The organism is Nocardia sp. NPDC057227 (assembly GCF_042669725.1).
In the GTDB taxonomy this organism is placed as follows: Bacteria; Actinomycetota; Actinomycetes; order Mycobacteriales; family Mycobacteriaceae; genus Nocardia; species Nocardia asteroides_A.
This window is the reverse complement of sequence record NZ_JBHUXA010000020.1, coordinates 1-56,922: the sequence shown is the minus strand read 5'-3', so window position 1 is coordinate 56,922 and position 56,922 is coordinate 1. Positions and strand designations below refer to the sequence as shown.

Genomic DNA, 56,922 nt, shown 5'->3' with positions numbered 1-56,922 from the left:
GTCGGCCGGGACGGGGCTGCCGTCCAGGCCGGATACACGGTCTTGTCGTCGCCGCGGAACCCGGTGTCGATCTCGGTGCCGGTCGGCAGCGTCCAGCGCACCACCAGCACACCGCCCTCGGTCATCACCTTGCCCGCGTGGCCGCGCTCGGTGCGCACCACGCTGATCGACTCCTGCGGCATCCAGATCGCGGGCGCGCCCGAGCGCTCCAGCAGGATGCCGTGCTCGAAGCGGGTGAGCTCGGCGGTGGCGCGGAAGCCGAGGTCGCCGACGGCGATCCGGTCCTGCCAGCTGGGTGCGATGGTGCTGCCCAGGTAGAGCCCGGTGGTCGGCTCCAGCAGCTGGGCGCCGAGCTCGGCCGGGACCGGGGGCAGCTCGCCGATCCGCTCGGCCTGCCGCTTCGCGCGGTTCTGCCAGCCGCGGTACATGAGGTACAGGCCGAGCAGGAAGAAGAGCAGGCACCCGGCGACCCAGAGTATGCGTTCCATCAGAAGCCTCCCGCTCGCACCGCGACCGCGCCGTCGCGGGCGGTGATCCGGCCGCGCAGCACGGTGGCCGTGACCCGCGCCCGGAACGTCATCTCCTCGAACGGGGTGTTCTGCGCGATGCTGGCGAGTTCCCTGCCGCGCACGGTCCACTCGGCGTCCGGGTCGACCAGGGTCAGGTTGGCCGGCTCGCCGACGGCGATCGGGCGGCCCTGGTCGTCCAGCCCGACGATCCGGGCCGGGTTCTCGCTCAGCACCCGCGCCACCCCGCGCCAGTCGAGCAGCCCGGGGGCCACCATGGTCTGCGCGACGATGGCGAGCGCGGTCTCCAGGCCGAGCATGCCGGGACGGGCGGCGGCGAACTCGCAGCACTTGTCCTGCTCGGCGTGCGGCGCGTGGTCGGTGGCGACGCAGTCGATGACGCCGTCGGCGAGCGCCTGCCGCAGCGCGGCGGCGTCCGACGCCTCGCGCAGCGGCGGGTTCACCTTGTTCACCGCGTCGTAGGTCGCCAGCCGGGAATCGTCGAGCAGCAGGTGGTGCGGGGTGACCTCGGCGGTGATCGCGATGCCCTGCGCCTTGGCCCATTTCAGCAGCTCGACGGTGCCCGCGGTGGAGGCGTGGCAGATGTGCACGCGGGCGCCCGCGTCCCTGGCGAGCAGGGCGTCGCGCGCGACGATCGACTCCTCGGCGGCGCGCGGCCAGCCGGCCAGGCCGAGCCGGGCCGCGTTCGGCCCCTCGTGCGCGACCGCGCCGACGGTGAGCCGCGGCTCCTCCGCGTGCTGCGCGATGAGCACGCCGAGCGAGTGCGCGTACTCCAGCGCGCGGCGCATGATCAGCGGGTCGGCGACGCAGTTGCCGTCGTCGGAGAAGACCCGCACCCCGGCCTCGCCCGAGGCCATGGTGCCCATCTCGGCGAGCCGCTCGCCCTTCAGCCCGACCGTGACCGCGCCGACCGGGTGCACGTCGACCAGCCCGACCTCGCGGCCGCGCCGGAAGACGTGGTCGGTGACGACCACCGAGTCGGCCACCGGATCGGTGTTGGCCATGGCGAAGACCGCCGTGTAGCCGCCGAGCGCCGCCGCGGCGGAGCCGGTCTCGATGGTCTCGGTGTCCTCGCGGCCGGGTTCGCGCAGGTGCGTGTGCAGGTCGACGAAGCCGGGGAGCAGCACCTGGCCGTGCGCGGCCACGATCTCCGCGTCGCCCGCGTCCAGATCGGCCCCGATCTCCCTGATCTCGCCGTCCACGATCAGCACGTCGACCGGCTCACCCTCGCCGTACGGCCGCGCGCCTTTGATCAGCAGCCCGCTCACACGCCCACCGCCTCGTGGGTTCCGACCAGCAGCCGGAACAGCACCGCCATCCGCATGTGCACTCCGTTCGTCACCTGTTGCAGGATCGCGGCCCGGTTCGAGTCGGCCACCGGCGAGGCGATCTCCATGCCGCGCAGCATGGGCCCCGGGTGCAGCACCACCGCGGCCTCGTCGAGCAGCGCCATCCGGCGCTCGGAGAGGCCGTACCTGACCGCGTACTCGCGCGCCGACGGGAAGAAGCCGCCGTTCATCCGCTCCGCCTGCACCCGCAGCATGAGCACCGCGTCCGCGCCGGGCAGCTCCGCGTCCAGCGCGTGCGAGACGCGCGCGGGCCAGGACTCCACCCCGACCGGGAGCAGTGTGCGCGGCGCGACCAGCACCACCTCGGCGCCGAGCGTGTGCAGCAGCAGCACGTTCGAGCGGGCCACCCGGCTGTGCAGGATGTCGCCGACGATCAGCACCCGCCTGCCCTCGATGTCGCCGAGCCGCTGGCGCAGGGTGAGCGCGTCCAGCAGCGCCTGGGTCGGGTGCTCGTGGGTGCCGTCACCGGCGTTCACCACCGCGGGCCCGCCCTGCCTGCCCTCGGCTACCGCCCAGGCGTCCAGCCAGCGCGCGATCTGGTGCGCGGCGCCGGAGGCCGGATGCCGGACCACCAGCGCGTCCGCGCCCGCCGCGTGCAGCGTCAGCGCGGTGTCGCGCAGCGACTCGCCCTTGGCGACCGACGAGCTGCTCGCGCTGACATTGATCACATCGGCGCTCATCCACTTGCCCGCGACCTCGAAGGAGACCCTGGTGCGGGTGGAGTTCTCGTAGAACACGGTCATCACGGTGCGGCCGCGCAGCGTCGGCAGCTTGCGCACCTCGCGGCCGAGCAGCGCCTGCTCGAACCGCTCGGCCTCGTCGAGCAGCTCGGTGGCGGCCGCCAGGTCCAGGTCGGCGACCGTCAGCAGGTGTCGCATCAGGCCTCCTCCTCGTGCCGCAGGTGCACGCCGTCGCGGGCGTCGTGTTCGGTGAGCAGCACGGAGATGTCCTCGGAGCGGTTGGTCGGCACGTTCTTGCCCACGTAGTCGGCGCGGATCGGCAGCTCCCGGTGGCCGCGGTCGATCAGCACCGCGAGCTGAACGGCGCGCGGGCGGCCGAGGTCGCGCAGCCCGTCCAGCGCGGAGCGCACGGTGCGGCCGGAGAACAGCACGTCGTCGACGAGCACGACCAGCGCGTCGTCGATGCCGCCGTCCGGCACCGAGGTGCGCTCCAGCGGCCGGTGCGGCCGGGAGCGCAGATCGTCCCGGTAGAGCGTGATGTCGAGGGAGCCGAGCGCGGGGCGGACGCCGCTGAACTCCTCGATCCGATCGGTGAGCCGGGCCGCCAGCGTGGTGCCGCGGGTCGGGATGCCGATCAGGACGACGCGCGGAGCATCCGGCTCGCCGGAATCCAGCGCGGTCTTCTCGATGATCTGATGCGCCATGCGGGCGACGGTGCGCCCCACATCGGCGGCCGAGAGCAGCTCGCGGGCCCCTGCGAGCCGATCGGCGGAGTGCCGCTCGAAGGTGTCGTCGGGCACGGCCATGCCGACCTCCTTCCCCGCCTCACCGGACGGTCCGTTAAAGGATGTCTTACCGGGAAAGCAGCCTAGCAGCGCCGCGAAGGTGCCCTTCACCAGCGGTATCGCGATGTGAGGTCGGCCACGCCGCGGACCGTTCTAGCACAGATGTTCGAATAGCTGTAGAGTCGCCCGCATGCACGCCTGGCAGGGTTCGCTCTTCGACCAGTCGCCCGCGGCCGGGCTCGGCGAGCTGTCCGCGCTGCACCGCACCGAGCTGGGGCAGGGCGCCTGGGTCGACCTGCTGCCCGGCTGGCTCACCGGCGCCGCCGCGCTCTTCGACCGGCTCGCCGCCGAGGTGCCGTGGCGGGCCGAGCGCCGCCCGATGTACGACCGGGTGGTCGACGTGCCGCGGCTGCTCTGCTTCTACGGCGAGCGGGCCCTGCTGCCCGACCCGATTCTCGCGACCGCGCGGGCGGCGCTCACCGCGCACTACGGCCCCGAGCTCGGCGAGCCGTTCCGCACCGCCGGGCTCTGCTGGTACCGCGACGGCGGGGACAGCGTGGCCTGGCACGGCGACACCATCGGGCGCGGCGCCACGCACGACACCATGGTCGCCATCGTCTCGCTCGGCGCGCCGCGGGCCCTGCTGCTGCGCCCGCGCGGCGGCGGCGCGAGCAGGCGCTACCACCTCGGCCACGGCGACCTGCTGGTGATGGGCGGCTCCTGCCAGCGCACCTGGGAGCACGCGGTGCCGAAGACCAGGCGGCCGGCCGGGCCGCGGATCAGCGTGCAGTTCCGGCCGCGCGGGGTGCGCTGACCGGCGCTCGCTCGGCCGCGCCCGGCCCGCCGGGATAGATTGCTCACATGGGCACACCGGAGGCGGGGGTACTCGCCGTGATGCCGCTGCACACCATCAGCGAGGTCTACGGCGAGGACGGTCTCCGCGGACGGCTGCTCGGCGAGGTGGCCGAGCTGCCGGGGCGGGAGCGGGTCCTCGCCGCGCTCGACCTCGCCGCCGAGCTGCACCGCGACGACCGCTACGGGCGCGAGCCCTACCTGAGCCACCTGCTGCGGGTGGCGATCCGGATCGTCAGCCACTACGAGGTGCGCGACGCCGACCCGGTGATCGCCGGGCTGCTGCACGACTCGGTCGAGGACCACGCCCCCGAACTGGCCGCGCTGCACGGGGATTCGGGCGACGATCCGCGCACCGCCGCGCTCGCGCTGCTCACCGAGCGGTTCGGCGCGCGGGTCGCGGAGATCGTCGCCGCGGTCAGCAATTCGGAGCGTGACCCTGCGGACAGGGCCGATGTCGCCGAGCGGCACCGCCGCTACCGCGAGCACATCACCGCCAGCCTGGACCGTTCCCCCTGGGGCCGGGTGGTGAAGCTCTCCGACTTCACCGACAACGGGGTCGGCATCCTCTACGCCACCGGCCCGGTCATGCCCCGGCTCGCCCGCAAGTACGCGCCGCTCACCGACGTCTACCGGGAGCTGGTCCGGCGCGCAGACACCCCACTCGCCGAGCACGTCAAGGAGCACATCCTCGGCCAGCTCGACCTCGCCGACGAGCGGTTCGCCGCCATCCTCGCCGACGAACCGAGCTGACCCCCGGCCCCGCGCGAGCGGCGCGCGGCCGCTCCCGGCACGACGCTCGGCTCAGCGGCGCAGCACGAAGAAGTACGGCTCAGCCAGGTCGCGCATGTCCATGATGCCGAGCAGGGTGTGCTCGTCGACCCGCCGAAAGTGGTCGATGATCGGCAGGTGGTCGTAGATCATGGCGACGCTCACCGCGCCGCGGTACTCGATGTCGCGCAGCCGCGCGGTGTACTTGCGGGTGCGCAGCGCGATCCCGAGCACCGGGAGGGCCTTGTTGATCAGCCGGACCCCGGAGAGCGGCACCTTGTCGGTGAGGGTCAGCGGAACGCGGCGCGGGTCGACCGGGAAGACGGCGCCGGTGGAGTCGGAGAAGAGCAGCGGGTGCACCTGCTCGGGGCCGTCGAACTGCTTGCCGTACCAGCCGGAGGCGACCAGCACGCCGGCGAACGGATGCCCGGTGTCGAGCTCCTCGCCCTGCCAGCGACCCAGCGTGACCTCGTCGGCGCGGGCGGCGGGCAGGCCGTCGAACAGCGCCCATGCCTGCTCGGGGGTGGCGCCGGACTGCTGCAGCAGCGCCAGCTCGGCCGCTGCGGTGGCAGCGCTGTCGATCGCGACCATGTCGGTGTTCTCTCCTCGTGTCGGGGCCCGTGCAACGATCAGAGTATCTGTCTCTCAGGGTATCGGTCAGAACGGCTCGTCCGGCGCCAGCCTGCGGATCTCCGGGAGCTGCGCGTCCAGCTCCCCGGTCTCGAACCGGGTGGTGCCGACGACGTGCCAGAACTGCCCCGCCGTGTCGCCGGAGACCTTGTATCTGCCGTCCGGCGCCAGCGCGGCCCAGCCCTCGGGCAGGCCGAGCAGCGCCGCCCTGATCCGCGGCTCCGCGATGTCGGCGAGATCCCAGAGCAGCACGGTGCCGTCGTCGCCGCCACCGGCGAGCAGCTTCCCGGCGGGGTCGAAGGTGATCGACCAGACGCGGCGGCGGTGTCCCTCCAGCGTGTGCAGGTGCCTGCCGGTGGCGATGTCCCAGAGCCGCACCACCAGGTCGTCCCCCGCGGTGGCGAGCAGCCCGGTGACCGGGTCGGCGGCGGCGGTCCAGAGCCGGTCGCTGTGCCTGGTCAGCTCGTGCCTGAGCGCGCCGGTGCGGAGGTCCCAGATCCGCGCGGTGGTGTCCCAGGAGGCGCTGATCACCGAATCGCCGTGGAAGGCGACGGCGTACACCCGGTCGGTGTGGCCGCTCAGGGTGCGCACCAGCGCGCCGGAGTGCACGTCCCACACGCGGACGAGGGAGTCGTCGCAGCCGGTGGCCATGAGCGTCCCGGTGGCGTCGAAGGCGATCGAGCGCACCCGGCCGCGGTGCTCCCGGCACACCAGGTACTGGGCGCCGGTGGTGCGCCGCCAGAGCACGACGGTGTCGTCGTCGTTGGCGGTCGCCAGCAGCGCGCCGGTCGGGTCGAAGGCGCTGGCCCAGATCGGCGCGGCATCGACGCCGAGGTGCCGCTCGTAGAGTCCGGTGCCCAGGTCGAGCATGCTGAGCCTGCCGTCGTTGCCGACGGTGGCCAGGGTCTGCGGCCTGCCAGGCACGAAGGCCGCCGACTCGTAGGTGACCAGCCGATCCTCGCTGCCGACGAGCCGGCGCCCCGCGCTTCCGGTCACCGGGTCCCAGAGCCGGACGCTGCCGTCGTTGCCGCAGGCGGCGAGCAGGCTGCTGTCGGCGTTGAAGGCGACGGTGCGGATGCTGCGGCCGTGCCCGGTGAGGGTGTGCCTGCAGAGGCCCGTGCCCGGGTCCCACAGCCTGGTGGTGAACTGGTCGTCGGTGACGGCCAGCTGGCCGCCGCCGGGCCGGAAGGCGAACGGCCAGACCGACCCGGTGTGCGCGGTGAGCCGGTGCCTGGTGACCGCGGTGCCCGCATCGCGCACGCAGACAACGCCCGCGCTGTCGGCGGAGGCGAGCAGGTCACCGGCCTGGTCGAAGGCGACCCAGTAGAGCGCGGCGGCATGGTCGGCGGCGGTGTGCGCGAGCGCGCCGGTCGCGGTGTCCCACAGCCGGATCACACCGTCGGTGTCGCCGGAGGCGAGCAGCGGCCGGGCCGGATGGAAGGCCAGGGTGTAGACGGCCCCGGTGTGCCCGGGCAGGTCGTGCAGTCCGGTCGCGGGATTCCACAGCGCCAGCGCGCCGCGGGCGCCGCCGACGGCGAGCACGGTGCCGGAGGGGTCGAAGGCGAGCCGGTACACCGCCCCGGTCGCCGCAGTGAATCGGTGCAGCTCGGCGCCGGTCCCGACGTCCCGGACCCGGACCGTGCCGTCCCGGTATCCGGCGGCCAGCCGGGTGCCGTGCACGGCGAGGGTGTAGATCAGCTCGCCCGCCCCTGCGGGCTCGGTCTCGTGCCGCAGTTCCCCCTCCGGCAGCGACCAGACCCGCAGTACGCCGTCCGCGTCACCGGTGGCGAGCACCCCGTCGCCCGCCACCACCGGCCAGGCCCATTCACGATGGCCGCGCAGGATGTTCCTGCTCTCCCCCGTGCCCGGGTCCCAGAGCCCGACATTGCCGTCCCCGGAGCCGCTGATCAGCAGCGATCCTGCGAAGAGCACGGCGAAGGTGCGGGCCCGGTGCCCCTGCAGGGTGCGCAGCGGGCGGCCGGTGTCGGCGTCGTAGAGGTGCACGCCGCCGTCGTCGCTGCCGATGGCGATGGTGCCGCCGTCCGGGCTGTAGGCGATCGGCTGCGGCAGCCTGCCGTGCCTGGCGTGGAAGCCGTGCCGGACGCCGAGCGCGGCAGGCGCGAACTCGGTGATCGCCCGGCCGCCGGGCAGTACCGCCGCGCCGAGCCGATCCAGCCCGTCCGGGGCGCCGGTCACCGCGAGCAGCGCGGTGCGCAGCCAGCGCGCGCCCGCGGTGCGCGCGCCGCTCAGGTCGGTGCGGGTGAGCCGGGCCCGGCTCAGGTCGGCCGCGGTGAGATCGGCGCCGGTCAGGTCGGCCTCGTCCAGCCGCGCCCCGACCAGCCTGGCATCGCGCAGCACCGCACCGCGCAGGTCGGTGCCGACCAGCCGGGCACCGGTCAGGTCGGCGCCGGTGAGGTCGACCTCGCGCAGGTCGCGGTAGGAGAGATCCTCCCCGGCGAGCACGGCGCCGCGCAGGTCGGCCGAGCGCGAGGTGCGCAGCCGGGTGGTCACCCGGATGGCGTTGGTGCGCAGCACCTCGTCGGCGTCCGGCTCGGCGAGCACCAGCTCGGCCCACTCGCGCAGCGAGCGCACGTCGGTGAGGTCGCAGAGGAAGTCCACCGAGAGCGGGGAGAGCAGCGCCTGCGCCAGCTGCGGCGGGGTGCGGTCGCCGTCGCGGAACCGGTCCGCGATGTGATCCGCCACCAGCCACTCCGCCACCGATGCGTGGATGAAGCCGAAGAGGTCCTCCTCGGTGCGCACCAGCAGGCTGCCGGAGCCGATGGCGTGCGCCGACTGCGGGATGGAGAGCCGCTGCGGCCCGACCAGCTCCACCAGCTCCCGCGCGATGTCGGTGAGCTCGGCGCGGCGCAGGTACGGCTCGCCGGTCTCCCAGACCCGCAGCGCGAACGCGGTGATCGCCTGCCACATCTCGGTTACCCGCAGCCCCGGCTGGGCCCCGGGGCCGCCGCTCGCCCGCTCCGCCTCGTGGGAGAGCCAGAATTCGAGGATTTCCCGGTACAGCCCGGCCGCGCCGACCGCCTGCCGCGCCCCGGCCGCCGCACGGAGCCGGCGGTCGTCCAGATCGGCGATGAAGCTGAGCATGCGCGGGTTGCGGGCCAGTCCGAGCAGCTCCTCGATCCCGGTGAGCAGCCGCATCCGCGCCTCGGCGCGCGCGGTGTCGCCGCCGTACCGGTTGGCCAGGAATGCCTGGATCTGCGGCGGGCCGAACTCCTCGATGCCGAAGATGCGCCGCTCCCGCAGCGCCCCGACCCGCTCGCCGAGCGCGGTCAGCACCTGCGCCCGCGAGGCGAAGTGCTGGGTGCGCGCGGCGACCACGATCTTGGCCTTGCCCTCGGCGGCGCGCAGCAGCGTCTCCAGGTGGTCGGCGGCGAACTCGTAGCTGATCCGGTTCACCAGCTCGTCGAAGCCGTCGAAGAGCAGCACCACCCGGCCCTCGGCGAGCATGTAGCGCAGCGCCTTCAGGTCGATCCGGTCCTCGCCGTGGTTGGCCAGGTGCGCGGCGACGAGGGCGTCCACCGAGTGCGTCTTGTCCAGGTGCCGCAGCTCGACCAGGATCGGCACCAGCGCGGGCATGGTCTCGGTGATCCGGCGCGCCAGCTCGCGCAGCGCGAAGGTCTTGCCGCGCCCGAAATCGCCGAGGACGAGCACGAACCGGCCCTGGTCGGCGGCGACCACCCGGAGCAGCTCGGCGACGAGGTCGTCCTCGATCCGCTGGTCGCCGTGGTCGAGCACGCGGAACCGCTGCGGCACGTACAGCTCCGGCGGGTAGCGCTGGTCGGTGCGCAGCCGGGCGGCCTGGCCCGCCAGGTAGTCGTCCAGGTCGAGCAGCCCCTGGAACTCACTGAAGCTGCGCACCCGCAGCCCGTACCCGGCGGCCTCCTCGCGCAGCGAGCGCGGCGGCGGCGCGCCGCGGTACACCAGTTCGGAGCCGAATCCCGGCTCGTGCGCGAGCACCGCGTCGACCACCTCGCGGGTCACCTCGCCGACGTGCACGGCGACCCGCGACTGCACGGTCACCCCGTCCACGTCCCTGGTGACCAGCAGGTGCGGCGGCACCGCGGCCACCCGGCGCACGGTGGCGCCCTGGTGCCTGGCCTCGACCACCTCGGCCACCCTGGCTAGCAGCCGGTCGTGCGGGTCGAGCGCCGGGTCGTCGGCGGCCGGGTCCGGCGCCGCCGGGAGCGCGGCGGTGTCGGCGGCCGCGGTGAGTGCCGCGGCGGCCCCGCTGAACTCGACCGGGACCAGCGCCGCCGGTTCGGTGGCGCCCGCGGGGTAGCGGGCGACACCGTCCGCGGTGATGTGCAGAATCTCCGCGGCGCCAGGCGCGGCGGCGGGCAGCACCGGGAGCACGCCGTCCAACCGGTCGGCGAGCACCCCGCCCGGGCCGGGGCCGTGCAGCAGCAGGTTGAGCCGGTTGCCGAGCAGCCTGCTCAGCACCGGCACGTCGTGCAGCAGCGCGGGGTCGCGCGGATCGCCGCCCGGGCCGGGCAGCGGGTCGTGCCGCACCAGCCCGATCCGCAGCCAGCCGTCGTTCTCGAAGGCGCGCAGCCGCTCCGCGAACCAGGCGGCCTGCACCTCGCCGAGCAGGCCGTGGTCGTCCTCGGGCAGGTGGGTGGCGGCCATGGTGGAGTCCAGCCCGGCCACCACCACCCGCAGCGCCGGGATCGGGAACAGCGTCCACGGCTGCCCCACGTCGAAGACCAGGTGCTCCAGCCCCTGGTACAGCTCACCGAAGAGCCGGGTGAACTGCTCCAGCTTCGGGAAGTACGGCGGCTGCGGGGTGCGGTCGCGGGCCTCGCAGTTCAGGAAGTAGGCGTGGCAGGCGGCCCTGGAGACGTCGTGGTTGCCCGGCACCACCGCGATCCGGTCCGGCTCCAGGCCGAGCAGCACCCGCAGCCCGGTGAGGAAGGCGAGCGCCTCGTCCGCCTCCTTGGGCTTTCCTGCCTCGGTGAGGTCGCCGGAGACAACGATCAGCTCCGGCGCCGGCACCCCCGCGTCCACCGCGTGCGTGACGTTCGCCCAGATCCGGGACTGCAGGTCCCGCGCGGTGCCCGGTTCGCTGCCGAGCAGGCCGCGGCCGAAGCGCGGGCCCGCGATGTGCAGCACGCTCACGCCCGGCTGCCGCGGCACCGTGCCCGGCGCGCCGGGGAAGCCCGGCTCGGCCACCGGGACGTGCCGGTTGGCGCGCTCGGCGGCGGCCGCGGCGGCCCGCTCGAGCTCGGGGAAGTGCCGGTCGTCGTAGCGCCCGACGGGAAACCCGGGCGCGGCGGCGGGCTTGTTCCGCCCGGCCAGCACCTGCCGCACCCGGTCGAAGAGCACCGCGCGGGCCCGCTCGGCATCGGCGACGCCGAGCAGGTCGATCCAGGTGAGCGTGGCGAGCAGCCCCTCCGGCGCGCACTCCCCGATCCGGACCGGGATGAGCTTGCCCGGGTCGGTGCGCATGGCGGCCTGCCACTCCATCGTCCCGTACCGGGAGGCCAGGTAGTTCTCCGAGAGCAGCGCCAGCATCACCGACGAATCCCGCACCCCGCGGTCCATGAAGTCGATGAAATTGGTGCCCGGCACGAAATCCCAGGCCTGGATGAGCGTGCTGTATCCGGCCGTCTCCAGCTGCCAGGCCAGCCAGGTCGCCCAGCGCTCGTCCGCTGGTGAATAGCTGACGAAGAAGTCCCGTGCCCGCCCCTGATCCGTCACACCCGACAGTATGGCCCACCCGATGGACATGTCCCGCAGGCGATTACTGCCATGATGGGGTCGTGCCCGAGCCGGTCGACACCCCCTCGCCACGCCGCACCTCCACGCTGGATCGCCTGCGGATCGGGCTGTTGGTGGCCGGCGTGCTCTGCGTCGCCACGGGGCTGCTGCCGCGCGCCGAGGCGGTGGCGAACATGCGCCGGATCGGCCCGCTGCTGCTCTTCCTCGGCAGCGTCATCGTGCTGGCCGAGCTGACCAGGCGGGCCAAGGTCTTCGACGTCATCGCGCACCGGCTCGCCATCGCGGGCCGCGGCCGCTACCCCGCGCTCTTCGCGCTCTGCGTGGTGTTCGCGGCGGGCACCACCATCCTGCTGAACCTGGACACCACCGCGGTGCTGCTCACTCCGGTCATGCTGGCGCTAGCGGGCCCGGCCCGGATCCCGCCGCTGCCGCTGGCCATGACCACGCTCTGGCTGGCCAATACCGCCAGCCTGCTGCTCCCGGTGTCGAACCTCACCAACCTGCTCGCCGCCGAACGGATCGACCTGAGCGCCACCGAGTTCGCCGGCGTCATGGCGCTGCCGCAGCTGGCCTCGATCGCGGCGACGGCGCTCTGCCTGTGGTGGTTCTACTGGCGGCGGCCGCACCGCGACGCCGACACCTACCTGCCGCCGGAGCCGATCCGGCTGGACGGGCCGCGGGACCGCAATCTGCTCGTCGCGACCTCCGCCGCGTGCGTGCTCTTCGTCGCGGCGATCCCGCTGCTCGGCGAGCAGATCGGGATCGCGGCGGTGCTGGCGGCGGCGCTGGCGGTGACCGCCTTCGCGGTCTGGGACCGCGCCGCACTGCGCTGGTCGCTGCTGCCGTGGCGGCTGCTGGTCTTCGTGGTGGGGTTGTTTCTCGTGGTGCCGACGCTGAGCCGGTTCGGCCTCGGCGAGCTGATGGGCGCGCTGATCGGCGTCGATCCCGGCGCGGCAGGCGCCTTCCGAGCCGCGGCGGCCGGTGCCGGGCTGTCCAATATCGCCAACAACCTGCCCGCCTACACCGCGGGCGAGGCGGTGGTCCCGGTGGCGAACCGGACCCAGCTGCTCGCGCTGCTGATCGGCACCAATGTGGCCCCGATCGTGACGCCGTGGGGCTCGCTGGCCACGCTGCTGTGCCTGGAGTTCTGCCGGGCGCACGGAGTTTCGGTGCCCATGCGCCGGTTCGTGCTCACCGGGCTGGTGCTGGCGGTGCTCGCCACCGGTGGCGCGGTCACCGCCCTCGTACTGACCGCCTGACGGTCCCGGGTGCGGTCACCGTTCTTGTGCCAACCGCCCGCCGGTCCCGCCCGAGCACGTCGCCGCTCTCGTGCCGACGGCCCGGCCCGGGGCACGGTCGCCGGGCTGCTCAGCCGGGCAACCCGCTCACCCGGACCCCGGCCGCCGACTCCACCAGCCCGGCCAGTGCGGGCAGCACCTCGGGGCGGGCCGCGACGAAATCGATCGCGCCCCCGGCCGGGGTGATGTGCTCGGCGAGCGGTGCGCCGTCGAAGCCGACGATCCGCACCCCGGCCTCGCGCGCGATGAGCGTGCCCGCGGGCAGATCGATCTGGCCCGCGCCGTAGCCGACGAAGCCGTCGATGTCGCCGCGGCTCAGCATGATCCAGCAGAGCAGCGGCGACCAGAGCTGGATCAACCTGCGGGAACCGGCCTCCAGCGTGAGCCGCAGGGCCCGCGCGGCGGGATCGGTGCGCCGGATCGGGTAACCCTGCAGCCAGGCCAGCACCGGGCCGGAGCCCGCCGCCGGAGCGGAGCCGCAGCGCAGCCTGCCGTCCGGGCCGTGCGCCCCGTGCCCCCGGATCGCCGACCAGGTGTGGCCCGCCACCGGTTCGTGCACGACGCCGAGCACCGGGGACCCGCGGTGGCAGAGCGCGATGCCGACGGTGCAGACCGGCAGCCCGATCGCGATGTTGTTGGTGCCGTCCAGCGGGTCGACCACCCAGGTCCAGTCGTCGTCGAAGCCCTCCAGCAGCCCGGATTCCTCGGCGAGCACGCGGTGACCGGGGAAGGCGCCGCGGATGCGATCCAGGATGATCCGCTCGGCGCGCAGGTCCAGCTCGGTCACCAGATCGCCGCCCGCGTCCTTGACGCTGATGCCGAGCGCGCCGTGCAGCCCGCCCCTGATCACCGCGCCCGCCTCCTCGGCGGCCGCGATCGCCACCCGGGCGGCGGCCTGCGCCACCGTGCTCACCGTCGGCGCGGCGAAGCCGCCCGCCCGGATCAGGCCGGGTGCGGTCGCCGCCTCACGTGTTCGCATGGGTCTGCCTCCGCTCGCCCGGCCGGGTCCGCTCGACCGTCGCACCAGTGTCATTCATCGGGCCTCCGGTCGCTGGTGGCGTCGTCGCGCAGCCGGGCCAGAACGAGTCCGGCCACCCGACGGGTCTCCTCGGGGGTGCACACGGTCCGGTGCACCCGGTGGTCGTGGACGTGCGGCGGGGCGAGCGACAGGTCGGGCCTGCCGTGCCGATCCCGGCCGAGCGCGACCGTGGCGGCCTCGCCGCCCACCTCCGATACATGGAATACACCGTGCGGCAGGTCGTACACGTCGCCGCGCCGGAAGAACTCCCGCGACCTGCGGCGATACGAAACCATGCGGTCCGTGCCGCGCACCTGGTCGCCGTCGCGTCCGCTGTGGATTTCGTAGAGCCGGTGGGTCGGCGCAACACCACCGGCGTCGATCTCCACCACTTCGTTACCGACCTCGCCGTAGAGCACCGTGCTCACCAGGTCCCAGCTGTGCGCGTGGATCGCCGACGTGGTCGAGGAGGAGCGCACCCCCTCGGTCCACACGTGCAGGCAGACCCCGTGCCCGGCCTCCCGGAACACCGGGAAGCAGACGAAGCCGAGCGGGTGCCGCACCGCGTGCGCGGGCCGGTCCCCGGTGAGCATCGCGGCCAGGTAGCAGGCGGCCCACGTCCGCACGGCATGCGGGCGGCCGCCATCCAGCAGCCGCTGCAGCAGGCGGTAGTCGGAATCGGAATGCGGGGCGATGCTCTTCATGCGGGGCTCACGGGGTCAGCGGGCGTCGATCAGTAGGGATTCCTCGGTTGCAGCGCGCGGCGCACGATGTCGGCGACATCGCGGTCGGTGAAGGTGGCCGGCAGTGGCAACGCGAGCGCGTCGAAGAGCCTGCGCACCTGGTCCACCGAGGGCTCGTCGGCCAGCGGCACGGTGTCCGCCCGGCTCAGCTCCACCTCCCGCGCCTGCTTGAAGCTGGCCACCAGCTCCCGGCTGAGGTCGCGGTAGTAGGGCTTGTCCCGCTCGAACATGAGCGCGGGCGAGTTGGTGCTCTCCTGGGTGACGATCACGCAACTGGAGGAGAGATCCCAGCGGAACGTCGACATCACCTTGGACAGCCCGACTCCGATGGTGAGGAAGGTGAAGCGCTGCCGGTACCAGCAGGCCGCGAGCACGGTGGCGAAGGCCTCGCGCCGGGTGCGGTCGGTGGTCCACGCCTCGCCGGTACGGTCGCCCTCCGGGGTCAGCGAAGTACGGAACTGGGCGTAGATCTTGCAGAGCTGCTCGTCCAGGGGGTCGAGGATCTCCAGCTGCATGCGCAGTGGCCGCTGCTCCCGCCTGGCGTTCTCCACGCAGGAGCGCAGCGTGACGGCGCGGATGTAGGTTCCGGTGCCGCCCTTGAAGATCCACTGCTCGGTGCCGCCGCGGGCCAGCGTGTGCGCGTGCCCGATGGCCGAGCCGTACAGCAGCTGCACCGACGACGCGTCCCTGAGCGCCTGCGCGGACAGGTGCCGGTCGCGCAGCAGCGTGCCCGCGAGCAGGCCGAGTACCAGCAGCACGATGGCGTTGACGCTGTCCACGTCGATCAGATCCAGCACGGCCAGAATGCCGACGATGAACGCCAGGACCAGCGCCACGAGCCCGTCGATGTTGTTGCGCAGCCACGCCAGCGCGCGCGTCATCGGAACTCCCCTCCACGTGTGCGTCCAGCATACGGGTGCGGTGCGTACGACAGACCCGAACCGGGACCGATTGCCTCACAGGGGTGTTGGGGGATGAACGAAGAACAGCGACTGCCCGCTCGGCGGCAGAGCCGCCGCGGCGCCGGAGTCCGGCGCCGCGCGCGGTCAGTTCGCGGTGTCCCCGCCGCGCGGCGCGCGGGTGGCGGCCGCGGCGGCGCGCACCTGCTCCGCCACCAGTACCACCTTGCCGAGCACGCCGTTCACGAAGCCGGGCGAGTCGTCGGTGGAGAGCTCCTTGGCCAGCTCGACGGCCTCGTCCACCGCGACCACCGGCGGCACGTCCGGGGCGTGGAACAGCTCCCACACCGCGATCCGCAGGATGGCCCGGTCCACGGCGGGCAGCCGGGAGAGCGCCCAGTCCTGCAGGTAGGACTCGATCGTGTTGTCCACCCGATCGAGGTCGTCGGCGACGCCGTCGACCAGGGTCCGGGTGTAGGGGTGGACCGGGGCGACCGTCTGGTCCCGGCCTGCCAGGTCGACCCGCTCGTCGGCGAGCACGGCCGGGTCGACATCTCTGGCCTCGGCCTCGAAGAGCAGGTCCACTGCCCGGCGGCGGGCTTTGTGCCTGGCGCCGAGCTTCTTGTACGCGGGCTTCTTGTCCGCGGGCTGATCCGCCACGTCTCGGGTCGCCGGGGTCGTCAGGCGTTGACCCGGCCGAGGTAGCTGCCGTCGCGCGAGTCGATACGCAGCTTGTCGCCGGTGTTGATGAACAGGGGCACCTGCACCTCGGCATCGGTCTCCAGGGTGGCGGGCTTGGTGCCGCCGGTGGAGCGATCGCCCTGCAGGCCGATGTCGGTGTGCTTCACCACGAGCTCGACGGTGACCGGAAGCTCGACGAAGAGCGCCTCACCCTCGTGCGTGGCGACCTGCACCTGCATGTTCTCCAGCAGGAAGCGGGCGCCGGGGCCGACGGTGGACTCCCCGATCGAGAGCTGATCGAAGGTCTCGCCGTCCATGAAGATGTAGTCCGAGCCGTCGTGGTAGAGGTAGGTCATGTCCCGCCGGTCGACCGTGGCGGTCTCCACCTTGACGCCCGCGTTGAAGGTCTTGTCGACCACCTTGCCGGACAGCACGTTCTTCAGCTTGGTGCGCACGAAGGCGGGGCCCTTGCCCGGCTTGACGTGCTGGAATTCGGTGATCTGCTGAAGTTGACCGTCGATCTTCAGCACCAGGCCGTTCTTGAAGTCGCTGGTGTCCGCCACTGTGCTCGGGTCTCCTCGTTGTCTGCGTATGGGGGTTCGCGGCGACCGGGTCAGCCGACCTCGGTCAGGTCCTTGCCGGTGCGGGTGAGCAGTTCCGGGCCCTCTTCGCGCACCACGAGCGTGTCCTCGATCCGGACTCCGCCGCGGCCGGGAAAGTACACACCTGGTTCGACGGTCACCGCCACGCCGGACAAGAGTGTACCGGTTGCCGTTTTCGCGATACCCGGCGCTTCGTGGATGCGCAGCCCGACCCCGTGCCCGAGGCCGTGCACGAAGAACTCGCCGTGCCCGGCCGCCTCGATCACCGCGCGTGCTGCGGCGTCCACGTCACCGGTCCTGGCGCCGGGGCGCAGCGCCTCCCGGCCCGCCCGCTGCGACTCGCGGACGAGCTCGTAGACCTCGCGCTGCCACGCCGCGGCGGGGCCGAGGACGAAGGTCCTGGTCATGTCGGAGTGGTAGCCGTCGACGATCGCGCCGAAATCGATCTTCACGAAGTCACCGGCGGCGAGCACCGCCCCGGTGGGCCGGTGGTGCGGCACCGCGGAGTTGGCGCCCGCGGCGACGATGGTCTCGAAGGCGATCCCGGCGGCGCCGTGCTCGAACATGGCCCACTCCAGATCCCTGGCCACCTCGCGCTCGGTGCGGCCCGGCCGCAGCCCGCCGCGCTCGAGCAGGGTGGCGAGCCCGGCGTCGCCCGCGGCGCAGGCGGCGGCGAGCCGATCCACCTCGTAGCCGTCCTTGACCATCCGCAGCTGCTCGACCAGCCCCGGCACCGCCACCAGCTCCAGCCCGGTGCGCTGCTCCGCCAGCGCGCGGTGCTGGTCGACGGTCATCACGTGGCTCTCGTAGCCGATCCGGCCCAGCTGCCACTCCCCCGCCAGCTCCACGATCCGCGGCGCGCAGGCGCGGGCGATCTCGGCGCGCAGATCGGGCACCTGCTCGGCCACCTGGCTGCGGTACCTGCCGTCGGTGCAGAGCACCGTGCGCTCCTCGGAGCCCCGCATATCCCACGAGTGCACGAGAAGCACGGCATTGGAGCCGGTGAAGCCGCTGAGATAGCGGATGTTCACGAGATCGGTGACGAGCAGGGCGTCGACGCCGTTCTCCACCAGCAGGCTGCGCAGCGCGGCGCGGCGGCCGGCGTGATCGGGAACGAGCGGGGCACCGGTGGGCGACCCGGGGGGCTGTGGCGCTGGATCATCGGGCATGGCGTCGAAACTACTCCGCCGGGCCGCTCCGGCTACCGGGGAAAGGCCGAGTTGTGCACAGCTCCGGAGTTGTCCACAGGGACGGGATCGGCGGTTCCCGGCCGCGTTCCGCCCCGGCACGCTGAACGCATGTCCGCTTCCCTCGCCCTCCCGCTCTTCGCCGCCTGGTGTGCTCTCGCCTCGCTCGTCGATCTGCGCACCCACCGGCTGCCCGACCGGCTCACCGCGGCCGGTGCGCTCGCCGTGCTCGGCTATGCCGCGGGCACCGGGCAATTCCTTCCCGCGCTGCTCGGCGCGGTACTGCTCGCCGGGGTCTATCTGGCGGCACACCTGGTCGCACCCGCCGGAATCGGCGCGGGCGACGTGAAACTCGCGGTCGCGCTCGGCGCGGCGGCGGCCTGCGCCGGCGCGCGGGCCTGGGTGTGGGCGGCACTGCTCGCCCCGCTCGGCACCGCCGTCGCCGGGCTGGTGCTGCTCGCCCTGCGGCATCGGCGCGGGCTGCCGGTGCGCGGGCAACCCGTGCCGCACGGCCCGGCCATGTGCGCCGCGACCCTGTTCGCCGTCGCCACGCCGATGGCGGTCGGCCAGGGCGGCCCGTCGTGACCGGCACGCCGGGCCGTGTGCCCGGGCACCCCGCCCGACATGGGAGGATGAACCCGTGTTGCGCTGGATAACTGCCGGAGAATCCCACGGTCCCGCTCTCGTCGCCCTCCTCGACGGGATGGTCGCCGGCGTCGAGGTGACGTCGGAGGAGATCTCCGCACAGCTCGCCCGCCGCAGGCTCGGGTACGGGCGCGGCGCCCGGATGAAGTTCGAGGCCGACAAGGTCACCGTGGTCGGCGGCGTGCGGCACGGCCGCACCATGGGCGGCCCGATCGCCATCGAGATCGCCAATACCGAGTGGCCCAAGTGGACGACGGTGATGTCCGCCGACCCGGTCGACGCGGCCGAGCTGGCCGAGCTGGCCCGGAACGCGCCGCTCACCAGGCCGCGTCCCGGCCACGCCGATTTCTCCGGCATGCTCAAGTACGGCTTCGACGACGCCCGCAATGTGCTGGAGCGGGCGAGTGCAAGGGAGACCGCGGCCAGGGTGGCCGCGGGCACCGTCGCCCGCAACTTCCTGCGTCAGGCCTTCGGGGTCGAGGTGATCTCGCACGTGATCTCGATCGGCACCGCCCGCAGCACCGCCGAGCACCTGCCCGGCCCCGGTGATCTGGACGCCGTGGACGCCAGCCCGGTGCGCGCCTTCGACGCCGACGCCGAGGCCGCGATGATCGCGGAGATCGAGGCGGCCAAGAAGGACGGCGACACCCTCGGCGGCGTCGTCGAGGTGATCGTGACCGGGCTGCCGATCGGGCTCGGCTCCTTCACCAGCGGCGAGAACCGGCTGGACGCCAGGCTCGCGGCCGCGCTCATGGGCATCCAGGCGATCAAGGGCGTCGAGGTCGGCGACGGTTTCGAGACCGCGCGGCGGCGCGGAAGCGAGGCGCACGACGAGATGCGGCCCGGTCCGGACGGCATTCTGCGTTCGACCAACCGGGCCGGTGGGCTCGAGGGCGGGATGACCAACGGCGAGCCGCTGCGCGTGCGCGCCGCCATGAAGCCGATCTCCACGGTGCCGCGCGCGCTCGCCACCGTCGACATGTCGACCGGTGACGAGGCCGTCGCCATCCACCAGCGCTCCGACGTGTGCGCGGTGCCCGCCGCGGGCGTTGTCGCCGAGAGCATGGTGGCGCTGGTCGTCGCGCAGGCGGCGCTGGAGAAGTTCGGCGGCGATTCGCTCGCCGAGACCACCGACAACGTCAGGCGCTACCTGGAGCGGCTGGAGGCCCGTCCGCACGTGCCTGCGGGCAGCCGCTCACGATGACCGCGCCGACCGGCCCCCACGCCCCGCGCGTGGTGCTGGTCGGACCGCCCGGCGCAGGCAAGTCGACCATCGGCAGGAAGCTGGCCAGGGAACTCGGCGTCCCGCTGTACGACACCGACGCCGGGATCGAGGAGGAGACCGGGCGGACCATCCCGGAGATCTTCGCCGCCGACGGCGAGCCGGAGTTCCGCCGGATCGAGGAGCGGGTGGTGCGCCGCGCCGTGCTCGACGAACTCGGCGTGGTCTCGCTCGGCGGGGGTGCCGTGCTCTCCGCGAGCACGAGGGCGCTGCTGCGCGAGCGCACGGTGGTGTACCTGGAGATCAGCGTCGCCGAGGGGCTGCGCCGGACCGGGGCGAGCACCGGGCGGCCGCTGCTCAACGGCGCCGATCCCGGGGCCAAGTACCGGGAGCTCATGCGCATCCGGCGGCCGCTCTACCGCGAGGTCTCCAGCATCCGGGTGCGCACCGACGGGCGCAGCCCCGGCCGCGTGGTGCGGGCCATCCTGGCCGAGCTCGGCGTCGAGATCGACACACCCGAGGTCGCCGCGCCCGCCGCCGCTCCCATCCCGGCGCACGGCGGCAGCCGTTCGCGGGCGCGCCGCCGGGCGCGGGCCCGCGCCGCCGGGCGGAAGGGGCAGGAGCCCGCCGTGCGCGGTGAGGCCGACCGCGCCGCGAAAACGGCGGGCAGCACCAGGACCCCTCCGGAACGCGCGGCGACCGAGCGCATCTCGGGCGACCGGGTCGCCGCGGAGGGCACCGCGGCCCGCGCGCCCCGGCGGCGGCGCCGCAGACGTCGGGTCACCGCCACCGGGCGCCGGCCGGAGGCCACCTCCGACGGCGGCACCACGACCGGAGCCGACGCGCCGGGCGACTCCGGCACGGCCGGACGAGCCGGAGCCGCCGGAAATCCCGACGCCGCTCATGCCCGCGGCACCGGAAACCGGGACTCGGCTCGGGCCGGGGATGCCGGAGAGTCGTCTTCCGGGGGATCCGCCGACCCGGCCGCCACCGGCACATCGTCCGCCGAGGGCGGCGGGCGGGCGCGGCGCGCCAGGGCCCGGCGCGGCCGCGGCCGCAACCGCCTTCAGACCACACGCACAGATTCGGAGCACACGTGACAGAGCCGATCCGTCTCCAGGTCCGCACCGCCGACCCGTACGAGGTGATCGTCGGCCGCGGGCTGCTCGGCGAACTCGTCGAGTCCGTCACCGCGGGCGGCGGCGTCCGCTCGGTGGCGATCTTCCACCAGCCGCCGCTGGCCGAGACCGCGGAGGCGGTACGCGCCGCGATCGCCGAGAGCGGGGTGGACGCGCACCGGATCGAGATCCCGGACGCCGAGGCGGGCAAGGACCTCGCGGTGGCCGGGTTCTGCTGGGAGGTGCTCGGCCGGATCGGGCTGACCCGCAACGACGTCGTGGTCAGCCTGGGTGGCGGCGCCGCCACCGACCTGGCCGGTTTCGTCGCCGCCACCTGGATGCGCGGGGTGCGCATCGTGCACGTGCCGACGACGCTGCTGGCCATGGTGGACGCCGCGGTCGGCGGGAAGACCGGCATCAACACCGAGGCGGGCAAGAACCTGGTCGGCAGCTTCCACGAGCCCGCCGCCGTCCTGGTCGACCTGGTGACGCTGGAGACGGTGCCGCGCAACGAGATCGTGGCCGGTATGGCCGAGATCGTGAAGACCGGGTTCATCGCCGACCCGGTGATCCTCGACCTCATCGAGGCCGACCCGCAGGCCGCGCTCGACCCCACCGGCGACGTGCTGCCCGAGCTGATCCGCCGCTCCATCCAGGTGAAGGCGGACGTGGTCGGCACCGACCTCAGGGAGGCCGGGCTGCGGGAGATCCTGAACTACGGCCACACCCTCGGCCACGCCATCGAGCGCCGCGAGCGCTACCGCTGGCGGCACGGTGCCGCCGTCTCGGTCGGGCTGGTCTTCGCCGCCGAACTGGGCAGGCTGGCCGGGCGCCTCGACGATGCCACCGCCGACCGGCACCGCAGCATCCTGGCCGCGCTCGGGCTGCCAACCGGATACGACGCGGACGCGCTGCCGCAACTGCTCGAGCACATGCAGACCGACAAGAAGACCCGCTCCGGGGTACTGCGCTTCGTGGTACTGGACGGGCCGGCCAAACCGGGCCGCCTCGAGGGGCCGGACCCGGCGCTGCTCGCCGCCGCCTACTCGGTGGTCGCCAAGCAGCCCACGCCGAACAACGGCGCCGTCCTGCTCTGACGCCGAAGGGGCGGCCCCTCCCGGGACCGCCCCTCTGGACGAACGCCACCTGCCCCTGCCGAGTGCTCTCGGCCGGGCGCGGCGAAACTATGCGTGCGCGGCCTGCGGCTGGGCGCCGGCCTTGCGACCACCACCGGCCCGGCGGCCGATCGCGCCGCCGATCAGCGCGGGCACGAAGATCAGCAGCACGATGAACGCGGCCCCCGCGGTCAGCTCGAAGAGCAGCCCGTTGTCCCCGAGGTCGAACCGGGGCAGCAGGTCGAGGATCCAGGACACCAGGCCGCTGCCGATCCCGCCTGCCAGCGCGGCCCGCAGCCAGCGCATGGTCAGGTCGGCGCCCTCGCCGCCGCGCTCGATGCGCGCGCGATCGGCCCTGCCGTCCAGCACACCCCAGGCGACGACCGCCGCCAGCAGCACCAGCAGGCAGAGCAGCCGCAGCACTCCGCCGTGGGTGGGCCAGTTCACCATCGCGAAGCCGAGGACGGCCCGCAGGAACACCACCAGCGCGCCGAGAACCACCGCGCGCAGCACCCATGTGTTCATGTCCACCTACCGTTCATGCCCATCACCATAACCAAGGCACCGTACCGCTCCTGCGGAAATGCCGGGGTCGCCCGGTCCGGGGTGTCCGAGACGGGCGGAACAGGTCAGCCCGCGAGGGTCGCGGCGAGCGCGGCGCGCATGGCCGCGCGCGGCGCCCGCTGCCCCGTGAACTGCTCGACCTGACCGAAAGCCTGATTCAGCAGCATCTCCAGCCCGCTCACCACGGTGTGCCCCGCGGCCGAGACGGCGCTCGCGAGCGGGGTCGGCCACGGGTGGTAGAGCGCGTCCAGCACGACCGGCGCCCGAGCCACGGCGGCCGCGACCGCGCCTGCCGCGTCGGCGGGCACGGTGCTGATCACGACGTCGGCGCCGCCGCAGCGCTCGCGCAGCACGTCGAGCCGGAAGTCGGTGTACGCGGCGCGCAGCCCGAGCCGCTCCGCCAACTCCAGCGCGCCGGCGGCCCGGCCCGCGTCGCGGGCCACCACGGTCACCTCGGACGCACCGAGATCGCGGAGCGCCAGCAGAGCGGGGCGGGCGGTTCCACCGGCGCCGAGCACCACGGCCCGCTCGACCGCCGCCACCCCGGCCTCGCGCAACGCCCCGGCGACCCCGTCGACGTCGGTGCAGTCGGCCCGCCACCCGGCCGCGGTCCGCACCAGGGTGTTCGCGGAGCCGACCAGCACGGCACGATCCGTGCGCGAATCGGCGACGGCCAGCGCCGCTTCCTTGCCGGGCATGGTCACCGAGAGCCCGGCCCACTCCGATCCGAGCCCGGCGACCAGCCCGGGCAGCGCGGCGGCATCGCACTCGATCCGCTCGTAGCTCCAGTCCAGCCCGAGTGCGCGGTAGGCGGCCAGGTGCAGCTGCGGCGAGCGCGAGTGCGCGATCGGACTGCCCAGCACGGCGGCGCGCCGCACACTTCCGGCCGCGGGGGCACGGCCGCCGTCAGCGCCCACTGTCGAGGATCCCGCTCTCCAGGGCGCGGTCGATATTGCGCAGGTGCTCCGCGTAGGACTCGGTGAAGAGCGTGGTGCCCTTCTGGTCGATGGTCACGAAGTACAGCCACACACCGGGCGTCGGGTTCTCCATCGCCTTCAGCGCCTCCAGCGAGGGCGAGGAGATCGGGGTGGCGGGCAGCCCGGACATGGCGTAGGTGTTCCACGGGGTCTTGGTGGCCCGGTCCGCGTCGGTGGTGGCCACCTCGGTCTTGTCCAGTGCGTAGTTCACCGTCGAGTCGAACTGCAGCGGCTGGTCCACCTTCAGCCGGTTCACGATCACCCTTGCCACCTTGCCCATGTCCTGGGGCAGCGCCTCGCGCTCCACCAGCGAGGCCGCGATCAGCGTCTCGTAGGGGGTGAGCTGGTTGGTGGCGCCGGATTGCAGCAGCCCGGAGGCCTCGTAGCTGCGCGCGCTCGTACTCACCAGCTGCGCCAGGATCTGCTCCGGGGTGCCGCTGGGATCGAAGTCGAGCGAGCCCGCCATGATCAGCCCCTCCAGCTGGCGCTGCCGGTCCGGGACCTCGCGCACCGCCTCCCGCGCCCACTCCGGGACGCCGAGCGCGGCCAGGTCGGCGGAGGCGCCCGCGGCGTCGAGCTGCTCGTAGGTCACGCATTTCGGCGTGGTGCCGACGCAGCTGGCCGCGGCGATCTTGGTGTAGATGCCCTCCTTGCGGGCGGTGGTGTTCACGTCGTGCTGATCGTGCAGCTGCCTGCCCTCGGAGATCACCACGTTGCCGACCCGGCTCGCGCCGCCGACCAGCTCGGCGACGGCAGCCGCGGCCGGGCTGCGGCTGGGAATGGCGTAGAAGCCGGGCTGCACGCCGCTCATCGCGGCGTTCTGCACGGCCGCCTCGTAGAAGGCGGCGCTGCTCGCGACCACGCCCTTGTCGTACATGGAGGCGGCGATCTGGGTCGCGGTGTCGCCGGACTTCACCTCGACCACCACCGGGTCGCCCGCGGGGCCGGCGAAATCCTCGGCCGGGGTGTAACCGCCGATCAGCTTGCTCCCGACGTAGCCGACCGCGGCCACCACCAACACCGCGAAGAGCGCGCCGATCAGCCAGAAGTTGCGCCTGCGGCGCTTGCGCTCCTCGGCCTTGCGGGAGGCGATCCGGGAGGACTTGCGACCGGAGCGGCCGGGCCCGCGCCGCGCGCGGGTCCCCGTCTCCTCGTCGTCGCGGCGCTGCCTGGACTCGCCCGCGGGGCGCGGCTTGCGCGGGCCGCGGCGCGGCGGCTCCTCGTCCGGGTAGTGCTCGGGGTCGGCGTGGCCGGGCGGGTCGTCCGGGTAGACCCCGTCGCCGGGGTAGGCGCCCGCCTGGTACGGCTCGTCGGGGTAGCCGCCCGGCAGCTGGTCGTCGTAGCGGGGGATGACCCTGGTCTCGTCGTCGTAGCCGTCCCACTCGGGTTCGGCGGCCGCGGGGGCCCTGCGCTTGTAGCGGCGCTCGGCCTCCTTCTGGCGGTAGCGCTCCTCGGCCCGCGCCCAGCGCTCAGACATGCCGGGACGCCTTCCCCCGGCTCGGGCGGTCAGACATGCGGCGGCACCTCGCCATCGGGTCCCACCGTGCGTTCGACCGACTTCACCACCGAGCTCCGTTCGTCCAACCAACCCTGCAGGATCGCCACCGCCGCCGCCTGGTCGATCACCCGTCGGCTGCCGCGTGCGCGAACCCCGCTGTCTCGCAATGCACGTGCAGCTGACACGGTAGTCAACCGTTCGTCGGAGAGTCGGACGGGAACCGGTTGGACCGCTTCCCGCAACCGATCCGCGTACGCGATGGCCACGGCGGCCGACGCGCCGTTCTCCCCCCGTAATGTCCGGGGCAGCCCGACGATCACCTCGACCGCTTCATACTCCCGCACAATCTCGGCTAACCGCGTGATATCCGGCGCCGTGGCGGAATCCGAGCCCGGCCCCTTCGCCCGCGCCACGGTCTCCACCGGGGTCGCGAGGATGCCGTCCGGGTCGCTGGAGGCCACGCCGACGCGCACGCTGCCGACGTCGATGCCGACCCGCCTGCCGCGACCGGGGTCGCTCGCCGGATCCGGCCGGTCGGCGGGGCGGGCGCCCGCCTGCGGCCCGTGCCGTTGGGAATCAGCCATCAGCCGGCGAGTTCACCCACCCGGCCGCGCACGGCGGCGAGACCTGCCTCGATGCCCGACGGGTCGGAGCCGGAGCCCTGCGCCATCTCCGGCTTGCCGCCGCCGCGGCCCGCGATGCTCGGGCCGAAGCCGGCCACCAGGTCACCGGCCTTGATGCCGAGTTCCTGGGCGGGCTTGTTCACCGCGACCACGAACGGCACCTTGCCGTCGGCGTTGCCGAGCAGCACCACCACGCCGGGCTCGCTGCCGAGCCTGCCCTTGATGTCGGTGGCCAGGGTGCGCAGGTCGCCGCCGCCGATGCCCGCGGGCGCCGCGGCCGCGACCAGCAGCACCGAGCCGACCCGCTCGGCCCGCTCGGCGAAGGTGGCCGCGCTCGCCAGCACGGCGGCGGTGCGGTTGCGCTCCAGCTCCTTCTCCGCCACCTTGAGCCGCTCCACGAGCTGCTCGACCCGGGCGGGCACCTCGTCGGAGGGCACCTTGAGCGAGGAGGCGACGCCGGCCAGCAGCGCCCGCTCCTTGGCCAGGTACCGATACGAGTCCAGCCCGACGAAGGCCTCGACGCGGCGCACGCCGGAGCCGACCGAGGCCTCGCCGAGCAGCGTGATCGGGCCGATCTGCGAGGAGTGCTGCACGTGCGTGCCGCCGCAGAGCTCCATCGAGAACGGGCCGCCGATCTCGACGACGCGCACCTCGGAGCCGTAGTTCTCGCCGAAGAGCGCGAGCGCGCCCATCCGCTTGGCCTCGGTCAGGTCGGTGACGAAGGTGTTCACCGGGAAGTCGGCGCCGACCCCGTCGTTGGAGACCGCCTCGATGTCGGCGCGCTGCTGCTCGGAGAGCTGGCCCTGCCAGTTGAAGTCGAAGCGCAGGTAGCCGGGCTTGTTCAGGGAGCCGGCCTGCACCGCGTTCGGGCCGAGCACCTGGCGCAGCGCGGCGTGCACCATGTGCGTGCCGGAGTGGCCCTGGGTGGCGCCGCGGCGCCAGGCCGGGTCGGCCTGGGCGAGCACCACGTCGCCCTCGGTGACGGCGCCCTGCTCGACGGTCCCCTTGTGCACCCACAGCTTCTTGGCGATCTTCTGCACGTCGTCGACGCGCAGCCGGAGCCCGGTGGCGGTGATGGTGCCGCGGTCGGCGATCTGCCCGCCGGACTCCGCGTAGAGCGGGCTGCGATCCAGGATCACCTCGACCTGCTGCCCCTCGGAGGCGACCGGTACCCGGACCCCGTCGGCCAGCAGCGCGAGCACGGTGGCCTCGGAGGTCAGCTCGGCGAAGCCGGTGAACTCGGTGGCGCTGCGATCGATCAGCTCCTTGTAGACGCTGAGGTCGGCGTGCGCGTGCTTGCGGGCGGCCGCGTCGTCCTTGGCGCGCTGCCGCTGCTCGGCCATGAGCGAGCGGAATCCCGCCTCGTCCACGCTGAGCCCGGCCTCGGCGGCCATCTCCAGGGTGAGGTCGATCGGGAAGCCGTAGGTGTCGTGCAGGGTGAACGCCTCGGAGCCGGGAATCGTGCTGCTGCCCTTCGCCTTCACCTCGGTGACGGCGGTGTCGAACAGGGTGGAGCCGGTGCTCAGGGTCTTGAGGAAGGCGGTCTCCTCGCCGACGGAGACGGTCTCGATCCGGCGGAAGTCGGTGCCGAGCTCCGGGTACGAGGGCGCCATGAGCTCGGAGACGACGGTGATCAGCTCGGCCATCACCGGCTTCTCGGCGCCGAGCAGCCGGGCCGAGCGCACGATCCGGCGCAGCAGCCTGCGCAGCACGTAGCCGCGGCCGTCGTTGCCCGGGTTCACCCCGTCCGAGATGAGCATGGCGGAGCTGCGCGCGTGGTCGGCGATCACCCGGAAGCGCACGTCGTCGCCGGGATCGGCGCCGTAGCCACGGCCGGTGAGCTGCTCGGCCTTGGCGATGATCGGGCGCAGCAGGTCGGTCTCGTAGACGTTCTCGACGCCCTGCAGCAGCATGGCGATCCGCTCGACGCCCATGCCGGTGTCGATGTTCTTCTTCGGCAGCGTGCCGATCGGCGGGTGGCCCTGCTTGGGGCTCCGGTCACCGCGGATGTCCTGCATGAAGACGAGGTTCCAGATCTCGATGTAGCGATCCTCGTCGGCGACCGGGCCGCCGTCGCGGCCGTAGGCGGGGCCGCGGTCGTAGTAGATCTCCGAGCACGGGCCGCCCGGGCCGGGTACCCCCATGTCCCAGTAGTTGTCCTTGCCGTCGCGGAACTGGATCCGCTCGGCCGGGATCCCGGCGACCCGCTGCCAGATCTCGGCGGCCTCGGGGTCGGACTCGTAGGCGGTGACCCAGATCCGCTCCGGGTCGAAGCCGTAGCCGCCCTGCTCCTGCGACTTGGTGATCAGCTCCCAGGCGAAGCCGATGGCCTGCTCCTTGAAGTAGTCACCGAAGGAGAAGTTGCCCGCCATCTGGAAGAAGGTGTTGTGCCGCGTGGTGATGCCGACCTCGTCGATGTCACCGGTCCGCACGCACTTCTGGACGCTGGTCGCGCGCGGGTAGGGCGGCTCCTCCTGCCCCAGGAAGTACGGCTTGAACTGCACCATTCCCGCGTTCACGAACAGCAGGTTGGGGTCCGCCAGGATCAGCGAGGCGCTCGGCACCTCGGTGTGTCCGGCACGGACGAAATGGTCCAGGAAGCGCCGTCGGATGTCGTGGGTCTGCACGGAAGTCCAGCCTACCGGCCCGGTTCATCCGATTTTCCGCTGCCCGGCCCGGTGCGCAGCCCGCGCACGATCCGGCGCAGTTTTCCGACCCTGGCGGCGACCTCGCGCTCGGCGCCGTGCTCGGTCGGCGCGTAGTAGTCGACGCCGACCAGCTCGTCCGGCGGGTACTGCTGCGCGAGCACCCCGCCGGGGTGGTCGTGCGGGTAGCGGTACCCCTGCGCGTTGCCGAGCCCGGCGGCGCCCGCGTAGTGCCCGTCGCGCAGGTGCGGCGGCACCGAACCGGCCTTGCCCGCCCCGACGTCGGAGAGCGCCGCGCCGATCGCCGCGACCACCGCCCCGGATTTCGGCGCGGTCGCCAGGTGGATGGTGGCCTGGGCCAGCGCCAGCTTGGCCTCCGGCATGCCGATCAGCTGCACGGCCTGCGCGGCGGCGATCGCGGTCTGCAGCGCGGTGGGGTCGGCCATGCCGACGTCCTCGCTGGCGTGCACGACGAGCCTGCGCGCGATGAACCGCGGGTCCTCGCCCGCGCTGATCATCCGGGCCAGGTAGTGCAGCGCGGCGTCCACGTCGGAGCCCCGGATGGACTTGATGAACGCGCTGATCACGTCGTAGTGCTGGTCGCCGGCGCGGTCGTAGCGCACGGCGGCCTCGTCCACGCTGGCCTCGACCAGCGCCAGGTCGACGGTGCCCCCGGTGGCCGACGAGGTCGCCGCCTCCAGCGCGGTGAGCGCGCGCCTGGCATCGCCGGCCGCGATCCGCACCAGGTGCTCCATGGCCTCGTCGGTGACGGTGTGGGCACCGGCGAGGCCGCGCGGGTCGGCGAGCGCGCGCCGCAGCACCGCGCGGATGTCGTCCGGGGTGAGCGGGCGCAGCTGCAGCACCAGCGAGCGGGAGAGCAGCGGCGAGACGACGGAGAAGGAGGGGTTCTCGGTGGTGGCGCCGACCAGCAGCACGATCCGGTTCTCCACGGCGGCGAGCAGCGCGTCCTGCTGGGTCCGGGAGAACCGGTGCACCTCGTCGATGAAGAGCACGGTCTGCTCCCCCGCGGTGAGCCTGCGCCTGGCCAGCTCGATGACGCCGCGCACCTCCTTGACCCCGGCCGACAGCGCGGAGAGCGCCTCGAAGCGGCGGCCGGTCGCGGTGGAGACCAGCGAGGCGAGTGTGGTCTTCCCGGTCCCCGGCGGGCCGTAGAGCAGCACCGATGCCGCACCGGAGCCCTCGACCAGGCGGCGCAGCGGGGAGCCGGGGCCGAGCAGGTGCTGCTGGCCGACCACCTCGTCCAGCGTCTCCGGGCGCATCCGGACGGCGAGCGGAACCAGGTCGCCCGCACCGCGGAATTCGACCGCGGCGAATTCCGGCTCGGCGGCCGCCGATCCGGGCACGTCGAACAGCCCTTCGCTCATGGGTTCGACCGTACCGGCCGGGTCGGACGCGGCTCCGCGAGCCGAGCGGTCAGACCGACCAGCGCTCCTCCAGCGTCGCGGAGACCCGCTCGGCGAAGTCGCCGACGTGGTCGTCGCCGATGCAGCGGGCATCCTCGGCCAGCGCGGCCCACCGGTTGATCAGCGCCTCCGAGCGCGGCACCGAGAGGCCGTGCTGGCGGGCGGCGGCGATCCGCTGGTGGTCGACGGGCAGGAACCAGTAGGTGCTCAGCCACACCCAGATGAGCCTGGCCTCCAGGATCCGCTCGGCCAGCATCGCGTCGTCGGCGAGCGCGGGCCAGACCCCGACCACCTCGGAGCGCCAGGCCTCGATCATCTGCTGCCCCCGCTTGCGGGAGAGCTCGATGTCGCAGAGGCAGCCGGGGAAGGAGACCAGCGCGTACGCGACATCCAGCGAGGCGTCCCGGAAGCCGCCCCACTCGTAGTCGAGGAACCGCGCGCCCTCCTCGTTCAGGATGACGTTGTCCGGGCACAGGTCCGAGGGGCTGAAGGCGCGGAAGCGGCCGGCGCTGAAGAGCCGGTTGCCGCGCACGATGCGCTCGGCGATCTCGCCGGGCACGTCGACGCCGAGCTCGCGCTCGAGCATGCCGGGCACCTCGGAGACGGCGGCCTGCGCCTGCTGGGCGATGCCGTCCATCCGGTGCACCACGTCGACCCGGCGCAGCAGCGCGACGAAATCGGCCTCCCGGCCGACGGTCGCGGCGTGCATCCGGCCGAGCGCCTGCGCGTACGCCATCAGGCTGTTGTGCGTGGCGGTCTGGGTGCCCGCGCGCAGCACATGGGTCATCTTGGCGTTCTCGCCGAGGTCGCTGAGGATCAGCAGCCGGGCGGGCAGGTCGTAGGCGACCAGGTAGGCGCCGGGGCGGTGCTCCCGGCTCAGCGCGGTGGTGAACTGGTAGGAGACGGCTTCGCGCAGGAAGGCGGAGTCGCTGCCGACGACTCCGGGCACCACGCTGCCCGGCACGCCGGGCGCACCGGAGCCGTTCACCTGCTTGACGATCAGCGTGCGCGGTAGGGAGAAGGCGTTCTCCGCGACGCGGACCCGCAGAACCGTGGTTCTGCCGCTCCCGCCGAGTTCGGTCGGGTCACTCAGCTTCACCGGAGCGCCCATTCGCTTCGTGAGCAAATGTTGCGCTGCGGCCACGACTTCGGCGGCGCGTTCGGCCAATAGTGCGGTCATCGTCTCTCAAAGTACTCGCATCGGGTCACTTTCAGCGAGCGGTTCGACAACCTTTCCGCGTCGCCCGGCGTGTCCCGCACGGCGACCGCGCGACACGCGCCGCCGTGCTTGACATCGCCCGCGCGAGTCGGGTTGTCACGATCTCGACCACGGTGTGGCACACCATGATCCGACCTTCGGCGTGGGCACACCATCTCCGCGTAGGCTTGGCATTCCGCCGCCACCGCCCCCGCGTCGAAAGGGTCTCCGGACGATGACCGACAGTTACGGCCAGCCCGGCTCGCAGCCTCAGGGTACCGGGCCGAAGCACTCCGCGCCGCAACCCGCGCCCCCCGGTTACGATCCCGGACCGGACGGTCCGGGATACGGGGGCCCGGCATACGGCCCGCAAGGCACCGGGCCGGACCCCACCGAGCAGATGTACAGCGGCTCCGGCGCCAGCGCCTACCCGGACGACCGGCCGCAGTACGGCTACGAGAACCGCGCGCCGGAGGCGCTGGACGTCGGGCGGGCGATCAGCTACGGCTGGGAGAAGTTCCGCGCCGACATGCCGACCTGGATCGCGATCTCGGCGCTCGGCGTCCTGCTCTACCTGGTGTTCGTGCTCGTGGTCCGGGTCTTCGAACCGACCTCGCTCTTCGCCGTGCTGCTGCTGTTCCTGGTGCTGATCGTCGGCGTCTGGGTGCTGCAGGCGGCCATGATCCGCGGCGCGCTCTACGAATGCGACGGGCACCGGCCCACTTTCGGGGCGTTCTTCCAGTACCTGAACACCGGCAACGTGGTGCTCACCGCGCTGCTCGCCTTCACCCTGACCCTGCTGGCCTCGGCGTTCTGCCTGCTGCCCGGGATCGTGGTGGGCGTGCTGTGCATGTTCGCGCTGCACTTCGTGATCGACCAGGACCTCGGACCGTTCGCCGCGCTGCGGGCCAGCGCGGGGCTGGTGGTCGGCAACCTCTGGCCGGTCGTGCTGCTGACGCTGGCCGTGCTGGTGATCACGCTGCTCGGGTTCCTGGCCTGCGGGCTCGGGCTGCTCGTCGCATTCCCGATCGCCACCCTCGCGGTGACCTACGCGTTCCGCACGCTCACGGGCGGCGCGCTCTCGCCCGTGTGACCCGGTCACCGGTCGCGAGAAGGCAGCGATCCGCACGCTCATGGTGGCGCGCACTCCCCCGGTGTGCCCGAACGGGCGGCGGTCACCGTTGACCGCCGCCCGTTCGCGCTCAGTTCTGCTGGGCGGCAGCGGCGACGCCGTTGCCCTTCGCCTTGTCCTTCTCCGGCTTGGCGTCCAGCCCGGCCTCCCTGCGCTGCTGCGGGGTGATCGGGGCGGGCGCGTCGGTGAGCGGGTCGACGCCGTTGCCGGTCTTCGGGAAGGCGATGACCTCGCGGATCGAGTCGAGCCCGGCCAGCAGCGCGACGATCCGGTCCCAGCCGAAGGCGATGCCGCCGTGCGGCGGGGCGCCGAAGGCGAAGGCATCGAGCAGGAAGCCGAACTTCTCCCGTGCCTCCTCCGGCTCGATGCCCATCACCGCGAAGACCCGCTCCTGCACGTCGCGGCGGTGGATGCGGATGCTGCCGCCGCCGATCTCGTTGCCGTTGCAGACGATGTCGTAGGCGTAGGCGAGCGCCGCGCCCGGGTCGGTGTCGAAGGTCTCCAGCGACTCCGGCTTCGGCGAGGTGAAGGCGTGGTGCACGGCCGTCCAGGCCGAGTGCCCGAGCGCGACGTCGCCGCCCGCGGTGGCGTCGGCGGCGGGCTCGAAGAGCGGGGCGTCCACGATCCAGACGAAGGACCAGGCGTTCTCGTCGATCAGCCCGACCTTGCGCGCGATCTCGCCGCGCGCCGCGCCGAGCAGCGCGCGCTGCGCCTTGGCCGGCCCGGCCGCGAAGAAGACGCAGTCGCCGGGCTGCGCGCCGACGTGCGCGGCCAGCCCGGCCCGCTCCTGCTCGCTGAGGTTCTTGGCCACCGGCCCGCCCAGCTCGCCGTCCGCGCCGACCAGCACGTAGGCCAGCCCCTTGGCGCCGCGCTGCTTGGCCCACTCCTGCCAGGCGTCCAGCTGCCGCCGCGGCTGGCTCGCGCCGCCAGGCATGACGACCGCGCCGACGTACGGCGCCTGGAACACCCGGAACGGGGTGTTCGCGAAGTACTCGGCGCACTCGGTGATCTCGACGTCGAAGCGCAGGTCCGGCTTGTCCGAGCCGTAGCGCCGCATGGCCTCGGCGTAGGTCATGTGCGGGATCGGGGTCGGGATCTCGTAGCCGATCAGCTTCCACAGCGCGGCCAGGATCTGCTCGGCGAGCAGGATCACGTCCTCCTGCCGGACGAAGCTCATCTCCAGGTCGAGCTGAGTGAACTCGGGCTGCCGGTCGGCGCGGAAGTCCTCGTCCCGGTAGCAGCGCGCGATCTGGTAGTAGCGCTCGATGCCGCCGACCATGAGCAGCTGCTTGAAGAGCTGCGGGCTCTGCGGCAGGGCGTAGAAGCTGCCCGGCTGCAGTCGCGCGGGCACCAGGAAGTCGCGCGCGCCCTCGGGCGTGGAGCGGGTCAGCGTCGGCGTCTCGACCTCGATGAACTCGTGCCCCGCCAGCACCGAGCGGGCGGCGGCGTTGGCCTTCGAGCGCAGCCGGATCGCGTGCGCGGGAGTGTCCCGCCGCAGGTCGAGGTAGCGGTACTTGAGCCGGGTTTCCTCGCCGGGCTGCTCGTCCAGCTGGAACGGCAGCGGGGCGCTCTCGTTCAGCACCTCCAGCTCGGTGACGTCGATCTCGATCGCGCCGGTCGGCAGCTCCGGGTTCTCGTTGCCGTCCGGCCGCTGCTCCACCGCGCCGGTGATCCGCACGCAGTACTCGGCGCGCAGCCGGTGCGCCTGCCCGGCGGCTTCACCCTGCCGGAACACCGCCTGCACCACCCCGGAGGCATCGCGCAGATCGATGAAGATCACGCCGCCGTGGTCCCGCCGCCGGGCCACCCATCCGGTGAGGGTGACGGTCTGGCCGGCGTGCTCGCTTCGCAGCGAGCCGGCCAAGTGGGTGCGCAGCACGGGGTTCCTTTCGACGGGGTCCGGGCACCGGTAGGGCGTGACCAGTGCGGTAGCCATCGTAGTGAGACCCGCCGAGCGAGGGGAAACCGATATCCGTCCACCCCGAGCGGGTATAGCCGTGCCAAGCTGTACCGGCGCGCGGGCAGTTCGAACAGAAAGCGACGACATGACCTTCAACGAGGGCCTGCAGATCGACCCGAATCGAGCCTCCAGCGGCGGGCCGGGGCGGGGCGGCAAGATCGCGCTCGGCGGTGGCGCGGGCGGCATCATCCTGGTGGTGCTGGCGCTGCTGCTCGGCGGCGACCCCGGCTCGATCCTCGGCCAGTTCACCGGAGCGGGCGGCACCGAGGGGCAGAGCGCCACCGAGGGCACCCCGGAGCACTGCAGGACCGGCGCGGACGCGAACCGCTACGTGGACTGCCGGGTGGTGCTCACCGCGCAGAGCCTGGACGCGGTCTGGACCGAGCAGCTGCCCGCGCAGGCAAGGGCGCAGTACGAGAAGCCGAAGCTGACGCTCTTCACCGGCGCGGTGAGCACCGGCTGCGGCAATGCCACCAGCGAGGTCGGCCCGTTCTACTGCCCGGCCGACAACAACGCCTACTTCGACACCTCGTTCTTCCAGGAGCTGGTGGACCGGTTCGGCTCCAGCGGCGGCCCGCTGGCCCAGGAGTACGTCGTCGCGCACGAGGTCGGGCACCACATCCAGACCCAGCTCGGCGATATCGCGAGGGCGCAGAACGACCCGCAGGGCCCCGAGTCCGGCGCGGTGCGCACCGAGCTGCAGGCCGACTGCTACGCCGGGCTCTGGGCGCACTACGCCGACAAGACCCCGGCGCCGGGCAGCGACACCCCGTTCCTGAAGCCGCTCACCGAGACCGACATCAAGGACGCGCTCTCCGCGGCGGCGGCCGTCGGCGACGACCGGATCCAGCGGGCCTCGCAGGGCCGGGTCAATCCGGAGGCGTGGACGCACGGCTCGTCGGACCAGCGGCAGAAGTGGTTCCTCACCGGGTACCGAACCGGCCAGTTGGCTGCGTGCGACACCTATTCGGCGCGAAACCTGGACAACCCCCCTGCTCTGCGCTGACCATCGTCTGCGGCCGGGAACCCTCCCGAAGCCGTTCCGAGAGAAGGACACACGATGCGACGAGCACTGCTGCTGCCGGTGCTGCTGATCTCCGCCCTGCTCGGCGGGGCGGGCACGGCACACGCCGAGCCCGCGACGCCGAGCGCGACGCCACCCTCCGCCGCCGTCCCGCTGCTCACCCTGACCGCCATCCCGAACGGCTGGCAGACCAGGGTTGACCTGCGCCCGGAGCTACAGGTGTACGCCGACGGCCGCGCGGTGCGGGTGCCGGACGCCATCGCAACGGACCGCGGGCCGGACGCCGCGCCGCACGAGGTCGAGGGAACGGTCCCCGCCGACGTCCTGAAGGCGGCGGTGCGCGAGACGGCGGAGCTGGCGGAGCTGGACCTCGGTCTGCCGTCCGTCTCCGACCAGGGCTCGCGCATCATCGACGTCATGCCGGAGCGGGACGCCGAAGCGGTGCACGCCATCGTCTACGCCCCCGGCTTCAGCGACGGGCTGAACGACGACCAGAAGAAGGCGCGGGACCGCTTCGACCAGCTCTACCGGAAGGTGCTCGACGCCTTCCAGGAGAAGCGCTGAGCTGCCTCCGGGGCGGGCGCCCGCCCGCCCCGGAGGCTCAGAACTGGTCCTGGTCGTAGTCGGTGCCGAACAGCTCGTCGGTGTGCGTCGCCCCGATCACCTCGGGCGTCGACTCCCCGAGCGGGCCGGTGAGGTCGTCGTTGCCGGTCCGGCTCTGGTACGGCTGCACGTTCCGGCCGTGCTCGTCGTCGCCGCGCTGCCCCGCGCCCGCCGCGCCGCCCGCACCGCCCATGAAGCCGGACGAGCCCGAGGTCGAGGTCGCCGTCGTGCTCGGCACGCCGGTGGCCAGCGGGGTTCCCGGCACGCCTGGCACCCCGCGCATCGGCGAGACCACCGCGTTCGGCATCGGGGTCGCCGCCTTCGGCGTCACGGTGCTGCTCGGTGTCCCCGGGCTGTAGCCGGGGGTGCCGGAGCGGGTCGGCGAGCCGGGCACGATGCCAGGCGTGCCGGGGGTGGTGCTCGGCGTGCCGCTCGGCGTCACCGAGGCCGGGGTGGTCGAGGCGGGCGTCGTGCCGGGCAGGGTCGGGGTGTCCAGCCCGGCGGCGGTGGTCGCCGACTCCACCCCGTCCTTGGCCTGCGACATGATCGGCTCGGCGATGTTCTGCATCACCGCCTGCGCCACCTCCTGCGGCGCGGGCCCGCCGCCGGGCGCGATCAGCTGGTTGACCGCAGCCGTGAGCTCGGCCGTCTTGCCCGCCAGGTCGCCGCGGGTGGCGTTGGCCACCGCCACCGCCTGGCCCAGGTGCTCGGTGGCGGTCGCCATCAGCGTCGCCTGCGCGGGCGGGGTCACGATCACCGGGGCGAGCGCGACCGCCTGGCCGGCGAGCGAGGAGGCGATGCCGAGCAGCTGCGCGTTGCCCTGCTGCACGGCGGACGCGGCGCGCTGGGTGATCTCGGAGATGTCGATCCCGCGCTGGCTGGTCTCGGTGCCCTGGTTCTGCGCCTGCTGCCCCACCACCTGCGCGTTGCGCGCGGCCTGGCCCTGCCACAGCTGGTCGACGGTCGTGAGACTGCCCTTGGCCACCTGCATCGCGGTGTCGATGACCTTGGAGGAGGCGCTGAGGACGGCGGTCGGGTCGAGCGCGCCGAGCACGCCGGTGCCGAAGCTGCCGAGCAGATCCAGGATCGGCTTCATCAGCAGGTCGACGCCGGGCAGCGCGGGCAGCGCGAGCCCGCTGAGCAGCGCGCCGACCGGGTCGGCGGGCAGTGCGGGCAGCGGCGCCGCGGCGGCGCCGGTGTCGCCGCCGAGCAGCCCGCTGTCCCGCGCGGCCTGCTGCGCGCCGCCTGCGACCGGCGCCACCGCCGCACCGAGCGCCGAACTCGCCTGCTGCGCCAGCTGATTCGCGCCGTCCAGCGCCCCGGTGGCGGTGCCGAGCATGGCGTCGGCCCCGCTCGCGACCTCAGGCGGCAGCCCGGCGAGCAGGTCCTGCGCGCCGTCGCCGGTGCCATGGCCGGAGAGCCCGGGCAGCCCGCCAGGCAGCGCCGAGGTGCCGCCCGGCTCGTCCGTGATCCGCTGCGAGAGCACGAATTCGGGCGCCTCGACGGGCTCGAGATCGGCGGGCAGCTGCGGCAGCACCACGTCCTGGATCGCGTAGTGCGACGGGTCGATGGTGGCGGTGAGCGCCTCGTGCGCGTACTGCTCCGGCTCCGCGGCCGGGCCGATCACGCCGGTGTCCAGCGGCCTCACTGCGCGCCCCCGATCGCGCCGAGCCCGGCCGCGCTGGCGATCTCCTGGCCGTCGAAGGCGGCGGCCGCGTTGAACGCGGAGTTCGAGAGGTTGCCGACCTTGCCCGAGAGATCGTTGATATCGCGTGCCTGCAGCACCTGCGCGGCCGCGAACATGACCAGGTAGTCGGCCCCGATCAGGCCGAAGACCGGCGTCAGCGCGGATACATTGGCCACCGCGTCGAAATTCCCCGCCCCGGCGATCTGCGCCGCCGCCCCGGCGTTCGTCGCGGCGAAATCCCGCACCCCGTCGGTGTCCACCGAGAGATCGGTCATCCGAGTTGCCCCCCAACATCGTCGTACACGTTCGTCGGCTCAATATAACGCAGAGTCCTGCACCGATTCAGCCTGCCGAATGTCCGAAAAAAGTAGAACGTGTTGCAATTTAGAACAAGTTCTATATTCTCGTCGCCATGAAGGTCGCAGTGACCGGCGCCGCGGGATACCTCGGCTCCAACCTCCTCCCCCTGCTCACCGACCGCGGTCACCGGGTGATCGCCGTCGACCGGGCCGTTCCCGCCGGGCCCGCCGCGGACGGCGTCACCTGGGTCGGCGCCGACGTGCTGAACCCGGACGCCGTGCGCGCCGCGATCGACGGCGCCGAGATCGTCTACCACCTGGTCGCGGTGATCACCCTGGCCGACCGGAACGATCTGGCCTGGCGGGTGAACACCAGGGGCGTCCGGGTGGTCGCCGAGGCCGCGCTCGCGACCGGCGCGCGGCGGCTGGTGCATGCCAGCTCCATCCACGCCTACGACCAGTACGGGTGCGGCGGCCGGATCGACGAGAGCTCCGGGCGCTCCACCGACCCGGGCCTCCCGGTCTACGACCGCTCCAAGTGGGCGGGCGAGCAGGAGCTGCGCACGGTGATCGAGCGGGGGCTGGACGCGGTGCTCTGCAACCCGACCGGCGTCTACGGCCCCGCGGACAACGGCACGCCGCTCTCCCGGATCAACCGGACGCTGCGCGACGCCGCCCGCGGCCGGATCCCGGCCATGATCGACGGCGCCTTCGACCTGGTCGACGTGCGCGATGTCGCGCACGGGCTGATCCTGGCGGGCGAGCGCGGCCGCACCGGCGAGAACTACCTGCTCGGCGGCGAGATGGTCCGGATGCCGGAGCTGTGCCGGACCGCCGCGCGCGCGGGCGGCACCCGCGGGCCGCGCTTCACCATCCCGGCCCGCCCGATCGAGCGGGCGATCCCGCTGCTGGCCCCGCTCGGCAAGCTGCTCAAGACCGATGTCGTCTCGAAGGCCGCGCTCGGCGCGCTGGTCTCCGCGCCGGAGGTCGATCACAGCAGGGCGAGCACGGAACTCGGATATCAGCCGCGGCCGATGACCGAAACCGTCTCCGACCTGGTGCGCTTCTTCGTCGATGGCACCCTCCCGCCGCGCCGGGCCGCCGCGGACACGCTTGACACCGCCTAGAACGGGTGTTCGACTGATGGCGTGCGGTGGCAGGGGCAGTCCCTCGACGCGGACGACGGCGCGCTACCCGGGCTGAGCCGGGCCGACTTCGTCCGCACCGTCCGCACGCCGGAATTCGAGGGGATCACCTTCCACGAGGTGCTCTGCAAGAGCGCGCTGAACGAGGTGCCGGAGAACTCGACGCTCCCGTTCCGCTGGACGGTGAACCCCATCCGGGGCTGCTCGCACGCCTGCCGCTACTGCTTCGCCCGCCCGACGCACGAGTACCTCGAGCTGGACGCGGGCGCGGATTTCGATTCCCAGCTCGTGGTGAAGACCAACGTGGCGGCGGTGCTCCGGCGCGAGCTGCGCCGGAAGTCCTGGCGCCGCGAACCGGTCGCGCTCGGCACCAATACCGACCCCTACCAGCGCGCCGAGGGCCGGTACCGGTTGATGCCCGGCATCATCCGGGCGCTCGCCGCATCCGGCACGCCGTTCTCGGTGCTCACCAAGGGCACCCTGCTGCGCCGGGATCTGCCGCTGCTCGCCTCGGCGGCGGGCGAGGTGCCGGTGCGGATCGCGGTCTCGCTCTCGATGCTCGACCCGGAGCTGCACCGCGGCCTCGAGCCGGGCACCCCGGCGCCGAAGGCGCGGCTGGAGCTGATCGCCGCGCTCGCCGACGCCGGGTTCGCGGTGAACGTCATGGTGGCGCCGGTGATCCCGTACCTCACCGACGGCAGCGAGCAGCTGGACGCGCTGTTCGGCGCGCTGGCGCGGGCCGGGGCGGAGTCGGCGACCGCCTTCCCCATGCACCTGCGCGGCAGTACCAGGGGCTGGTTCCTCGGCTGGGTGGCCGAGCACCACCCGGCGCTGCTGCGCCGCTACCGGCAGCTGTACGGGCGCGGCGCCACGGTCTCGCCGGAGTACGCGAGCTGGCTGCGCGGGCGGGTCGACCCGCTGCGCGAGCGGCACGGGCTGGTGCGCGACAGCGTCGCCAGCGCACCGGTGCGGCGGCCCGAGCCGGGGCCCGCCCCGCAGCTCGCCCTCTTCGGCTGAGCCGGTACCCGCGAGTACGCCGGACGGCGCCGCCCCGCCGGAGTACCTTGGCGGGTGCGCCCCGAGCACCACTCGACGACGAGGACGGTGAGGCAGGCAGTGACTGTGCCCCCCGAGCATCCGGCGAAGGCCCGCACGCCGACCCCGCTGGACCGCGTCGTCATCCGCTTCGCCGGTGATTCCGGCGACGGCATGCAGCTCACCGGGGATCGCTTCACGCACGAGGCGGCGGCCTTCGGCAACGACCTCGCCACCCAGCCCAGCTTCCCGGCCGAGATCAGGGCGCCGCAGGGCACGCTGCCCGGGGTGTCGTCGTTCCAGATCCAGATCGCCGACCACGACATCCTCAGCGCGGGCGACCAGCCCGACGTGCTGGTCGCCATGAACCCGGCCGCGCTCGCCGCCAACCTGGCCGAGCTGCCGCGCGGCGGCACCGTCATCGTGGACACCGACGAGTTCACCCGGCGCAACCTGGCCAAGGCCGGGTATGCCGGGAGTCCGCTGGAGGACGGCACTCTCGGCGACCTGGTCGTGCACCGGGTGCCGATGACCGCGCTCACCGCGGGCGCCACCGAGGCGGCGGGCGCGGGCAAGAAGGACGGCAAGCGGGCGCGCAACATGTTCGCGCTCGGGCTGCTCTCCTGGATGTACGGCCGCCCGATCGGCGGCACCGAGCGCTTCCTGCGGGAGAAGTTCGCGAAGCGGCCGGAGATCGCGGAGGCGAACCTGCTCGCCTTCCGGGCCGGGTTCGCCTACGGCGAGACCACGGAGAGCTTCGCCACCACCTACCACGTCGCCCCGGCCGCGCTGCCCGCCGGCACCTACCGGCAGATCACCGGGAACACCGCGCTCGCCTACGGCATCGTCACGGCGGGCAGGCTGGCCGGGATCCCGGTGTTCCTCGGCAGCTACCCGATCACCCCGGCCTCGGACATCCTGCACGAACTGAGCAGGCACAAGGCGTTCGGCGTCACCACCTTCCAGGCCGAGGACGAGATCGCGGGAATCGGCGCGGCGCTCGGGGCCGCGCTCGGCGGCGCGCTCGGGGTCACCAGCACCTCCGGCCCCGGGCTCGCGCTGAAGAGCGAGACGATCGGGCTGGCGGTGATGACCGAGGTCCCGCTGGTGGTGATCGACGTGCAGCGCGGCGGCCCCTCCACCGGGCTGCCCACCAAGACCGAGCAGGCCGACCTGCTGCAGGCGCTGTACGGCCGCAACGGGGAGTCGCCGGTGCCGGTGCTGGCCCCGCGCTCCCCCGCCGACTGCTTCGGCACCGCGCTCGAGGCAGCCCGGATCGCGCTCACCTACCGCACCCCGGTACTGCTGCTCTCCGACGGCGCCATCGCGAACGGCTCCGAGCCGTGGGCGATCCCGCGCATCGCCGAGCTGGAGCCGATCGACCCCGGCTTCGCCGCAGCCGATCCCGAGCGCGAGTTCCTGCCCTACGCCCGCGACCCGGAGACGCTGGCCCGCCCGTACGCGGTGCCGGGAACCCCGGGGCTGGCGCACCGGATCGGCGGGCTGGAGAAGGCCGACGGCACCGGCGACATCTCCTACGACCCGGCCAACCACGACCTCATGGTCCGGCTGCGCCGGGCCAAGATCGACGGCGTCGCGGTGCCCGACCTGGAGGTGGACGACCCGGACGGCGCCGCCGAGGTGCTGCTGATCGGCTGGGGCAGCTCGTACGGCCCGATCGGCGAGGCCTGCCGGCGGGCGCGCCGACGCGGCCGCGCGGTCGCGCACGCGCAGCTGCGCCACCTCAACCCCTTCCCGGCGAACCTCGGCGCGGTGCTCGGCCGGTACCGCACGGTGGTGGCGCCGGAGCTGAACGGCGGGCAGCTGGCGCTGCTGCTGCGCGCCCGCTACCTGGTGGACGTGGTGCCGTGGACGAGGACCACCGGCACCGCCTTCCCCACCGCGGAGCTGGCCGGGGTGATCGACGCCGCGCTGGACGGCTCGATCCGGGACCTGGAGCTGGACAAGGACGTCGCCGCCCGCGCGCGGGCGACCTACCGGACCGGGGGCGTCCGATGACGATCACCGACGGGCACACCGGGCTCGCCCACGTGCCGCTGGCGCTCACCCCGCAGCAGCCGAAGGACTACGCCACCGACCAGGAGGTGCGGTGGTGCCCCGGCTGCGGCGACTACGTCATCCTGGCCACGGTGCGCGGCTTCCTCGCCGAGCTCGGGCTGCGCCGGGAGAACCTGATGTTCGTCTCCGGGATCGGCTGCTCCAGCCGCTTCCCGTACTACCTGGACGCCTACGGCATCCACTCCATCCACGGCAGGGCGCCCGCCATCGCCACCGGGCTCGCGGTGACCAGGCCGGACCTCTCGGTGTGGGTGGTGACCGGCGACGGCGACGCGCTCTCGATCGGCGGCAACCACCTGATCCACGCACTGCGGCGCAATGTGAACCTGACGATCCTGCTGTTCAACAACCGGATCTACGGGCTCACCAAGGGGCAGTACTCGCCGACCTCGGAGCCGGGAACGGTCACCAAGTCGACGCCGCTCGGCTCGGTGGACCACCCCTTCGACACGCTGGCGCTCGCGCTCGGCGCGGACGCGAGTTTCGTCGGCCGGGCGCTGGATTCGGATCGGGCCGGGCTCACCGAGGTGCTGCGGGCGGCGGCCGCGCACCGGGGCGCCGCCTTCGTGGAGATCCTGCAGGACTGCCCGATCTTCAACGACGGCTCGTTCGACGTGCTGCGCCGCGAAGAGGCGCCGCGGCGCCTGATCCCGCTCCGGCACGGCGAGCCGCTGCGCTTCGGCGCCGAGCGCGAATTCGCCGTCGTGCGCTCGGGTTTCGGGCTCGCGGTGGCGCGGGCGGACGAGGTGGGCGACGTCGAGGTCGTCGTGCACGACGCGCACAGCGCCGACCCCGGGTACGCGCACGCCCTTGCCCGGCTCGGCGACCAGCAGCTGAACCACGTCGTCACCGGGGTGCTGCGCGACGTCACGCGGCCGACCTACGACGACGGGGTGCGGGCCCAGCTCGCCACCGCCGGAGAGCCGGGCGATCTACAGACCCTGCTCGACGGCCCCGAAACCTGGACCGTCGGCCCGGCCGAGCACTGACCGCCTTCCGGCCCGGGGCCGGAAAAATCAATCCTTCTTGGCGAAGCCGAGGTCGACCACCGCGGAGCGCTCCTGCGCGAGTTCGGCGACGCTGAGGTCGATCCTGGCCCGGGAGAAGTCGTCGATCTCCAGGTCGGGCACGATCCGGTACTCACCGTCGGCGCAGGTCACCGGGAAGGAGCTGATCAGCCCCTCCGGCACGCCGTAGGAGCCGTCCGACGGCACCGCCATGGAGGTCCAGTCGCCCGGCGCGGTGCCGAGCACCCAGTCGTGGACGTGGTCGATGGCGGCGCTCGCCGCGCTGGCCGCGGAGGAGGCGCCGCGCGCCTCGATGATCGCGGTCCCGCGCTGCTGCACGGTCGGGATGAAGTCGCGCTCCACCCACGCCGGGTCGGCGATCACCGCGCGGGCGTCCCGGCCGCCGATGGTGGCATGCGTGATGTCCGGGTACTGGGTGGCGGAGTGGTTGCCCCAGACCGCGACGCGGGCGATCCCGGCGGCGGGCGCCCCGGTCTTCCGGGCCAGCTGGGCGAGCGCGCGGTTGTGGTCCAGCCGGGTCATGGCGGTGAAGCGCGCGGCGGGAACGTCGGGGGCGTTGCTCGCGGCGATGAAGGCGTTGGTGTTGGCCGGGTTGCCGACCACGAGCACCTTGACGTCGTCCGCCGCGGCGGCGTTGATCGCGGCGCCCTGCTCGGTGAAGATCGGGCCGTTGGCGGCGAGCAGGTCGCCGCGCTCCATGCCCGCGGTGCGCGGCCGCGCGCCGACCAGCAGCGCGATATTCGCCCCGGCGAAACCGGTCCACGGGTCGTCGCTGATGTCGACCGACTCCAGCAGCGGGAAGGCGCCGTCCTCCAGCTCCATCGCGACGCCTGCGAGCGAGGCGACCGCCGCCGGAATCTCCAGCAGCCGCAGCCGCACCGGCGTCCGCGCGCCGAGCATGGCGCCGGAGGCGATGCGGAAGAGCAGCCCGTAGGCGATCTGGCCCGCGCCACCGGTGACGGCGACGGTCACCGGAGCGGTGCGATCGGTGCTGGTCACGACGGGGCTCTCCTGTTCAGCGGGGTACACGGACGCCCCAACCCTACTGAGGCTCACCGCCGCGGGCCGCCGAAGGTGAGCGAGCAGACAGCTCAGACCAGGTCGGCGATCTCCCGGTCGCTGAGCACGACGGCGCGCCGGTGCCCGGCGTCCAGCGCCGCCCGCACCGCGCGGTAGAGCGGGCGCTGCTCCAGCGGGGCGTCGCGCGCCTCGGCGCGCAGCTGCGCCACCAGCACCGAGGAGAGCGCCAGCGCCGCCGCCAGCGGAGCCGCCGCCAGCGCGTCGGCGAGGCCGCGCAGCCCGAGCAGCGGCAGCTCCCGGCCGCGCGCCTCGCCCGCCTCGGCGCCGGGGCCGCCGGTGTAGAGCGCGAGCGGAACGGTGATCGCCGGACCGCCCGCAGTGACCCGCAGCGCGACCCGGCTGATCCGGCCGGGCAGCACAAGCACCGCGACCTCGGTGGCCGCCGCCGCGTCCACCCGCCGCTCGCCGAGCAGGGTGCGGGCGTGGATCACGCCGCCGGCCAGCCACATCCGGCGACGGCGCAGCGCCGCGACGGTGAGCACGGTCGGCGCCGCGATCACCAGGAACACCGCCAGCGCAGGCGTCGGGCCGAGCAGCACCGCGGCGAGCAGCGCCGCGATCAGCCCGACGCCTGCCGCGACCGCGGCGAGCTTGCGCAGCATCGGGGCGTACACCTCGGGCTCGACCAGATCCAGCCCCACCGGGGGCCGGGCCGGGGCGGGCGCGGGCTTCGGGGCCGCGTGGTCGGGGGTGGCATCCTCGGGGGCGGCGTCCTCGTTCATCCGGGGCTCTCTCCTTTTCCGGCTCAGCCGAGCCGATCCCGCAGCACGCCGGCCACCTCGGCCAGCGGCACCTGGCGCTGCTCCCCGTCGGCCAGGTTCTTCACCCCGATCGTGCCATCGGCGAGGTCGCGATCGCCGAGGACGAGCGCGAAGCGCGCGCCGGAGCGGTCGGCGGCCTTCATGGCGCTCTTCACGCCGCGCCCGCCGTAGGCGAGGTCGACCCGGATCCCGGCCCCGCGCAGCTCCCCGGCCAGCACCACGAGCCGCTGCTTGGCGGCGTCGCCGAGCGGCACCCCGTAGACGTCGCAGCGGGCCGGGTTCCCCGCTTCCCTCCCCTCCGCGCGCAGCGCCAGCACCGTGCGGTCGACGCCGAGGCCGAAGCCGATCCCGGACAGCTCCAACCCGCCGAGCTGCGCCATCAGCCCGTCGTAGCGGCCGCCGCCGCCGATACCGGACTGCGCGCCGAGGCCGTCGTGCACGAACTCGAAGGTGGTCTTGGTGTAGTAGTCCAGGCCGCGGACCATGCGCGGGTTCACCACGTACGGCACGCCGAGCGCGTCCAGGTGGCCGAGCACCTGCTCGAAGTGCGCCTTGGCCGATTCGGACAGGTGGTCGAGCATGAGCGGGGCGTTCGCGGTCAGCTCGCGGACCTCGGGGCGCTTGTCGTCCAGCACGCGCAGCGGGTTCAGCCGGGCGCGGCGCTTCGTCTCCTCGTCCAGCGGCAGCCGGAGCAGGAACTCCTGCAGCAGCTCGCGGTACTGCGGGCGGCAGGTGTCGTCGCCGAGCGAGGTGAGCTCCAGCCGGAAGCCGGTGAGGCCGAGGCCGCGGAACCCGGCGTCGGCGACGGCGATCACCTCGGCGTCCAGCGCCGGGTCGTCCACCCCGATCGCCTCCACCCCGACCTGCTGCAGCTGGCGGTACCGCCCGGCCTGCGGCTGCTCGTAGCGGAAGAAGGGGCCCGCGTAGCAGAGCTTGACCGGGAGCTGGCCGCGGTCGAGGCCGTGCTCGATCACCGCGCGCATGACGCCCGCGGTGCCCTCCGGGCGCAGCGTGACGCTGCGCTCGCCGCGGTCGGCGAAGGTGTACATCTCCTTGCTGACCACGTCGGTGGACTCGCCGACGCCGCGCGCGAAGAGCCCGGTGTCCTCGAAGATCGGCAGCTCCACGTGCCCGTATCCGGCCAGCCTTGCTGCCCCGACGAGCCCGTCGCGCACGGCGACGAACTCGGCCGAAGCGGGGGGCAGGTAGTCCGGGACTCCCTTGGGCGCGGAGAAGCTGCTGGTCTTGGTCACGGTCGTCCAGTTTCCTCCACCCGGTGCCGCCGAGTCCAACCGGTTCCGCACAGGCGGGTGCCGTCTCAGGAAGGGATGGCACACTCGTATGCCGGAAGTCACGGAAACGGGAGGATCTGCCAGTGCCGAGCAACGAACAGCGCCGGGCCGCGGCGAAGCGGAAGCTGGAACGCCAGCTGGCCAACCGGGCGGAGCGGGCGCGCAAGCGCAGGCGGCTGACGATCGCGGGGTCGGTACTCGGTGTCGTGATCGTCGCCGCGGCCGGGGTCGGCGTGTACTTCCTCACCAGGGGCGACGACAGCACCGCCGACCAGGCCGACGCCTCGCTCTCCAGCACCCCGGTCGCGGGCGAGCTGCCTGCCGCCAAGCCGAAGGCCGCGACCGTCGACTGCGCCTACCGCGACGGCGTCAAGCCCGCGGACAAGCCGGTGCAGAAGCCGAGCAAGACCACCGGCATCCCCACCACCGGCGCCGACGCCACGCTGAGCATCAGCATCGACACCAACCAGGGTCCGATCGGCGTCACCCTGGACAACGCGGCCTCGCCGTGCACCGTCAACAGCTTCGCCAGCCTGGCGAGCCAGGGCTTCTACGACGGCACCGACTGCCACCGCCTCACCGCGGGCGAGGGGTTGAAGGTGCTGCAGTGCGGCGACCCCACCGGCACCGGTAGCGGCGGCCCCGGGTACGAGTACGACAACGAGTACCCGACCGACCAGTACGACCAGATGGATCCCGCCGCAGGCGAAGCCGTGCCGTACCAGCGCGGCGTGCTCGCCATGGCCAACGCCGGGCCGGGGACGAACGGCAGCCAGTTCTTCCTGGTCTACGGCGATTCCCAGCTCCCGCCGCAGTACACGATCTTCGGGCAGGTCGATGACGCGAGCATGCCGACGCTGGACCGGATCGCCGCGATCGGCACGAACGACGCCGGTGGCCCCGGCGACGGCGCGCCGAACCAGCCCATCACGCTGAACACCGTCCAGATCGACTGAAACCGCCCGGTATCGGCTGTCGCTTTCGCGAAGATCGATGGCCGGGAACGCGCCGATGGCGCGCACATTCGTAGGCATATCCTGTAACCTCGAATGAGGAGCATTCTCGGTCGCGGGACCTGAAGGGAGTTCCGCCGGTAGCGATTTGCCTACCGAGTGGTCCCTCACAGGTCCCGCGACGTTCGTCTGGTGCACCACCACATCAGATAACTGCGGCATCGGGGAGCCAGCCATGGCCGAGGAACTGGACGATATCGGCAAAGAGACCGCCGCGGTGATGCGGACCATGTTGCAGATCGCGACGCTGGTCGCGCTCCGCACCAGGGAGCGCGGTCAGAAGGAAGCCGAAGCCCGCGTCAAGGTCACCGAGGCCAGGATGAAGGAGGCCAGGGAGCTCCAGGTCCGCGAGGCCAGGGAATCCAAGGCCAAGGATCCGCGCAATGTCGAGCTGAGCCGGTTGATGGACCGGGCGCCGGAGCCGGCCAAGGGGCTCTCGCTGGAGAAGGACCGGCTCTCCGCCGAGCGCGACTCCGTCGGCATGGCCGCGGCCGAGTCCGCCATCGCGGCGACGCCGACGATCCGCTACGACTCCGCCGAGCGGCGCAGCGCCATCGCGCAGCACCTCGAACGGCTCGGCGTGGCACCGGAACTCGCCGCGGTGCGGATGCTGGTCGAGATGGGCCACGGCGCCCCGCCGGAGGAGGCGGTGCGCACCCGCCCGGACGCACCCTCGGTGCAGCGCGGCGGGCGCGAGCAGGACCCGCGCGGCCTCCAGCGCACCCGCAACTGAATCCGGTTGCCGGGCGGCGCGCCGCCCGGCAACGGCATCAGATCCGGTACTCGCCCAGCGTGGGATCGGCGAAGACGCCCTGCTGCGGCGATTTCACCGGCAGCGGATTGAGCATGTCCTTGTGCCCGTTGCGCACACTGCAGTACTTGAACGGCCCGCGCGGGTCGAAGAGCTTCGCCATGTGCGGATCGGCGTGGTCGAGGAACCACACGCTCATCCCGGTCGCACCGTCCAGCCGGTAGTGCTCCCAGGCGCGCCACAGCGCGTCCAGCCGGGCCCACGCCTCGGCGTGCTTGAACCACTCCGGGCACCAGACGGTGTCACCCAGATCGGTCACCTGGCGCCGGTACACGACACTCAGGTAGTTCTCCACGAATTCGACCACGGTCGCGTGGACCATGGGCTGCTGCTGCTGCGGTTCCATCACAGCGGCCGCACCTCCTCGATCTGCCCCTGATCCTCACCGGCGATCTTCTTGTCGAACGACGGCGAACCGTAGAGGTCGGTGATCTCCGTCTTGCGCTGCGGATCGTGCCGCGAGATGGAGTTCTTCACTTCGGCAGCGTACTCGCTCTCCCACCACGGCACGGTTCGAACGAGTACCGGCGGCGCGCCGGAGGCGAAGACGATGATCCGGCCGCGCGGCAGCTGGGCCAGCGCCTGCACGCTGAACGTGGTGGACGAACCCAGCGAGCGGGAGAAGCTCTTGCCGCCACTGGATTCCGAGACCGACTGCGAGATGGCGTCGTGCGAGCCGATCGCCTCGGAGCGTTCGCGCAGGAAGTTGGTGTCGTCAACCCCGCTTCCGAGCACCTTGATGTTCGCCGCCGCCCAGAGTGCGTTCATCCCGGCCTCGCCCCAGCAGCGCACGCCCTGCGCCCAGGACTGCAGCACCGTCATGACGACGATGCCGCGCGAGCCGAAGTGGCTGTACTGCTTGGGCAGATCCTTCCAGCGCACCACGTTCGCGGCCTCGTCGAGCACCGCGAGCAGCGGGACCGGCAGCCTGCCGCCGCGCGACTTCGACGCCTTGCGCATGGCCACGTCGATCACCGCCTCGGTGAGCGCGCTCACCAGCGGCGACGCGGATCCGCGGCCCTCGAGCGAGAGGCTGTAGAGGGTGCCGTTGCCCTCCAGGAAGGCCAGCTCGTCGAATTCGCGCCGGTCGTCGCCGCGCGACACCCACGGGTGCACATTGGAGAGCTTGAGGCAGCGCACCATCTTCTTGGCGGTGCCGAAGATGCCGCTCTGCGTGCGCGGGTCGGCGTTGTACTGGGACGAAAGGCCGGAGGCGGTGAAGTGGTGCCTGGCCCGGCGCAGCAGCTCGATGGGCTCGGTGTCGAGCGGGTTGGTGACCCACTCCCAGATCTGGGTGATCGCCCGCGGGCCGTTCTCGTCACCGACCGCGGCGGCGAGGAAGAGCCCGGCGAGCAGATCCTCGGCCTCCGGGTCGAAGAAGGCGTCGCCCTTGGCGTCCTCGCCGTCGTCGCCGTCGGCGAAGTGCCCGGCCAGCCGGGCGGCGCGCATCTCGCAGCCCTCGTGCGCGGCGTCGATCCACTTCAGCGGATCCCAGAACCAGGTCGGCTCCTCCCCCGCCACGCCCTGCGGGTCGAAGACGAAGGTGCGGCTGCCCTTGGTCTCCCTGACATCGCGCGTCGCGTCGACGACATCGCGCTTGTTCGATGTCGCCAGCACCGGGCCGATGGCGGTGAGGATGGCCGGGATCACCCGGGAGGTGGACTTGCCCTGCCGTGGCCCCCAGATGTCCAGGTGCAGATCCTCGTACGAGCCGTAGAGCATGACGCCGTCGGCGACCCCGATGCCGATCGGCACGCCCGGGCTGTGGCCCGGCTCCAGCCGGGTGCCGAGCTGCTCGGCCTTGGCCCGCACGCCCGCCTCGGTGAGCGCGGCGATGGCGCCGCCGTTGCCCATCTTGTCGGCCTTGTCGTCCACTCCGAGCCGCCCGACCGCCGCCTTCTTCGCCCGGCGCTTGCGCAGCACGACGAAGGCGATCACCAGCGCGATCACCAGCAGGATCAGCACCGTCGTCGCCGGTGGCCAGCGGAGCGGGGGGTTCTTCGCCCCGACCAGCTGGAGCACGATGTCGATCGGGTTGATCGGCATCTCCTGATCATCGGGCGGCGACAGGAACCAGTTGCCCAGGTGCAGCGAGAGATACACCGTGCCGAAGACCACGAAGCCCGCGTAGACGGCGTACAGCCCGAGGTCGGGCCCGACGTCGGCCGGGTCCTGGACCACGTTCTTCTTAGCCATGCGCTCCTCCGGACTCTGTGATGAAACGGGGGTCAGCGGAAACCGTCGAGCCGCCAGCCGTCGGCGGTGCGCACCACGGTGGCGATCACGGTGGCCGGCGGCAGCTGCTCCTGCCTGCCGTTCCGGTACTCGACGGTCTGCTCGATTCCGATCTTGAACTGTTGCACGTTCGGGTCCGCCGCCGCGGGCGGCCGCTCCCCGGACGCGAAGGTGAAGGCCCGCACCGTCGCTCCGGCCGCGGCCCACTCCCCCCACTGCAGGGTCGGCTTCGGCGCATCGGCGGCGGGGGCATCCGCGGTGCGGATCAGGCTGGGGCCGAGGAGCTTCCGTGCCCGCGCGAGCGAATCGCCCGGCGCCTCGGCGGCCGGGTTCCAGGTGTAGATCTCGCGCAGCGCCGCGACCGCGACACCGTCCGGGGTGACCGGGTCCGGCGCCGGGACGGCCTCCAGCTGCCGGGTGGTCGAGGTCGCCCGGCTCGCCGCGCCGGGCGCGGACGAATCCGGTTCCCGGCCGCCGCAGGCCGCGAGCAGCACCGCGATGCCCGCCATCAGCACCACCACCAGCGTCGCGCGTGAATTCCCCTTGCCCATCAAGGGTAACGCGTCCGCGCACGTCGGCCGAGTATTCACAGCACCCTCCTCGCCCTGGCATCGCCCGGCACCGGCACCTCGGTGACGCCGCCGCCCTGACCGTTCGCCCCCGGTACCGCCTGCAGCATGCTGCCGTTCCCGGCGTACACCCCGACCTGCGCGGGGCCGCGCGAGCCGAAGCCGCTGAACACCAGGTCGCCGGGGGCGGCCTGGGCGAGCGGCACCTCCGAGCCTGCCTCCCACTGCTGTTCGGCGGTGCGCGGCAGCGTGACCGTGCCGGAGGAGGCCGCGAAGACCGCGGCCGCGGTGAGCCCGGGCCCGTCCAGCCCGCCGCTGCTCGGGCCCTGCGGCCCGCCGCCGCCCCAGACGTACGGGGTGCCGACCCACTCCCGCGCGGCGGCGAGCACCTGTGCGGTGCCGCCGCCCTCCTCCGGGGTGAAGCGGCCGTTCGAGCCCGGGTCCCGGTACTCCGGCTCCATCGTGAGGATATTGCGCACGTAGGGCGCGGTTTCCGAGAGGTGCGCGGCGTACTGGTTCGGCATGCCGCCGGAGGCGAGCACCGCGCCCTCGCCCGCGTTGTAGGCGGCCAGCGTGAGCGGGACGACGTCGCCGCGCACCCGGCCGTCCGCGATCCAGCCGTTGATCTTGCCCGCGATGGCGCACATGTAGCGGCCCTGGCCGATGATGGCGTCGCCGTCGTCCCACACGCTGGCGGTGCCGTTGCCGTCGGCGTCGATGACGTAGGGCTGGCCGTCGTCCGGGTTGGTCGAGGCGGCGGTGCCGGGCAGGAACTGCGCCAGCCCCTGCGCGCCCGCGGGCGAGGTCAGCCCGCGCCGGAAGCCGGACTCCTGCCTGGCCTGCGCGGCCAGCAGCGACGGGGTGATCTCCGGGCAGAGCGAGCCCGCCCTGCGGTACCAGATCTCCAGCTCGGCCGGGACCTTGCCGTCGGCCAGCGCGCCGCCCGCGCTGCCGAAGCCGCGGCTGCATCGCGGGTCGGCCGAGTAGGCCCGCGCGCCACCGACATCCGGGGTCGGCGCGCCGTCCAGCCACGGCATCGGGTCGATCTGCCTGCCCCCGGTGAAGCGGCCGCCCGGCACCACCTCGAAATGCAGGTGCGGGCCGCTGGACTCGCCGTTCGAGCCGACCTCGCCGATGGGCTGGCCGGCGCGCACGGTCTCGCCGACCGCGACCCCGACGCCGCTGTCCCACATGTGGCCGTAGACCGCGGAGTAGCCGCGGCCGTTGGTGTCCACCGAGTCGACGACGATCCAGTTGCCGAAGCCGGAGGCGGGGCCGGCGGCGACCACCCGGCCGTCGGCGACCGAGTAGATCGGGGTGCCGTCGGTGGCGGCGAAGTCGACGCCGCGGTGCGCGCCGCCGCGGGTGCCGAAGGTGTCGGAGACCGAGTAGGTGCCGGTGGCCAGCGGCAGCGTGCGACGCAGCGGGCCCGCGCCCGCGGCGAGCGAGGGGGTTCCGGTGGCGGACGGATTCGCCGCTGCGGCGGGAGCGTTCGCCGCGCCGGTGCCGTCCGGAGCGGCGGTGGCGCCCGCGCGCGGGTCGCCGGGGGCGTACCCGCCGAGTGGCGGGAGTACCGAGCCGGAGCCGAGCACGCTCGCGTCCGCGCACGGGTCCTCGGCGGCGGGTAGCACGATCACCAGGACGATCGTGATGAGCCCGATGACGCTGCCCAGTGCGAAGTAGAGGATGCTGCGCGCGTTCACCGAGGGCTCACGTGCGGCGCCGGGACTCGTTCAGGGTGTCGGCGAGGGTCCGGTTCATCTCGGCGGCGGCGGCGAGCTGCTGCTGCAGCAGCGCCACCTTGCGGCGCAGCGCCGCCGCGTCCATCCGCTCCAGGCTCGGCCCCTCGGCGGCCCGCACCCAGTTGCGCACCGAGTTGGTGTGCACGCCGATCTGATCGGCCACCACCCGGCACGCCTCCGACTCGCTGCTCAGCGTGCTCGCCAGCGCGAGCACCTGCTGCACCGCCGCCTGCCGCACCTCGGGTGAGACCCGGCGGTACGACCGGTGCGGCATCATCGGCCGCACCTCGCATCCACCGCGGTACTCACGCCGCGCTCCCGGAATCACCACGCCGGGTGGACTCGGTGAACTCGCTGAACCGCTGGTTGGTCTCGTGGATTCCGCTCTCCTTCTCGGACAGCGTGAACTCCATGTGGAACGGGATGCCCGGCCTGCGGTCCTCGCCGATCTTGAGCAGGAACTTGCCTGTCCCGGGCGGCGACGGCCGCTGCTGCCCCGGTTTGAGCGCCTCGCCGGTGAGCGCCTGCGGCGCCGACCAGCTGGTCACCATCTCCTGCTCGGCCGCGGTGAACGGCACCGTGCTGTCCAGCCGGTGGATCTCCTCGGCGGGCAGCGCGCCGAAGATCTTGGCGCGCGCGCGTTCCAGGAAGCCGAGCGCCTTGGCGATCGCCGCGTCGGAGCCGAGCGCCTGCAGGTCCTTGATGGTGTGGCTGATCATGATCAGCGCGGTCGCGATGCTGCGCTGCAACCTGGTCAGCTCGTCCACCCGGTCGACCATGAAGTCGCCGAGGCCGAGCACCTGCCACAGCTCGTCCATGACCACCTGGAAGTAGCGCTGCGGGCCGAGCCCGGCGTCGGCGAGCACGTGCGCCGCCTCGACCGAGGCGAAGCCGTCCGCCCAGCAGGCGAGCATGACCGCGGCCTTGAGCTTCTTGTCGCCGGTGGGGATGTGCGAGACGTCGATGGCCACCGCCACCGCGGAGGTGTCGATCGGCACCGAGGTCTGGCCGTTGAAGATCGCGCCGAACGGGCCCTGGGTGAGCGCGCGCAGCGAGCGCCGCAGGTTCTTGATGGCGACCTGGTACTCGGCCTCGTCGTCGGCGCCCGCGTCGAGCATGAGTTCCTCGCCGCCGTCCACGATCACCTCGAGCAGGTTCTCCATGATCGGCGGGCTGTCCGGGGTGTAGCCGCTGCCCGGGCGGTACAGGACGCGCAGCGCGGTGGAGATCAGCGTCTCCTCGTAGTCGCGCACCCTGGCCCCGCGGACCAGCTCGACCAGCCCGGCGATCAGCGTGACCTGCCTGGCGCGCAGATCCTGCAGCACCTGGAGCTGTAGCTCGGGCAGCTCGTCGAGCAGCGGCACGACCGAGCCGAGCACCCCTGCGGCCAGCGGGTTCAGCTGGCCGTGGCCGTAGCCGAGGTCGATCACCTGGCCGCCGACCATCTCCACCATCTTGCGGTAGTCCGGTTTGACGTCGGCCAGGATGAGCGGGGTGATGCCCTGGGCGATGCCGCCCAGCACGATCCGGCGCACCAGCGAGGACTTGCCGAAGCCGTTCAGCCCGAGCACGAACAGGCTCGGCGCGGTGATGAAGCTGCCGCGCAGGAACCAGTTCATCGGGTCGAAGCAGACCGGGGCGCCGGTGTGCAGGTGCGAGCCGAGCGGGGTGCCGATCAGCGGCGCGCCCGCGCCGACCGACCACGGCCAGAGCCCGGCCACCTGGGCGGTGGTGGCGCGGTACTCGACCGGGCGGCCGACCACGTTCATCCGGCCGCCGCCCGGGCCCGTGTAGCCGCGGTCGGTGAGCTGCGCGGTGGCGCGGTCGAAGCCGTCCTCGTGCGACTGCTCGGTGCGGGCGGCGGCGTTGCGGCGGCGGGCGTCGTCGGTGGTGATCCGGAACTGCGCCCAGACCGCGCGCAGGCCGTTCTGCTCGCGGGCGATCGCCTCCAGCTGGGTGCGGGTGGCGTCGTCCAGGACCGAGGGGCCCTGCTGCTTGCGCTTGTCGGCGCGGGCCTTGGCGCGGCGGGCGGCCGGGTCGGCGTTGCCCATGGCGCGGTCGGCGGTGTAGTCCGGCTTCTGGTCGCGGCGGTCGCGGTCGCGGCGCGGTTGCCGCTCCTTGCGCAGGTTCGCCGGGCGGGGGCGGCGCGGAGCGGGCGGCTCCGGCTGGCGGCGCGGGGCGACGTCGTCCGGGGAGCGCCTGGCCACCTCGCCCTCGGCCCGGCGCGGTGCGGAGCCGCGCCGCGCCTCGGCGGCGGCGCGCGCGGATTCCGCCGCGCGGCGGCCGCTCTCGATCGGATCCCGGCCGGACTCCGGCGCCCGCCGCTCGGCGGCGGGGCGGCGACCGGTATCACCGTCGATCGACGCGCGACGCGCCTCGGCGGACGGGCGGCCGGACTCCGGCACACGCCGTTCGGCGGGACGCCGCTCTGCGTCACCCTCGCCAGGCGCACGATGCCGTTCGACGGACGGGCGGCCGGACTCCGGCGCACGCCGCTCGGCGGCGGGCCGACGCTCGACGTCACCCTCGCGGCGTCCCTCCGCCGGTGGACGGCCCGATTCGGGTGCGCGCCTTGCCCGTTCGGGAGCCGCTCGGCGCTCGCCGTCGGCCGCCGGGCGGCGGCGTTCGGGTGCGCGGCGGGGTTCCGGCCTGCCGTCACCCTCCGGCAGCTCGGGATCGCGCTCCCGCGGCGGCGCGTCCGGCGCGCGACGCCCACGCGGGCGCCCCGCACTGTCCGGCGGCTCCAGGGTGGGCGGCACCGGCCTGCGCCGGGGCGGCTCGGTTAACGCCGGGTCCGGCCACTGTTCGTGGTCGGCGCGGTTCTCGCGCGAGTCGCGCCGCGAGCCGCGGCGCGCCGGAGCGCTCTCCCGGTCCCGGACCGGTGGTTCGTAGTCACGTGCCATGGATCGCTCACCCCGCCAATGCCTTCGGAATGGTCGCGTGCTCCGGCAGGATGACACCGCACCCGAGGGAGGCCGCGAAAGCCGCCGCCTGGTACCGGTAGCACCGCCGGATCTTCAACCGCGCCTGTGTGGACAGGTCGCGGGTAATCGCCTCGATGCGCGGCAGATCTCCGCGCATCGGTTCGGTGATGGTCACGAGCGCGCCGAACCGCGTAACGCCGTGACCACGTGCCTGTTCCTCTCGCGCCTGCTGGGTGGCGCCCACCCGCAGGGTTGCCGCGGCCGACACGACGCCGCGTTCGCTCTGCTGCGCCACCAGCGCGTTCTTGAAGTCGTCGTCGACGATCTCGGCGGCGTCCGCGGCCGAGTGCGGCCGGTACACGATGGCGATCCGCTTGCGCGGCACCTCCGGGTTCGGCGCAAGCAGGCGCTGCAGCACCCGCTCGTCGACGGCGCCCTCGGGGGCGGCGTCCATCTCCCAGGTGACCGAGCGCCCGCCGTCGTGCAGCAGGTGGTCCCACTTCTCGTCGTGCGAGACCGGCCCGGCGTCGGCCCAGTCCAGGCCGTGCCCGCCGGGCTCGCCCGCGGCGACCTCGAGGTCGGCCTGCGCGGCCGGGTCGTAGCTGCGCCGGATGAAGGCGATGACCTCCTCGGCCGCCATCGGCTGCGCGCGCACCCCCGCCTCGGCGAGCGCGGCGCAGATGCCGGGCAGCCTGCGCCCGATCTCCACCGCCTCCTCGGCCGGGTTCTTGCGCCGCTCGGCGGTGGTGGCCTTGAAGGTGATCGCGACCCGGGGCAGCAGCTGCACCCGCTCCTGCGGCAGCTCGGTGGCGAGCTCGTACATCACCTGCTGCGCCAAGTCCGGCGCGTCCGGGCGGGTGATGGTGGAGACCTCGGTGAGCAGCCGGTTGCCGGTCTCCGGCACGGTGTCGATCACCGGGACGACGGCGATGATGTCGCTGGTCTGGCCGACCGAGGCGAGGAAGGTGCCCCAGGCCGAGACCCAGCGGTCGATGACCGGCTGGTCCACCGCCTCGTGCCCCTGCGGCCAGGCCCGCAGCACCACCGTGTACTGCGCGAACTGCGGCAGGTGGATCATGCCGAAGCTGTAGCCGCCCGCGTCGATGCCCTCGTAGAGCTTGGAGGGCGCGAGCAGCCCGGGCAGCCGGGTGACGCCGCCGGGGATCCGGGAGAACCGGCCGCCGCGGTAGACGTGCTCGCCGCGATTGCGCGACCGCATCCAGTTGAACATCATAATTCCCGTCTCGTACCCGGAGCGTCCCCCGGACCGCCACACCAGCGGAACCATCACGACGACACCGACGCCGCCGACGATCACCCCCCATTGGAAGCCGCCGACCATCGCGCAGATCAGCGCGGTGATCACGACGACGAAACCGATGACGGTCTCCTCCCAGCGCAGGCCGAACAGGCCTGCACTGCGGGGCTTCTGCCAGAGGCCGTAGGACCGGCGCTCGTAGGTGTCGGTGCTCGTCATCGCGGAATGGTGCTCCTCCCGAGATCGGGCGACCGGTTGGCCCAGCGGTCACCCGCCATGTCGCCCATGGCCTGATCTGCCCGGTTCAACCCCGAGGTGGCGGCGCGCGCGGACGCGACCCGGCCTGCCACCCGGGACGCCCCGGACGCTACCCCGCCTGCTCCCGCTGGCCCGGAGGCGCGCGCGGCCGGCGGGGCCGCGGCAGCGCCGGCGCCGCCGCCACCACCGCGCGGCGGGGT

47 protein-coding genes and 2 pseudogenes (1 of these 49 only partly in view) are annotated in these 56,922 nt (G+C 73.2%); 16 read left to right on the top strand and 33 right to left on the bottom strand.

The window, feature by feature from the left end:
* The 4 genes in view from ACFUJ1_RS24830 to pyrR are tightly spaced (each overlapping or abutting the next) and all read right to left on the bottom strand, a layout consistent with a single transcriptional unit that may run on beyond the window.
* Positions 1-488, bottom strand: the 5' portion of a protein-coding gene (locus ACFUJ1_RS24830) for a transporter (RefSeq protein ID WP_378649271.1). 22 nt of this gene lie to the left of the window's left edge; the window shows 488 of its 510 coding nt (coding positions 1-488); it begins with the start codon at positions 486-488; its stop codon lies off the left edge, out of view.
* Entirely contained in the window at positions 488-1,795 is a 1,308-nt protein-coding gene (locus ACFUJ1_RS24825; protein WP_378649269.1) for a dihydroorotase, read from the bottom strand. Before ACFUJ1_RS24825 ends, ACFUJ1_RS24830 begins: the two co-directional genes overlap by 1 nt.
* Complete coding sequence (locus ACFUJ1_RS24820) at positions 1,792-2,754, bottom strand: aspartate carbamoyltransferase catalytic subunit (protein WP_378649267.1); 963 nt, start codon at positions 2,752-2,754, stop codon at positions 1,792-1,794. Before ACFUJ1_RS24820 ends, ACFUJ1_RS24825 begins: the two co-directional genes overlap by 4 nt.
* Complete coding sequence (pyrR, locus tag ACFUJ1_RS24815) at positions 2,754-3,362, bottom strand: bifunctional pyr operon transcriptional regulator/uracil phosphoribosyltransferase PyrR (protein WP_378649265.1); 609 nt, start codon at positions 3,360-3,362, stop codon at positions 2,754-2,756. The genes ACFUJ1_RS24820 and pyrR overlap by 1 nt, the downstream gene beginning before the upstream one ends.
* A 169-nt stretch (positions 3,363-3,531) precedes the next feature.
* On the opposite strand from pyrR, the gene ACFUJ1_RS24810 reads away from it, so the two are divergent.
* Positions 3,532-4,155: an alpha-ketoglutarate-dependent dioxygenase AlkB gene (locus ACFUJ1_RS24810; RefSeq protein ID WP_378649263.1), complete on the top strand. Its 624-nt coding sequence runs from the start codon at positions 3,532-3,534 to the stop codon at positions 4,153-4,155.
* 47 nt (positions 4,156-4,202) lie between these two features.
* Positions 4,203-4,946, top strand: coding sequence for an HD domain-containing protein (locus ACFUJ1_RS24805; RefSeq protein ID WP_378649261.1), 744 nt, complete (start codon positions 4,203-4,205; stop codon positions 4,944-4,946).
* A 51-nt stretch (positions 4,947-4,997) separates the two neighbouring features.
* Here the strand turns inward: ACFUJ1_RS24805 and ACFUJ1_RS24800 are convergent, their stop codons facing one another.
* Together ACFUJ1_RS24800 and ACFUJ1_RS24795 are read right to left on the bottom strand one after the other, a co-directional pair.
* Positions 4,998-5,555: a DUF4334 domain-containing protein gene (locus tag ACFUJ1_RS24800; RefSeq protein WP_378649259.1), complete on the bottom strand. Its 558-nt coding sequence runs from the start codon at positions 5,553-5,555 to the stop codon at positions 4,998-5,000.
* Positions 5,556-5,621: 66 nt separating this feature from the next.
* Positions 5,622-11,309, bottom strand: coding sequence for a TIR domain-containing protein (locus ACFUJ1_RS24795; protein ID WP_378649257.1), 5,688 nt, complete (start codon positions 11,307-11,309; stop codon positions 5,622-5,624).
* Positions 11,310-11,371: 62 nt separating this feature from the next.
* Between ACFUJ1_RS24795 and ACFUJ1_RS24790 the strand changes: the two genes are divergently transcribed.
* Positions 11,372-12,589: an SLC13 family permease gene (locus ACFUJ1_RS24790; protein ID WP_378649255.1), complete on the top strand. Its 1,218-nt coding sequence runs from the start codon at positions 11,372-11,374 to the stop codon at positions 12,587-12,589.
* Between the two features lie 109 nt (positions 12,590-12,698).
* On the opposite strand, the gene ACFUJ1_RS24785 is transcribed toward ACFUJ1_RS24790, so the two are convergent.
* From ACFUJ1_RS24785 to ACFUJ1_RS24760, 6 genes are all read right to left on the bottom strand, one after another.
* Positions 12,699-13,607 (bottom strand): inositol monophosphatase family protein, encoded by a 909-nt coding sequence (locus ACFUJ1_RS24785; protein ID WP_378649253.1) that lies wholly within the window; start codon positions 13,605-13,607, stop codon positions 12,699-12,701.
* Between the two features lie 50 nt (positions 13,608-13,657).
* Positions 13,658-14,350, bottom strand: coding sequence for a hypothetical protein (locus ACFUJ1_RS24780; RefSeq protein WP_378649251.1), 693 nt, complete (start codon positions 14,348-14,350; stop codon positions 13,658-13,660).
* Between the two features lie 29 nt (positions 14,351-14,379).
* Entirely contained in the window at positions 14,380-15,270 is an 891-nt protein-coding gene (locus tag ACFUJ1_RS24775) for a hypothetical protein (RefSeq protein ID WP_233019295.1), read from the bottom strand.
* Between the two features lie 165 nt (positions 15,271-15,435).
* A complete protein-coding gene (gene nusB / locus ACFUJ1_RS24770; protein WP_233019296.1) occupies positions 15,436-15,948 on the bottom strand; it encodes a transcription antitermination factor NusB in 513 nt (170 codons plus the stop codon).
* A 20-nt stretch (positions 15,949-15,968) separates the two neighbouring features.
* On the bottom strand, positions 15,969-16,532 hold the full coding sequence (gene efp, locus ACFUJ1_RS24765) for an elongation factor P (RefSeq protein WP_233019297.1): 564 nt from the start codon (positions 16,530-16,532) through the stop codon (positions 15,969-15,971).
* Between the two features lie 50 nt (positions 16,533-16,582).
* Positions 16,583-17,740, bottom strand: a complete 1,158-nt coding sequence (locus ACFUJ1_RS24760; protein WP_378649248.1) for a M24 family metallopeptidase — start codon at positions 17,738-17,740, stop codon at positions 16,583-16,585.
* A 129-nt stretch (positions 17,741-17,869) separates the two neighbouring features.
* Between ACFUJ1_RS24760 and ACFUJ1_RS24755 the strand changes: the two genes are divergently transcribed.
* The 4 genes and pseudogenes from ACFUJ1_RS24755 (at position 17,870) to aroB (ending at position 21,840) form a co-directional block, all read left to right on the top strand.
* Positions 17,870-18,343, top strand: coding sequence for a prepilin peptidase (locus ACFUJ1_RS24755; RefSeq protein ID WP_378649246.1), 474 nt, complete (start codon positions 17,870-17,872; stop codon positions 18,341-18,343).
* 55 nt (positions 18,344-18,398) lie between these two features.
* Positions 18,399-19,607 (top strand): chorismate synthase, encoded by a 1,209-nt coding sequence (gene aroC / locus ACFUJ1_RS24750; protein ID WP_378649244.1) that lies wholly within the window; start codon positions 18,399-18,401, stop codon positions 19,605-19,607.
* Positions 19,604-20,122: pseudogene (locus ACFUJ1_RS24745) on the top strand (shikimate kinase); the annotation flags it as partial. The gene aroC and the pseudogene ACFUJ1_RS24745, both read left to right, overlap by 4 nt.
* Before the next feature lie 599 nt (positions 20,123-20,721).
* Positions 20,722-21,840, top strand: a complete 1,119-nt coding sequence (aroB, locus tag ACFUJ1_RS24740; RefSeq protein WP_378649242.1) for a 3-dehydroquinate synthase — start codon at positions 20,722-20,724, stop codon at positions 21,838-21,840.
* Between the two features lie 87 nt (positions 21,841-21,927).
* On the opposite strand, the gene ACFUJ1_RS24735 is transcribed toward aroB, so the two are convergent.
* The 7 genes from ACFUJ1_RS24735 to ACFUJ1_RS24705 form a co-directional block, all read right to left on the bottom strand.
* Positions 21,928-22,383: a B-4DMT family transporter gene (locus tag ACFUJ1_RS24735; protein WP_378649240.1), complete on the bottom strand. Its 456-nt coding sequence runs from the start codon at positions 22,381-22,383 to the stop codon at positions 21,928-21,930.
* A gap of 104 nt (positions 22,384-22,487) precedes the next feature.
* The gene (locus ACFUJ1_RS24730) at positions 22,488-23,339 is read right to left on the bottom strand and encodes a shikimate dehydrogenase (protein ID WP_378649238.1); all 852 of its coding nucleotides are present in this window, start codon (positions 23,337-23,339) and stop codon (positions 22,488-22,490) included.
* A complete protein-coding gene (gene mltG, locus ACFUJ1_RS24725; RefSeq protein ID WP_378649236.1) occupies positions 23,329-24,876 on the bottom strand; it encodes an endolytic transglycosylase MltG in 1,548 nt (515 codons plus the stop codon). Before mltG ends, ACFUJ1_RS24730 begins: the two co-directional genes overlap by 11 nt.
* A gap of 29 nt (positions 24,877-24,905) precedes the next feature.
* On the bottom strand, positions 24,906-25,481 hold the full coding sequence (gene ruvX / locus ACFUJ1_RS24720; protein ID WP_378649234.1) for a Holliday junction resolvase RuvX: 576 nt from the start codon (positions 25,479-25,481) through the stop codon (positions 24,906-24,908).
* Positions 25,481-28,147: an alanine--tRNA ligase gene (gene alaS, locus ACFUJ1_RS24715; protein WP_378649232.1), complete on the bottom strand. Its 2,667-nt coding sequence runs from the start codon at positions 28,145-28,147 to the stop codon at positions 25,481-25,483. The genes ruvX and alaS overlap by 1 nt, the downstream gene beginning before the upstream one ends.
* Before the next feature lie 11 nt (positions 28,148-28,158).
* Entirely contained in the window at positions 28,159-29,550 is a 1,392-nt protein-coding gene (locus ACFUJ1_RS24710; RefSeq protein WP_378649231.1) for a replication-associated recombination protein A, read from the bottom strand.
* Positions 29,551-29,599: 49 nt separating this feature from the next.
* A complete protein-coding gene (locus tag ACFUJ1_RS24705) occupies positions 29,600-30,769 on the bottom strand; it encodes a phosphotransferase family protein (RefSeq protein ID WP_378649230.1) in 1,170 nt (389 codons plus the stop codon).
* A gap of 253 nt (positions 30,770-31,022) precedes the next feature.
* On the opposite strand from ACFUJ1_RS24705, the gene ACFUJ1_RS24700 reads away from it, so the two are divergent.
* Positions 31,023-31,880, top strand: coding sequence for a hypothetical protein (locus tag ACFUJ1_RS24700; protein ID WP_378649229.1), 858 nt, complete (start codon positions 31,023-31,025; stop codon positions 31,878-31,880).
* Positions 31,881-31,989: 109 nt separating this feature from the next.
* Here ACFUJ1_RS24700 and aspS read toward each other — a convergent pair whose 3' ends face one another.
* The gene (gene aspS / locus ACFUJ1_RS24695) at positions 31,990-33,798 is read right to left on the bottom strand and encodes an aspartate--tRNA ligase (protein WP_378649228.1); all 1,809 of its coding nucleotides are present in this window, start codon (positions 33,796-33,798) and stop codon (positions 31,990-31,992) included.
* Between the two features lie 166 nt (positions 33,799-33,964).
* Here aspS and ACFUJ1_RS24690 point away from each other — a divergent pair, with 166 nt between their 5' ends.
* Positions 33,965-34,885, top strand: coding sequence for a neutral zinc metallopeptidase (locus ACFUJ1_RS24690; protein ID WP_378649227.1), 921 nt, complete (start codon positions 33,965-33,967; stop codon positions 34,883-34,885).
* A gap of 54 nt (positions 34,886-34,939) precedes the next feature.
* The gene (locus ACFUJ1_RS24685; protein ID WP_378649226.1) at positions 34,940-35,467 is read left to right on the top strand and encodes a hypothetical protein; all 528 of its coding nucleotides are present in this window, start codon (positions 34,940-34,942) and stop codon (positions 35,465-35,467) included.
* Positions 35,468-35,504: 37 nt separating this feature from the next.
* On the opposite strand, the gene ACFUJ1_RS24680 is transcribed toward ACFUJ1_RS24685, so the two are convergent.
* The gene (locus ACFUJ1_RS24680) at positions 35,505-37,154 is read right to left on the bottom strand and encodes a hypothetical protein (protein WP_378649225.1); all 1,650 of its coding nucleotides are present in this window, start codon (positions 37,152-37,154) and stop codon (positions 35,505-35,507) included.
* Entirely contained in the window at positions 37,151-37,468 is a 318-nt protein-coding gene (locus ACFUJ1_RS24675; protein ID WP_378649224.1) for a type VII secretion target, read from the bottom strand. The genes ACFUJ1_RS24680 and ACFUJ1_RS24675 overlap by 4 nt, the downstream gene beginning before the upstream one ends.
* Before the next feature lie 137 nt (positions 37,469-37,605).
* Here ACFUJ1_RS24675 and ACFUJ1_RS24670 point away from each other — a divergent pair, with 137 nt between their 5' ends.
* The 4 genes from ACFUJ1_RS24670 (at position 37,606) to ACFUJ1_RS24655 (ending at position 42,740) form a co-directional block, all read left to right on the top strand.
* Positions 37,606-38,619, top strand: a complete 1,014-nt coding sequence (locus tag ACFUJ1_RS24670; RefSeq protein ID WP_378649223.1) for an NAD-dependent epimerase/dehydratase family protein — start codon at positions 37,606-37,608, stop codon at positions 38,617-38,619.
* A 21-nt stretch (positions 38,620-38,640) separates the two neighbouring features.
* Positions 38,641-39,654, top strand: a complete 1,014-nt coding sequence (locus ACFUJ1_RS24665; RefSeq protein ID WP_378649222.1) for an Rv2578c family radical SAM protein — start codon at positions 38,641-38,643, stop codon at positions 39,652-39,654.
* Between the two features lie 99 nt (positions 39,655-39,753).
* A complete protein-coding gene (locus ACFUJ1_RS24660) occupies positions 39,754-41,691 on the top strand; it encodes a 2-oxoacid:acceptor oxidoreductase subunit alpha (RefSeq protein ID WP_378649221.1) in 1,938 nt (645 codons plus the stop codon).
* Entirely contained in the window at positions 41,688-42,740 is a 1,053-nt protein-coding gene (locus ACFUJ1_RS24655; RefSeq protein WP_378649220.1) for a 2-oxoacid:ferredoxin oxidoreductase subunit beta, read from the top strand. The genes ACFUJ1_RS24660 and ACFUJ1_RS24655 overlap by 4 nt, the downstream gene beginning before the upstream one ends.
* 27 nt (positions 42,741-42,767) lie before the next feature.
* Here ACFUJ1_RS24655 and ACFUJ1_RS24650 read toward each other — a convergent pair whose 3' ends face one another.
* The 3 genes from ACFUJ1_RS24650 to hisS form a co-directional block, all read right to left on the bottom strand.
* Positions 42,768-43,778, bottom strand: a complete 1,011-nt coding sequence (locus tag ACFUJ1_RS24650; protein ID WP_378649219.1) for a malate dehydrogenase — start codon at positions 43,776-43,778, stop codon at positions 42,768-42,770.
* Positions 43,779-43,870: 92 nt separating this feature from the next.
* Complete coding sequence (locus ACFUJ1_RS24645; RefSeq protein ID WP_378649218.1) at positions 43,871-44,581, bottom strand: hypothetical protein; 711 nt, start codon at positions 44,579-44,581, stop codon at positions 43,871-43,873.
* Positions 44,582-44,604: 23 nt separating this feature from the next.
* Positions 44,605-45,873 carry a histidine--tRNA ligase gene (hisS, locus tag ACFUJ1_RS24640; protein ID WP_378649217.1) on the bottom strand — a complete coding sequence of 423 codons (1,269 nt, stop codon included), beginning with the start codon at positions 45,871-45,873 and terminating at the stop codon, positions 44,605-44,607.
* Positions 45,874-45,995: 122 nt separating this feature from the next.
* On the opposite strand from hisS, the gene ACFUJ1_RS24635 reads away from it, so the two are divergent.
* Together ACFUJ1_RS24635 and ACFUJ1_RS24630 are read left to right on the top strand one after the other, a co-directional pair.
* Positions 45,996-46,868, top strand: coding sequence for a peptidylprolyl isomerase (locus ACFUJ1_RS24635; protein WP_378649216.1), 873 nt, complete (start codon positions 45,996-45,998; stop codon positions 46,866-46,868).
* Between the two features lie 232 nt (positions 46,869-47,100).
* Entirely contained in the window at positions 47,101-47,658 is a 558-nt protein-coding gene (locus ACFUJ1_RS24630) for a hypothetical protein (RefSeq protein WP_378649215.1), read from the top strand.
* A 37-nt stretch (positions 47,659-47,695) separates the two neighbouring features.
* Here ACFUJ1_RS24630 and ACFUJ1_RS24625 read toward each other — a convergent pair whose 3' ends face one another.
* From ACFUJ1_RS24625 to ACFUJ1_RS24590, 8 genes and pseudogenes are all read right to left on the bottom strand, one after another.
* Positions 47,696-48,082, bottom strand: a complete 387-nt coding sequence (locus ACFUJ1_RS24625; protein WP_067656873.1) for a DUF4913 domain-containing protein — start codon at positions 48,080-48,082, stop codon at positions 47,696-47,698.
* Positions 48,082-49,932 (bottom strand): type IV secretory system conjugative DNA transfer family protein, encoded by a 1,851-nt coding sequence (locus ACFUJ1_RS24620; RefSeq protein ID WP_378649214.1) that lies wholly within the window; start codon positions 49,930-49,932, stop codon positions 48,082-48,084. Before ACFUJ1_RS24620 ends, ACFUJ1_RS24625 begins: the two co-directional genes overlap by 1 nt.
* 32 nt (positions 49,933-49,964) lie before the next feature.
* Positions 49,965-50,561 (bottom strand): hypothetical protein, encoded by a 597-nt coding sequence (locus ACFUJ1_RS24615; RefSeq protein ID WP_378649213.1) that lies wholly within the window; start codon positions 50,559-50,561, stop codon positions 49,965-49,967.
* Positions 50,558-52,243: a peptidoglycan DD-metalloendopeptidase family protein gene (locus ACFUJ1_RS24610; protein ID WP_378649212.1), complete on the bottom strand. Its 1,686-nt coding sequence runs from the start codon at positions 52,241-52,243 to the stop codon at positions 50,558-50,560. The genes ACFUJ1_RS24615 and ACFUJ1_RS24610 overlap by 4 nt, the downstream gene beginning before the upstream one ends.
* A 7-nt stretch (positions 52,244-52,250) precedes the next feature.
* Positions 52,251-52,559, bottom strand: coding sequence for a transposase (locus tag ACFUJ1_RS24605; RefSeq protein WP_233019326.1), 309 nt, complete (start codon positions 52,557-52,559; stop codon positions 52,251-52,253).
* Positions 52,560-52,587: 28 nt separating this feature from the next.
* Positions 52,588-54,333 (bottom strand): hypothetical protein, encoded by a 1,746-nt coding sequence (locus tag ACFUJ1_RS24600; RefSeq protein ID WP_378649377.1) that lies wholly within the window; start codon positions 54,331-54,333, stop codon positions 52,588-52,590.
* An 859-nt stretch (positions 54,334-55,192) separates the two neighbouring features.
* Positions 55,193-56,683 carry an SCO6880 family protein gene (locus ACFUJ1_RS24595; protein ID WP_233019328.1) on the bottom strand — a complete coding sequence of 497 codons (1,491 nt, stop codon included), beginning with the start codon at positions 56,681-56,683 and terminating at the stop codon, positions 55,193-55,195.
* A pseudogene (locus ACFUJ1_RS24590) lies at positions 56,680-56,922 on the bottom strand (hypothetical protein); the annotation flags it as partial. The pseudogene ACFUJ1_RS24590 and the gene ACFUJ1_RS24595, both read right to left, overlap by 4 nt.

Bases quoted from the DNA above. Each gene is read 5' to 3' on its own strand.
- ACFUJ1_RS24735 (WP_378649240.1), bottom strand. From the start codon at position 22,383: ATGAACACATGGGTGCTGCGCGCGGTGGTTCTCGGCGCGCTGGTGGTG.
- ACFUJ1_RS24605 (WP_233019326.1), bottom strand. From the start codon at position 52,559: ATGATGCCGCACCGGTCGTACCGCCGGGTCTCACCCGAGGTGCGGCAG.
- ACFUJ1_RS24700 (WP_378649229.1), top strand. From the start codon at position 31,023: ATGACCGACAGTTACGGCCAGCCCGGCTCGCAGCCTCAGGGTACCGGG.
- ACFUJ1_RS24755 (WP_378649246.1), top strand. From the start codon at position 17,870: ATGTCCGCTTCCCTCGCCCTCCCGCTCTTCGCCGCCTGGTGTGCTCTC.
- ACFUJ1_RS24630 (WP_378649215.1), top strand. From the start codon at position 47,101: ATGGCCGAGGAACTGGACGATATCGGCAAAGAGACCGCCGCGGTGATG.
- mltG (WP_378649236.1), bottom strand. From the start codon at position 24,876: ATGTCTGAGCGCTGGGCGCGGGCCGAGGAGCGCTACCGCCAGAAGGAG.
- ACFUJ1_RS24670 (WP_378649223.1), top strand. From the start codon at position 37,606: ATGAAGGTCGCAGTGACCGGCGCCGCGGGATACCTCGGCTCCAACCTC.
- ACFUJ1_RS24780 (WP_378649251.1), bottom strand. From the start codon at position 14,350: ATGAAGAGCATCGCCCCGCATTCCGATTCCGACTACCGCCTGCTGCAG.
- ACFUJ1_RS24685 (WP_378649226.1), top strand. From the start codon at position 34,940: ATGCGACGAGCACTGCTGCTGCCGGTGCTGCTGATCTCCGCCCTGCTC.
- ACFUJ1_RS24800 (WP_378649259.1), bottom strand. From the start codon at position 5,555: ATGGTCGCGATCGACAGCGCTGCCACCGCAGCGGCCGAGCTGGCGCTG.
- ACFUJ1_RS24690 (WP_378649227.1), top strand. From the start codon at position 33,965: ATGACCTTCAACGAGGGCCTGCAGATCGACCCGAATCGAGCCTCCAGC.
- ACFUJ1_RS24595 (WP_233019328.1), bottom strand. From the start codon at position 56,683: ATGACGAGCACCGACACCTACGAGCGCCGGTCCTACGGCCTCTGGCAG.
- ACFUJ1_RS24645 (WP_378649218.1), bottom strand. From the start codon at position 44,581: ATGAACGAGGACGCCGCCCCCGAGGATGCCACCCCCGACCACGCGGCC.
- pyrR (WP_378649265.1), bottom strand. From the start codon at position 3,362: ATGGCCGTGCCCGACGACACCTTCGAGCGGCACTCCGCCGATCGGCTC.
- ACFUJ1_RS24710 (WP_378649231.1), bottom strand. From the start codon at position 29,550: ATGAGCGAAGGGCTGTTCGACGTGCCCGGATCGGCGGCCGCCGAGCCG.
- ACFUJ1_RS24655 (WP_378649220.1), top strand. From the start codon at position 41,688: ATGACGATCACCGACGGGCACACCGGGCTCGCCCACGTGCCGCTGGCG.
- ACFUJ1_RS24760 (WP_378649248.1), bottom strand. From the start codon at position 17,740: ATGCCCGATGATCCAGCGCCACAGCCCCCCGGGTCGCCCACCGGTGCC.
- ACFUJ1_RS24785 (WP_378649253.1), bottom strand. From the start codon at position 13,607: ATGCGAACACGTGAGGCGGCGACCGCACCCGGCCTGATCCGGGCGGGC.
- ACFUJ1_RS24775 (WP_233019295.1), bottom strand. From the start codon at position 15,270: ATGACGCGCGCGCTGGCGTGGCTGCGCAACAACATCGACGGGCTCGTG.
- ACFUJ1_RS24805 (WP_378649261.1), top strand. From the start codon at position 4,203: ATGGGCACACCGGAGGCGGGGGTACTCGCCGTGATGCCGCTGCACACC.
- ACFUJ1_RS24820 (WP_378649267.1), bottom strand. From the start codon at position 2,754: ATGCGACACCTGCTGACGGTCGCCGACCTGGACCTGGCGGCCGCCACC.
- ACFUJ1_RS24600 (WP_378649377.1), bottom strand. From the start codon at position 54,333: ATGGGCAACGCCGACCCGGCCGCCCGCCGCGCCAAGGCCCGCGCCGAC.
- ruvX (WP_378649234.1), bottom strand. From the start codon at position 25,481: ATGGCTGATTCCCAACGGCACGGGCCGCAGGCGGGCGCCCGCCCCGCC.
- ACFUJ1_RS24625 (WP_067656873.1), bottom strand. From the start codon at position 48,082: ATGGAACCGCAGCAGCAGCAGCCCATGGTCCACGCGACCGTGGTCGAA.
- ACFUJ1_RS24705 (WP_378649230.1), bottom strand. From the start codon at position 30,769: ATGACCGCACTATTGGCCGAACGCGCCGCCGAAGTCGTGGCCGCAGCG.
- ACFUJ1_RS24620 (WP_378649214.1), bottom strand. From the start codon at position 49,932: ATGGCTAAGAAGAACGTGGTCCAGGACCCGGCCGACGTCGGGCCCGAC.
- ACFUJ1_RS24675 (WP_378649224.1), bottom strand. From the start codon at position 37,468: ATGACCGATCTCTCGGTGGACACCGACGGGGTGCGGGATTTCGCCGCG.
- ACFUJ1_RS24810 (WP_378649263.1), top strand. From the start codon at position 3,532: ATGCACGCCTGGCAGGGTTCGCTCTTCGACCAGTCGCCCGCGGCCGGG.